54 protein-coding genes are annotated in these 55675 nt (G+C 70.5%); 32 read left to right on the top strand and 22 right to left on the bottom strand.

Annotated elements, in window-relative coordinates; all coding sequences use genetic code 11:
• From VLG41_RS06635 to VLG41_RS06675, 9 genes are all read right to left on the bottom strand, one after another.
• The coding region (locus tag VLG41_RS06635) for a hypothetical protein (RefSeq protein WP_325348600.1) at positions 1-234 on the bottom strand (234 nt) is incomplete at its 3' end.
• The gene (locus VLG41_RS06640) at positions 231-2258 is read right to left on the bottom strand and encodes a 3-deoxy-D-manno-octulosonic acid kinase (protein ID WP_325348601.1); all 2028 of its coding nucleotides are present in this window, start codon (positions 2256-2258) and stop codon (positions 231-233) included. The genes VLG41_RS06635 and VLG41_RS06640, both read right to left, overlap by 4 nt.
• Positions 2255-2995, bottom strand: a complete 741-nt coding sequence (locus VLG41_RS06645) for a glycosyltransferase (protein ID WP_325348602.1) — start codon at positions 2993-2995, stop codon at positions 2255-2257. The genes VLG41_RS06640 and VLG41_RS06645 overlap by 4 nt, the downstream gene beginning before the upstream one ends.
• A 77-nt stretch (positions 2996-3072) precedes the next feature.
• Positions 3073-4404, bottom strand: coding sequence for a TolC family outer membrane protein (locus VLG41_RS06650; RefSeq protein WP_325348603.1), 1332 nt, complete (start codon positions 4402-4404; stop codon positions 3073-3075).
• A 21-nt stretch (positions 4405-4425) separates the two neighbouring features.
• The gene (locus VLG41_RS06655; RefSeq protein WP_325348604.1) at positions 4426-4773 is read right to left on the bottom strand and encodes a rhodanese-like domain-containing protein; all 348 of its coding nucleotides are present in this window, start codon (positions 4771-4773) and stop codon (positions 4426-4428) included.
• 11 nt (positions 4774-4784) lie between these two features.
• A complete protein-coding gene (locus VLG41_RS06660) occupies positions 4785-5474 on the bottom strand; it encodes a protein-L-isoaspartate O-methyltransferase (protein WP_325348605.1) in 690 nt (229 codons plus the stop codon).
• Between the two features lie 37 nt (positions 5475-5511).
• Positions 5512-8772, bottom strand: coding sequence for an efflux RND transporter permease subunit (locus tag VLG41_RS06665; RefSeq protein ID WP_325348606.1), 3261 nt, complete (start codon positions 8770-8772; stop codon positions 5512-5514).
• A 21-nt stretch (positions 8773-8793) separates the two neighbouring features.
• On the bottom strand, positions 8794-9942 hold the full coding sequence (locus tag VLG41_RS06670) for an efflux RND transporter periplasmic adaptor subunit (RefSeq protein WP_325348607.1): 1149 nt from the start codon (positions 9940-9942) through the stop codon (positions 8794-8796).
• The gene (locus VLG41_RS06675) at positions 9939-10598 is read right to left on the bottom strand and encodes a TetR/AcrR family transcriptional regulator (RefSeq protein ID WP_325348608.1); all 660 of its coding nucleotides are present in this window, start codon (positions 10596-10598) and stop codon (positions 9939-9941) included. Before VLG41_RS06675 ends, VLG41_RS06670 begins: the two co-directional genes overlap by 4 nt.
• 114 nt (positions 10599-10712) lie before the next feature.
• Between VLG41_RS06675 and VLG41_RS06680 the strand changes: the two genes are divergently transcribed.
• A complete protein-coding gene (locus VLG41_RS06680) occupies positions 10713-11414 on the top strand; it encodes a HEAT repeat domain-containing protein (protein ID WP_325348609.1) in 702 nt (233 codons plus the stop codon).
• A 28-nt stretch (positions 11415-11442) separates the two neighbouring features.
• Here VLG41_RS06680 and VLG41_RS06685 read toward each other — a convergent pair whose 3' ends face one another.
• Entirely contained in the window at positions 11443-12636 is a 1194-nt protein-coding gene (locus VLG41_RS06685) for an acyl-CoA dehydrogenase (RefSeq protein ID WP_325348610.1), read from the bottom strand.
• Positions 12637-12736: 100 nt separating this feature from the next.
• Between VLG41_RS06685 and VLG41_RS06690 the strand changes: the two genes are divergently transcribed.
• Together VLG41_RS06690 and msrA are read left to right on the top strand one after the other, a co-directional pair.
• Positions 12737-13627 carry a LysR family transcriptional regulator gene (locus VLG41_RS06690; protein WP_325348611.1) on the top strand — a complete coding sequence of 297 codons (891 nt, stop codon included), beginning with the start codon at positions 12737-12739 and terminating at the stop codon, positions 13625-13627.
• 125 nt (positions 13628-13752) lie between these two features.
• Positions 13753-14289 carry a peptide-methionine (S)-S-oxide reductase MsrA gene (gene msrA / locus VLG41_RS06695; protein WP_325348612.1) on the top strand — a complete coding sequence of 179 codons (537 nt, stop codon included), beginning with the start codon at positions 13753-13755 and terminating at the stop codon, positions 14287-14289.
• A 97-nt stretch (positions 14290-14386) separates the two neighbouring features.
• On the opposite strand, the gene VLG41_RS06700 is transcribed toward msrA, so the two are convergent.
• Positions 14387-15256: an EamA family transporter gene (locus VLG41_RS06700; protein WP_325348613.1), complete on the bottom strand. Its 870-nt coding sequence runs from the start codon at positions 15254-15256 to the stop codon at positions 14387-14389.
• 116 nt (positions 15257-15372) lie between these two features.
• Between VLG41_RS06700 and VLG41_RS06705 the strand changes: the two genes are divergently transcribed.
• The 6 genes from VLG41_RS06705 (at position 15373) to VLG41_RS06730 (ending at position 19698) form a co-directional block, all read left to right on the top strand.
• Positions 15373-15879, top strand: coding sequence for a Fur family transcriptional regulator (locus VLG41_RS06705; RefSeq protein WP_325348614.1), 507 nt, complete (start codon positions 15373-15375; stop codon positions 15877-15879).
• Complete coding sequence (locus tag VLG41_RS06710) at positions 15876-16529, top strand: ATP-binding cassette domain-containing protein (RefSeq protein WP_325348615.1); 654 nt, start codon at positions 15876-15878, stop codon at positions 16527-16529. The genes VLG41_RS06705 and VLG41_RS06710 overlap by 4 nt, the downstream gene beginning before the upstream one ends.
• Positions 16526-17761: an FtsX-like permease family protein gene (locus VLG41_RS06715; RefSeq protein WP_325348616.1), complete on the top strand. Its 1236-nt coding sequence runs from the start codon at positions 16526-16528 to the stop codon at positions 17759-17761. The genes VLG41_RS06710 and VLG41_RS06715 overlap by 4 nt, the downstream gene beginning before the upstream one ends.
• A gap of 3 nt (positions 17762-17764) precedes the next feature.
• Positions 17765-18010, top strand: a complete 246-nt coding sequence (locus VLG41_RS06720) for a hypothetical protein (protein ID WP_325348617.1) — start codon at positions 17765-17767, stop codon at positions 18008-18010.
• Positions 18011-18119: 109 nt separating this feature from the next.
• On the top strand, positions 18120-18689 hold the full coding sequence (locus tag VLG41_RS06725) for a DUF3299 domain-containing protein (protein WP_325348618.1): 570 nt from the start codon (positions 18120-18122) through the stop codon (positions 18687-18689).
• A 40-nt stretch (positions 18690-18729) separates the two neighbouring features.
• The gene (locus VLG41_RS06730) at positions 18730-19698 is read left to right on the top strand and encodes an AEC family transporter (protein ID WP_325348619.1); all 969 of its coding nucleotides are present in this window, start codon (positions 18730-18732) and stop codon (positions 19696-19698) included.
• Here VLG41_RS06730 and VLG41_RS06735 read toward each other — a convergent pair whose 3' ends face one another.
• Together VLG41_RS06735 and VLG41_RS06740 are read right to left on the bottom strand one after the other, a co-directional pair.
• The gene (locus VLG41_RS06735; protein WP_325348620.1) at positions 19699-20160 is read right to left on the bottom strand and encodes a hypothetical protein; all 462 of its coding nucleotides are present in this window, start codon (positions 20158-20160) and stop codon (positions 19699-19701) included. It abuts the gene before it with no gap.
• Between the two features lie 2 nt (positions 20161-20162).
• A complete protein-coding gene (locus tag VLG41_RS06740; protein ID WP_325348621.1) occupies positions 20163-20690 on the bottom strand; it encodes a GNAT family N-acetyltransferase in 528 nt (175 codons plus the stop codon).
• Positions 20691-20885: 195 nt separating this feature from the next.
• On the opposite strand from VLG41_RS06740, the gene rpsP reads away from it, so the two are divergent.
• The 6 genes from rpsP to VLG41_RS06770 all read left to right on the top strand — a co-directional run bounded on the left by rpsP (position 20886) and on the right by VLG41_RS06770 (position 24868).
• Complete coding sequence (gene rpsP / locus VLG41_RS06745; protein ID WP_325348622.1) at positions 20886-21143, top strand: 30S ribosomal protein S16; 258 nt, start codon at positions 20886-20888, stop codon at positions 21141-21143.
• A gap of 7 nt (positions 21144-21150) precedes the next feature.
• On the top strand, positions 21151-21738 hold the full coding sequence (gene rimM, locus VLG41_RS06750) for a ribosome maturation factor RimM (protein WP_325348623.1): 588 nt from the start codon (positions 21151-21153) through the stop codon (positions 21736-21738).
• A 12-nt stretch (positions 21739-21750) separates the two neighbouring features.
• Complete coding sequence (gene trmD / locus VLG41_RS06755) at positions 21751-22524, top strand: tRNA (guanosine(37)-N1)-methyltransferase TrmD (RefSeq protein WP_325348624.1); 774 nt, start codon at positions 21751-21753, stop codon at positions 22522-22524.
• Positions 22525-22762: 238 nt separating this feature from the next.
• Positions 22763-23119, top strand: coding sequence for a 50S ribosomal protein L19 (gene rplS / locus VLG41_RS06760; protein WP_325348625.1), 357 nt, complete (start codon positions 22763-22765; stop codon positions 23117-23119).
• Positions 23120-23184: 65 nt separating this feature from the next.
• On the top strand, positions 23185-23877 hold the full coding sequence (locus VLG41_RS06765; RefSeq protein WP_325348626.1) for a CoA pyrophosphatase: 693 nt from the start codon (positions 23185-23187) through the stop codon (positions 23875-23877).
• 61 nt (positions 23878-23938) lie between these two features.
• Complete coding sequence (locus VLG41_RS06770) at positions 23939-24868, top strand: CobD/CbiB family protein (RefSeq protein WP_325348627.1); 930 nt, start codon at positions 23939-23941, stop codon at positions 24866-24868.
• Positions 24869-25051: 183 nt separating this feature from the next.
• Here VLG41_RS06770 and rsgA read toward each other — a convergent pair whose 3' ends face one another.
• From rsgA to VLG41_RS06785, 3 genes are read right to left on the bottom strand one after another with little or no spacing between them, the layout of a single operon-like run.
• Positions 25052-25966 (bottom strand): ribosome small subunit-dependent GTPase A, encoded by a 915-nt coding sequence (gene rsgA / locus VLG41_RS06775; protein ID WP_325348628.1) that lies wholly within the window; start codon positions 25964-25966, stop codon positions 25052-25054.
• Positions 25966-26286 carry a 4a-hydroxytetrahydrobiopterin dehydratase gene (locus VLG41_RS06780; RefSeq protein WP_325348629.1) on the bottom strand — a complete coding sequence of 107 codons (321 nt, stop codon included), beginning with the start codon at positions 26284-26286 and terminating at the stop codon, positions 25966-25968. The genes rsgA and VLG41_RS06780 overlap by 1 nt, the downstream gene beginning before the upstream one ends.
• A gap of 12 nt (positions 26287-26298) precedes the next feature.
• Positions 26299-27561: a M48 family metallopeptidase gene (locus VLG41_RS06785; protein WP_325348630.1), complete on the bottom strand. Its 1263-nt coding sequence runs from the start codon at positions 27559-27561 to the stop codon at positions 26299-26301.
• A gap of 66 nt (positions 27562-27627) precedes the next feature.
• On the opposite strand from VLG41_RS06785, the gene orn reads away from it, so the two are divergent.
• The 3 genes from orn (at position 27628) to VLG41_RS06800 (ending at position 31946) form a co-directional block, all read left to right on the top strand.
• Complete coding sequence (orn, locus tag VLG41_RS06790) at positions 27628-28215, top strand: oligoribonuclease (RefSeq protein WP_325348631.1); 588 nt, start codon at positions 27628-27630, stop codon at positions 28213-28215.
• A gap of 72 nt (positions 28216-28287) precedes the next feature.
• The gene (locus tag VLG41_RS06795) at positions 28288-29868 is read left to right on the top strand and encodes an inorganic phosphate transporter (protein WP_325348632.1); all 1581 of its coding nucleotides are present in this window, start codon (positions 28288-28290) and stop codon (positions 29866-29868) included.
• 269 nt (positions 29869-30137) lie between these two features.
• Entirely contained in the window at positions 30138-31946 is a 1809-nt protein-coding gene (locus tag VLG41_RS06800) for a DEAD/DEAH box helicase (protein ID WP_325348633.1), read from the top strand.
• Between the two features lie 37 nt (positions 31947-31983).
• Here VLG41_RS06800 and VLG41_RS06805 read toward each other — a convergent pair whose 3' ends face one another.
• Complete coding sequence (locus VLG41_RS06805; RefSeq protein ID WP_325348634.1) at positions 31984-32610, bottom strand: hypothetical protein; 627 nt, start codon at positions 32608-32610, stop codon at positions 31984-31986.
• A gap of 112 nt (positions 32611-32722) precedes the next feature.
• A complete protein-coding gene (locus VLG41_RS06810; protein ID WP_325348635.1) occupies positions 32723-33238 on the bottom strand; it encodes a MarR family winged helix-turn-helix transcriptional regulator in 516 nt (171 codons plus the stop codon).
• A gap of 90 nt (positions 33239-33328) precedes the next feature.
• Between VLG41_RS06810 and VLG41_RS06815 the strand changes: the two genes are divergently transcribed.
• Positions 33329-34297 carry a tripartite tricarboxylate transporter substrate binding protein gene (locus VLG41_RS06815; protein WP_325348636.1) on the top strand — a complete coding sequence of 323 codons (969 nt, stop codon included), beginning with the start codon at positions 33329-33331 and terminating at the stop codon, positions 34295-34297.
• A gap of 14 nt (positions 34298-34311) precedes the next feature.
• Complete coding sequence (locus tag VLG41_RS06820) at positions 34312-35520, top strand: flavin-dependent oxidoreductase (protein ID WP_325348663.1); 1209 nt, start codon at positions 34312-34314, stop codon at positions 35518-35520.
• 33 nt (positions 35521-35553) lie between these two features.
• On the opposite strand, the gene VLG41_RS06825 is transcribed toward VLG41_RS06820, so the two are convergent.
• Positions 35554-36546 carry an AraC family transcriptional regulator gene (locus VLG41_RS06825; protein WP_325348637.1) on the bottom strand — a complete coding sequence of 331 codons (993 nt, stop codon included), beginning with the start codon at positions 36544-36546 and terminating at the stop codon, positions 35554-35556.
• 157 nt (positions 36547-36703) lie between these two features.
• On the opposite strand from VLG41_RS06825, the gene VLG41_RS06830 reads away from it, so the two are divergent.
• Positions 36704-38059 (top strand): tetratricopeptide repeat protein, encoded by a 1356-nt coding sequence (locus VLG41_RS06830; RefSeq protein ID WP_325348638.1) that lies wholly within the window; start codon positions 36704-36706, stop codon positions 38057-38059.
• 82 nt (positions 38060-38141) lie between these two features.
• Here VLG41_RS06830 and VLG41_RS06835 read toward each other — a convergent pair whose 3' ends face one another.
• Complete coding sequence (locus VLG41_RS06835) at positions 38142-38879, bottom strand: response regulator (protein ID WP_325348639.1); 738 nt, start codon at positions 38877-38879, stop codon at positions 38142-38144.
• Positions 38880-38986: 107 nt separating this feature from the next.
• On the opposite strand from VLG41_RS06835, the gene VLG41_RS06840 reads away from it, so the two are divergent.
• Positions 38987-39391, top strand: a complete 405-nt coding sequence (locus tag VLG41_RS06840) for a SirB2 family protein (protein WP_325348640.1) — start codon at positions 38987-38989, stop codon at positions 39389-39391.
• A 29-nt stretch (positions 39392-39420) separates the two neighbouring features.
• Here VLG41_RS06840 and VLG41_RS06845 read toward each other — a convergent pair whose 3' ends face one another.
• Positions 39421-40725, bottom strand: coding sequence for an NnrS family protein (locus VLG41_RS06845; RefSeq protein WP_325348641.1), 1305 nt, complete (start codon positions 40723-40725; stop codon positions 39421-39423).
• Between the two features lie 205 nt (positions 40726-40930).
• Between VLG41_RS06845 and VLG41_RS06850 the strand changes: the two genes are divergently transcribed.
• Both VLG41_RS06850 and VLG41_RS06855 read left to right on the top strand, forming a co-directional pair.
• A complete protein-coding gene (locus tag VLG41_RS06850) occupies positions 40931-42838 on the top strand; it encodes a type IV pili methyl-accepting chemotaxis transducer N-terminal domain-containing protein (RefSeq protein WP_325348642.1) in 1908 nt (635 codons plus the stop codon).
• Entirely contained in the window at positions 42835-43563 is a 729-nt protein-coding gene (locus VLG41_RS06855) for a response regulator transcription factor (RefSeq protein ID WP_325348643.1), read from the top strand. The genes VLG41_RS06850 and VLG41_RS06855 overlap by 4 nt, the downstream gene beginning before the upstream one ends.
• A 33-nt stretch (positions 43564-43596) precedes the next feature.
• Here VLG41_RS06855 and VLG41_RS06860 read toward each other — a convergent pair whose 3' ends face one another.
• On the bottom strand, positions 43597-44151 hold the full coding sequence (locus VLG41_RS06860; RefSeq protein ID WP_325348644.1) for a hemerythrin domain-containing protein: 555 nt from the start codon (positions 44149-44151) through the stop codon (positions 43597-43599).
• Positions 44152-44315: 164 nt separating this feature from the next.
• Here VLG41_RS06860 and VLG41_RS06865 point away from each other — a divergent pair, with 164 nt between their 5' ends.
• From VLG41_RS06865 to VLG41_RS06900, 8 genes are all read left to right on the top strand, one after another.
• A complete protein-coding gene (locus tag VLG41_RS06865) occupies positions 44316-45584 on the top strand; it encodes a nitrate/nitrite transporter (protein ID WP_325348645.1) in 1269 nt (422 codons plus the stop codon).
• A gap of 6 nt (positions 45585-45590) precedes the next feature.
• Entirely contained in the window at positions 45591-47249 is a 1659-nt protein-coding gene (locus VLG41_RS06870; RefSeq protein ID WP_325348646.1) for an MFS transporter, read from the top strand.
• A 29-nt stretch (positions 47250-47278) separates the two neighbouring features.
• The gene (locus tag VLG41_RS06875; RefSeq protein ID WP_325348647.1) at positions 47279-51094 is read left to right on the top strand and encodes a nitrate reductase subunit alpha; all 3816 of its coding nucleotides are present in this window, start codon (positions 47279-47281) and stop codon (positions 51092-51094) included.
• Between the two features lie 76 nt (positions 51095-51170).
• On the top strand, positions 51171-52703 hold the full coding sequence (narH, locus tag VLG41_RS06880) for a nitrate reductase subunit beta (RefSeq protein WP_325348648.1): 1533 nt from the start codon (positions 51171-51173) through the stop codon (positions 52701-52703).
• A gap of 1 nt (position 52704) precedes the next feature.
• The gene (gene narJ / locus VLG41_RS06885; protein ID WP_325348649.1) at positions 52705-53397 is read left to right on the top strand and encodes a nitrate reductase molybdenum cofactor assembly chaperone; all 693 of its coding nucleotides are present in this window, start codon (positions 52705-52707) and stop codon (positions 53395-53397) included.
• Positions 53394-54101 (top strand): respiratory nitrate reductase subunit gamma, encoded by a 708-nt coding sequence (gene narI, locus VLG41_RS06890; RefSeq protein WP_325348650.1) that lies wholly within the window; start codon positions 53394-53396, stop codon positions 54099-54101. Before narJ ends, narI begins: the two co-directional genes overlap by 4 nt.
• Before the next feature lie 3 nt (positions 54102-54104).
• The gene (locus tag VLG41_RS06895) at positions 54105-54983 is read left to right on the top strand and encodes a peptidylprolyl isomerase (RefSeq protein WP_325348651.1); all 879 of its coding nucleotides are present in this window, start codon (positions 54105-54107) and stop codon (positions 54981-54983) included.
• The gene (locus VLG41_RS06900; protein WP_325348652.1) at positions 54980-55675 is read left to right on the top strand and encodes a carbonic anhydrase; all 696 of its coding nucleotides are present in this window, start codon (positions 54980-54982) and stop codon (positions 55673-55675) included. Before VLG41_RS06895 ends, VLG41_RS06900 begins: the two co-directional genes overlap by 4 nt.

Below are 55675 nucleotides of genomic sequence, written 5' to 3' on the forward strand. Positions count from 1 at the left end.
GGTGAGGCCCAGCAGCACGAGCAGGTACAGGCCGGCGAGCCACCAGATGATGGGCGTGCGGCGCATGAGCGCCCAGGTCTCGCGGTGCCGCCACGAGGCCAGCCACAGCAGCAGCAAGACCAGCAGCACGAGGTTCGAGACGCCGAGGGCGATCGGGAACAGGAAGTACAGCGCGGCCAGCAGGTACGCGCGCCAGGGCACGGTGCCCAGGGTGGCGCTCAATGTTCGGGTCATGGGGAGGAGCCGGCGGAGGCGTCGGGCGGCGTGGAGCCATAGCCCGCAACCAGTGAAGGCCACTGGGACTCGTCCCAGTGAAACGGTTGCAGCCGCGCGGCTTCCTTGCGCAGCGAACGCAGCAGCCGCGCGAGGTTGTCCGACTTCCAGGCCTCGCCCGGGCGCACGGCGCATTTGTCGAAGTCGACCACCCAGGCGCGGCCCTGCACGTCGAGCAGCAGGTTGTGGGCGTTGAGGTCGGCGTGGAAGACCTGGCGGTCGTGCAGCGCGCGGATGGCGCGGCCCAGGGCGGCCCAGTCGGCTGCCGACGGTGGCGCGACCTGCAGGCGCTGCACGAGGTTGCGGCTGCCCTCGATCCAACCGACGGCGATGTCGGCGCTGTAGACCAGGCCATGCGGGCGGTGGCGCGCCAGCGCCGGCTGGGGCACGGGCAGCCGCCAGGACCGCATGAGGCGCAGCAGCGCGAACTCGCGCATGGCGCGGCTCAGGTGCGCGGGCTCCCGCCAGAAGCGGTCCTCGCTGAGGCGGGCCATGAGGCCGCCGCGCCGGTAGTGGCGCAGCACCAGGCCGTGGCCGTCGACGTGGACGAGCCGCGCCTGCCCGCGGCCGCTGCCGGTGGCCAGATGCTCGGCGGGCGCATCGGTGTCGAACAGCCCGCTCGCCTGAGCCGCGCCGACGGCGCGCGGGTCGTGCCACAGGGTGTCGGCGCCATGCGCCGTGACCTGCACTGGCCCGAGTGCCGAGGTGTCCACATTGCCCAGCCGGGCGCGCACAAGCTCCAGCGTGCGCTGCGCCGCGCCCTGGTTGGCGTCGATGAGGCCGCGCGCCGCCACGCCGCGAGCGCCCCAGGCGGCCGGTTCGCTCAAGGCGGCACCCACCGCGGAGGCCAGAGTGGCCGCGTCGTGCACTGCCAGGCCCGCGCCCGCGGCCTGTGCTTCGTCGAACAGCGCCTGTGCGTTGGCCGTGTGCGGGCCGAACAGAAAGGCTTGCCCCAGGGCCATGGGCTCCAGCGGGTTGTGGCCACCCACGGGCGCCAGCGTGCCGCCCACGAAGCACACGCTGGCGTGGCGGTACCAGTGCATCAGCTCGCCCATGGCGTCGATCAGCAGCACGGTGGTGTGTTCATTCACCGCATCGGCGCGGCTGCGGCGCGCGAAGGGCAGGCCCCGGCGCTGCAGCTCGGCCGCGACGGCGTCGAAGCGCTGCGGGTGGCGCGGCACCAGCACCAGCAGGGCCTGCGGGTGGCGCTCGCGCAGGCCAGCCCAGGCGTCGAGCCACGCAGCCTCGTCGCCTTCGTGCGTGCTGCCGGCCACCACGAGCTGGCGCGCCTGCAACTCGGGCGCGAGCGGCATGGCTTGCGCTGGTGGGACGACGTCGAACTTGAGGTTGCCGGTGACGGCGAGGTGGTGGGACGCGACGCCGAGCGCGCGCAGCCGCTCGGCCGATTCCGCGTCGGCCGCCGCCACGCCGAGCCCGGGCCAGGCGTGCGCCATCAGTCCGGGCCAGCGCCGGTAGCCGTGCGCCGACGCCGCCGACAGCCGCGCATTCACCAGCAGCACCGGCAGCGCGCGTTCGGCGCATTCGAACAGCCACTGCGGCCACAGTTCGCGTTCCACCAGCACCAGGGCCTGCGGTTGCAGCCGGTCGAGAAAGCGCCGCACCGCGCCGGGCGTGTCGATGGGCGCGTAGCGGTGCGCGAGGCGATCGCCCCAGGTGGCGCGCAGCGTGGCCGCGCCGGTGGGCGTTTGCGTGGTGACGGTGATGGCGTGCGCGGGCCAGTCGCGCAGCAGGGCCTCGATCAGCGGGCGCGCGGCCTGCACCTCGCCCACGGAGGCCGCGTGCAGCCACAAGCCGCCGAAGCGCGAGGGTTCGATGGGGATGTGGCCGAGGCGTTCGGCAAGCCGTTCGCGGTAGCCGGGCTCGCGCCGGCCACGCCACCACAGCCAGCTCAGCAGCAGCGGTGCGAGCGCGCGGCTCAGCAGCCGGTAGGCCCGCAAGGTGGTGGTGGCGCGTGGCGGGTTCAACGCCAGTGTTCGGCCACCCACTGCGTGGGCAGCACGCGCCGGTACCACTTGCCGCTCACGCCGGCGATGGCGTCGGGCGGGTTGGGTTTGCCGTGGAAGGCGATGATGCGCGCGCCCGGCGGAATGATGGGCGGCTGGAACCAGCCCATGAGGCCGCGGCGCATGCAGTGGCGTTTGAAGCTCACGCACCAGCCCTCGGGCCAGAAGCTCACCTTGCCCTGGCGGCCCAGGTAGCCGGTGATGAACTCCTGCTCGTTGCGCACGTCGGCGATGGACCCGGGGTAGTCCTGCTTCAGGTGCTCCAGCGCGTCGGTGTGGGCGCCGATGGTGTAGAGGTAGCACGAGGTGTTGCCCGTGCCGTCCTTCTTGTCCCACTCCTTGATGACGATGAACTCGCCGGGCTGGTCGAAGAAGGGGTCGAGGCTGTCGACGATGACGATGTCGAGGTCCAGGAACAGGGTGCGGCCGCTCAGGTCGTAGAGCGGGTCGGCGAAGCTGGTGAGCTTGAGCCAGCCGTGGCCGAAGGTCCAGGGCTTGCGCTGGTCGAATTCGTCGAAGCCGACGGCGGGGATCGGCTTGACCTCGATGGCCGGGCCGATGCCGGCGGCGTCGTCGGTGAGGCAGACGAAGCGAAACGGCCGGCTCAGGTGGCGCGACACCATGCTGTGGAGCTTGTTGACGTAGTCGGGGCCGTACTTGCGGCCCCATTTGATGCACAGCACGTTGACGGCTTGCACGTCGTCTCCTGCAGGGTGAAAAACGGGTCCGCCCGGATGGGCCGGGCGGGTGGGCAATCGCGGGAGTGTATCGGCTCTCAGCGAGCCAGCAAGGCGTCGATCGCCTGCAGATCCGCCGGCGTCAGTTCCCCATTGGCCTGGCGCAGGCGCAGGCTGCCCAGCAGCACGTTGTAGCGCGCCTGGGCCAGGTCGCGCTTGGTCTGGAAGAGCTGGCTCTGCGCGTTGAGCACGTCGATGTTGATGCGCACGCCCACCTGGTAACCCAGTTGGTTGGCTTCCAGCGCGCTCTGGCTGGAGGTCTCGGCCGCTTCCAGTGCCTTCACCTGTCCTTGGCCGGACACGACGCCCAGGAAGGCGCTGCGCGTGCGCAGGTCCACCGTGCGGCGCGCGGCGTCGAGGTCGGCGCGGGCCTTTTCTTCCAGCGCCAGGGTCTGCTTCACGCGGTTCTGGATGGCGTAGCCAGCGAACAGCGGCATGTTGAACTGCACGCCCACGCTGGCGTTGTTGGTGCGCACATTGCCCGGCACACCCTGGATGCCCGCCGGTCCGCGCGCCACCTGGTACTGGCCCACCAGGTCCACCGTGGGCTTGTGGCCGGCTTCGGCGCGCTGCGTCTCCAGCTCGGCGATTTCCAGGTTGCGCCGCGCGCTCAGGATCGCCGGGTGGTTCTCGCCCGCGCGGTCCACCCAGGCCTGCGGCGTGGCGGGCTCCAGGGGCGGCAGGTTCAGGGGCGCGGCCAGCGGCAAGGGTGCCACGCCGCTGCGGCCCACCAGTTGATCGAGCGCGAGCTTCTTCACGCGCAGGTCGTTCTCGGCCGCGATCTCCTGCGCGGTCACCAGGTCGAAGCTGGCCTGCGCCTCGCGCGCGTCGGTCACGGTCGCCGTGCCGACCTCGAAGTTGCGCCGCGCCGCCGCGAGCTGCTGCTCCACGGCCGTCTTCTGCGCGCGCACGAAGGTGAGCGTGTCCTGCGCGGCGAGCACATCGAAATAGGCCTGCGAGGTGCGCACGATCAGGTCCTGCTCGGCCTGCACGAGTTGGGCCTGCGAGATGTCGCGAGAGAGGTTGGCCTGGTCGTTGGCGAGCCGGTTGGCGGGGCGGTACAGCGGCTGGCTGGCCGACAGGGTCACGCTCTGGCTGTTGCTGGTGCTGTCGAGCAGGTTGTTGTCGCTGTCGCGGCGCGCCCAGCTCGCGCCCGCGCCCAGGCCCACTTCGGGCAGCAGGCCGGCGCGCGCCTGGTCGGCCTGCGCCAGGTTGGCCTCGTGCTGCGAGCGCGCGGCCAGGTAGGTGGCGTCGAAACCGCGCGCCGCCTCGAACAGCTGCGCCAGGCTCTGGGCCTGCGCGCCGGAGGCCGCCCCCAGGGCCATGAACGCGGCGACCGTCAATGGGCGAAGGGGGAAGGCGAAGCTCATGGGCGCATCCTTGGGTGTTGATCAATAACGGGGAACCGAGGGGTCGCGCTCGCGCGACCACAGGTCGATGCCGCCATGCACGTTGACCACGCGGCTGTGGCCCTGGTCGAGCAGGAACTGCGCCACCTGCGCGCTGCGCCCGCCGTGGTGGCAGAGCACGGCGATGGGGCGCTCGCGGTCGAGCTCGGCCAGGCGCGCGGGCACGCTGCGCATGGGCATGGCCAGCAGCTCGTAGCCCGGGCCGCTCGCCACGCTGGCGGTCTGCAGTTCCCAGGGCTCGCGCACGTCCAGCAGCAGCGGCGTGGCGCCGCTGTCCGCGGCCTGCTGGCGGGTCCAGTCGTCGAGTTGGGCGGGGGTGATGGCTTGCATGCGTGCTCCGTTCAGAAACGGAAGCGCGAGGGCTCGGGGAAGTTGCGCAGGCGCGGCGCCACGGTGTCCCAGGGCTGGGCGCTGCGGTAGTCGGCGTCGCCCGCGCGGGTGATGAAGGTGGCGCGCATCATGGGTTCGCTGCCCGTGATGACCGCGAGCCGCCCGCCCGGGGCCAGCAGGCCCAGCAGCGCGGGCGGCACCTCGGCCACCGAACCGGCCAGCAGGATGGCGTCGTACGGGCCGTCGGTGCGGCAGGCGGCGAAGTCGTTCGCGCAGGCGTCGGCCTGGCGCACCTCGACGTTGGTGATGCCGGCCTGCATCAGGCGCGTGCGCGCCTGCGAGGCCAGCGCGGGTTCGATCTCCAGCGACAGCACGCGCTGCGCCAGGCTGGCCATTAGGGCCGCCGTGTAGCCGCTGCCGGTGCCGATCTCCAGCACCTTGTCGGTGGGTTGCAGGGCCAGGTCCTGCACCAGGCGGGCCTGCACGCGCGGGGCGAGCATGCACTGGCCTTCGACCGCGGGCTGCGTGAGCGGCAGTTCCATGTCGGTGAAGGCCAGGGCCCGGTGCGCAGCGGGTGCGAAGTCTTCGCGGCGCACCTGGCTCAGCAGATCGAGCACGCGGCCGTCGAGCACCTCCCAGGGGCGGATCTGCTGCTCGATCATGTTGAAGCGGGCCTGTTCGAGGCTGGTCGCGGTGGTCATTTCATTTCTCCAGTGGGGTCGGCACAACCGGTGGATTTTAGGAGGCGACCTCTGTCTTGGCCGTGACGGCGGGCGGCAGCCCGGCCTTGCGGCGCAGCCAGTTGGCGAAGTCGTCGAGGTAGCCGTAGACCACGGGCACCACCACCAGCGTGAGCAGCGAGGAGGTGATGACGCCGCCGATGACGGCCTGGCCCATGGGCGCGCGCTGCTCCGAGCCTTCGGTGAGCGCGAAGGCCAGCGGCACCATGCCGAAGACCATGGCCAGCGTGGTCATGAGGATGGGGCGCAGCCGCACCTTGGCGGCCAGCAGCAGGGCCTCGTCGCGCGGCAGCGGCGGGCCACCGGCGCGGCCTTCGCGCGCGCGGATGGCGAAGTCCACCAGCAGGATGGCGTTCTTGGTCACCAGGCCCATCAGCAGCACGATGCCGATGATGGAGAACATGCTCATGGTGGAGCCGAACATCAGCAGCGCCAGCACCACGCCGATCAGGGTGAGCGGCAGCGAGGTCATCAGCGAGAGCGGCTGCAGGAAGCTCTGGAACTGGCTGGCCAGGATCATGTAGATGAAGACGATGGCCAGGGCCAGTGCCGACACCGCGTAGCCGAAGGACTCCTGCATGTTCTTCGTGGAGCCGCTGAATTCGGTGCGGTAGCCCGGCGGCAGGGCGATGCCGCCGATGACGCGCTGGATCTCGGCCGAGACCTCGCCGGTGGAGCGGCCGAAGACGTTCGCGCTGAAGGCGACCTCGCGGTTGAGGTTGCGGCGGTTGATCTGGTTCGGGCCGGTGGCCTCGACGATGTCGGCCACCTGCGACAGCGGCACGGTGCGCGTGTTGGCGTCGGCCGCCGTGGTGCCCGTGTTCGCCACGTTCAGCGGCAACTGCAGCAGGTCCTCGGTGCGCTGGCGCTGCGCGGGCGGCAGCCGCACCATGACGTCGTAGGTTTCGCCGTTCTGCGCGCGCCAGTTGCCCACGGTGGTGCCGGCCACCAGGGTGCGCAGGCTGTTGCCGATGGCATTGGTGGACAGGCCCAGGTCGGAGGCCAGCTCGCGCTTGAGCACCACGTCCACCGTGGGCTTGTCGGGCTTGAGGCTGGAGTCCAGGTCCACCAGGCCCACGATGGGGCGCAACCGCTCGGTGATGAGCGCGCTCAGGCGCTCCAGCTCGTCCAGGTCGTCGCCCTGCAGCGAGAACTCGATCTGCTTGCCGCCGCCCACCGCGTCGAGCAGGCCCGCGTGCGTGACGGTGATGCCCGGCACCGCACGCAGGCGATCGCGCAGCGTGGCCGACATGGCGACGGCGTTGAGCGTGCGCTCCTCGCGATTCACCAGGCGCACGTAGGTGCTGGCGTACATGCTGCCCTGGGCCGCGCCGGTGTTGATGGTGGTGAGCGTGTAGCGCACCTCGGGGAACTCGCGCACGATGGCCTCGACCTCGCGCGCTTTCGCCTCGGTGGCGACGAGGGACGAGCCCACCGGCGTGTGGTAACTCACCGAGGCCTCGGAGAAGTCGGCCTGCGGCACGAATTCGCTGCCCAGCAGCGGCAGCAGGGCCAGGCTGCCGATGAAGGTGGCCAGGGCCAGGCCCAGCGTGGCCAGCTTGTGTGTCAGCGACCAGCGCAGCGCGCCCTGGTAGCCCTCGGCGAGGTCGTCCTGGAAGCGGTCGAACCAGTGCGTCACGCGCCCCAGGGTGCGGTCGTAGAGCGATCGCCCCGGCGGCTTGCCGTGCGCGTCGATGGCCGGGTCGTGCCACACCGAGGACAACATCGGGTCCAGTGTGAAGCTCACGAACATGGAGATCAGCACCGCCGCGACCATGGTGATGCCGAACTCGTGGAAGAACTTGCCGATGATGCCGCCCATGAAGCCGATGGGCAGGAACACCGCCACGATGGACAGGGTGGTGGCCAGCACGGCCAGGCCGATCTCCTGCGTGCCCTCCATCGCGGCCTGGTAGGGCGTCTTGCCCATCTGCACGTGGCGCACGATGTTCTCGCGCACCACGATGGCGTCGTCGATCAGCAGGCCCACCGAGAGCGTGAGCGCCATCAGCGTGATCATGTTGATGGTGAAGCCCAGCGCGTTCATCACGAAGAAGGTGCCGATGATGGCAATGGGCAGGGTGAGGCCGGTGATGACCGTGGAGCGCCAGGAGTTGAGGAACAGGAAGACGATGAGCACGGTGAGGATGGCGCCCTCGATCAGCGTCTGGCGCACGTTCTGCACCGACACGCGGATGGGCCGCGCGCCGTCGGCGATGGGCTCCAGGCGCACGCCGGGCGGCAGCTCGGGCTTCACCGCGTTCAGGGCCGCGTTGAGGCCGTCCACCACGGCGATGGTGTTCTCGTCCTGCGCCTTCTGCACCTGCAGCAGCAGCGTGCGCTGGCCGTTGTAGAGCGAGAGGCTCTGCACCTCCTGCGTGCCGTCGCTCACGCGCGCCACCTGGCCCAGCGTCACCGGCGAGCCGCCGCGGCGCGCGACGATGATGGTTTCGAAGTCGCGCGGGTTCTTCAGGCGCGAGAGCACCTGCACCACGCGCTCGGACTCGCCCGCCTTGAGCGTGCCCACGGGCAGGTCCTGGTTCTCGCTGAAGACGGCCGCGTTGATCTGTTCGGTGGTGACGCCCAGGGCCTGCATTGGGGCCGGATCCAGCTCGATGTTGATGGCGCGCCGGGTGGCGCCGACCAGCGTGACCGAGCCCACGCCGCGCACGTTCTCCAGCCGCTTCTTGAGCACCTGGTCGGCCCAGGTGGACAGCTCGACCGCGCTCATGGGTGTGCTGCGCGCCGCGCCGGACCGCTCCAAGCAAGCGCGCGCCTCCTCGGGGGGCAGCGAACCACACGAAGTGGGGAGCGTGGGGGCCTCAGGTATCACGGCCACGGACCAGATCGCGCGCGCCGCGGGGTCGAAGCGCAGCACGCGCGGCTCGTCCACCTCGTCGCGCAGCAGCGGGCGCAGGATGCCGATCTTCTCGCGCACGTCGTCGGCGGCCTTGCGGCCATCGACCGTGAGCTGGAACTCGATGATCACCACCGAGTTGCCCTCGTAGCTGCGCGAGGTGAGGCTGTTGACGCCGGCGATGGCGTTGACGGCCTCCTCGACCTTCTTGGTCACCTCGGACTCGACGATCTCGGGCGAGGCGCCGGGGTAGGTCGTGGTGACCACCACCACGGGGAAGTCGATGTTGGGGAACTGGTCGACCTGCAGGCGCTGCAGCGAGAACGCGCCCAGCACCACGAAGGCCAGCATGACCATGGTGGCGAACACCGGGTTGCGCAGCGAGACCTGGGTGAACCACATGGCGTGTCGCGCTTCGGGGACTCAGGGTTTGGCCGCGGCCGCTTCCACGCGCGTGCCGTCGCGGATCGCGCCGGCCGTGGCGGCCAGCACGGTGTCGCCCTCGGCGAGCATGGGCACGGCCTGGTGCGGCACGCCGTCCACGCTGCCGCTGGGCGCGGGCACCAGCGTCACGTGCTTCACCGTGCCGTCGCGCAGCAACTGCACGTAGGGCTCGGGCCGGTCGTTGCGGATGGCGGACACGGGCACCACGGGCGCCTCGACGGTGCCGGCCACGATCTCGCCGCGCGCGAACAGGCCTTGGCGCATGCCGGGCACCGCGCTCAGCCGCAGGTAGACCAGCACGCTGCGGCTGCCGGCCTGCACGCTGGGGTTGATGCGCGCCACCGTGGCGGCCACGGGCTCGGCCAGGCCTTCGACGACCAGGCGCGCGCGCTGGCCGGGCTCGATGCGCGCGGCGTCCGCCGGGCTCAGCGCGGCCTCCATCTCGAAGGCCGAGAGATCCACCACGTCGAGCACGCGGGTGTCGACGCCCACGCGCTCGCCGTTCTGCACCGGGCGCGCGGCGACCTGGCCCGCGATGGGCGAGCGCAGCACCGTGTCGGCGAGCGACTTGCGCGCGATGTCCAGCGCGGCCATGGCCGCGCGGTGGTTGGCCTCGGCCGCGGCCAGGTTGGCCTGCGAGGTGTCCAGCGCGGTGGCCGAGATGAAGCCCTGCTTGACCAGGGCCTGGTTGTTGTCTTGCGTGCGCTGCGCGATGCGCACCTGGGCCAGCGCGGACTCGGCCTGCTGCTCGGCCTGGCGCACGCGCGCCTGCGGCTCGGTGGGGTCGATGCGCGCGACCACCTCGTTGGCGGCCACCCTGTCGCCCTCGCGCTTGTTCAGATCGCGCAGCTCGCCGGCCACGCGGGCCTTGATGGCCACGGTCTGCACCGCCTCCAGCGCGCCCGAGACGGCGGCGGTCTGCTGCAGCGCCAGCCGGCGCACGGTGACCAGGTCGCGCGCGGCGATCTGGTAGACCGGCGCGCTCTGCAGGGCCTGGGCGGCGGCGCGCGCCTGTTCGGCCTGGGTGCCGCGCTTGTCCAGCGCGCGCACCACGCCCAGGGCCAGCGCGGCCACGGCCAGCAGAGGCAGGGCCCAGTAAAGGGTCTTGCGCAGGCGTGAAGTGCTCATTCGGGGCGCTTGAGCATGCCGCTCAGGATCAGATCGACCTGGGTGTCGATGAAGGTGAGGGGGTCGATCTGCTGGGACGGCGGCATGCAGGGTGTCATGGCGTGTTTCCACATGAGCAGGAAGATCATGGGCGCGATCAGGCTGTAGACCGCGTAGTCCAGCGGCATCTCCCGGAACTCGCCGCGCTCGATGCCGCGCTGCAGGATGCGGCGGATCAGCTCGTGGCCGGGGGCCACCACCTCCTGCTGATAGAAGCTGGCGATCTCGGGGAAGGTGCTGGCCTCGGCCATCACCAGCTTGGTGATGCCGGAGGCGGGCGTCATGCCCACGCGCTCCCACCAGGTGTGCATGGCGTAGCGCACCAGCGCCACGCTGTCGCCCGTGAACTCCGCCAGCTCGTCCGACCATTCCGGAAAGCGGCCCGCCACGGTCTCGCGCACCACGGCCTTGAACAGGTCTTCCTTGCTTGGGAAATACAGGAACAGGGTGCCCTTGGACACCCCGGCGCGCGCGGCCACCTCCTCCACGCGCGTGGCAGCGAAGCCCTTCTCGACGAACAGGGCCAGGGCCGCCTCGATCAATTCGCCCGGACGCGCTTCCTTGCGTCGGGCGCGGCGCGGCGTCTCGGACGTCGTGGCGGAAGAGGGGCTGGGCATGGGGGCGAAATTACTGACCGATGGGTTATTAATATACCCCACCCACCTTCCAGCGGTGTGTCGCAGAGGCAAACGCGAGCCCGGCGAAGGCCAAGGTGCCACTACAGTCCGGCAATGGCACCTCTGTCCGAAGGCGATCTGACTGAGTTGCGCAGCCAACTCCTGGTGGCCGGGCCGAGCGCCTGGGCCGCTTTTCGCATGCTGGCCGCCTGGGGCGACGAAGCGTCGCTGCGGGTCCTGTGCGAGCAGGCCCAGGCGCCCGATTGGCGGTACCGGCGCGCGGCCATTGAAGCGCTGGCCGGCCACGCGTTGGCCAGCAGGGCGCGGCAGGTGATCGTGGTGGCACTCAGCGACGTCTCGCCCTATGTCGCCCGCACGGCCTGCGAGGCGGTGGGGAGTCTGGCGATCCCGCAGGCCAGGCGGGGCATCTCGGCTCTGGCGCGGGATCCCGACCCGGCCACGCGTGGGGCCGCCCTGAGGGCCTGGGCGGCTGTGTGGCGCCCCGAGGACTTTGAGCCGGTCTACCGGATATATGCGCAAGACAAGGTCGAACAGGTGCGCAGGGAGGCCGCCGGGCTCCTGCGGCAACACGCCGACGCCGCGAACTGGCAGCGGCTGTTTGCCGCTTGGTCGACGGCGCCGTTCGGGCGCCATCGCGTGTGGGCCTGTGAACTGGCGGCCAGATTCGGCGTCGCGGGAGTGGAGGCCGCTCTGCGGGAGCGCCTGCACGACAAGGACGGGCACGTGCGCAAGGCCGCGTCGCGGGCGCTGGCGGCTGCCGCTCAGGCGCTGGATGCACCTGCCGGCCAGGTCTGACAGAAGGCGCGCCTGAGGCGTGCTGCGTTCAGTTGAAGGCGGCGATGCCCGTGATCGCGCGGCCCAGGATCAGCGCGTGGATGTCGTGCGTGCCTTCGTAGGTGTTGACCACCTCGAGGTTGACCAGGTGGCGGGCCACGCCGAACTCGTCGCTGATGCCGTTGCCGCCCATCATGTCGCGGCTCATCCGCGCAATGTCCAGCGCCTTGCCGCAGCTGTTGCGCTTGAGGATGGAGGTGAGCTCCACCGGCGCGGCGCCCTCGTCCTTGAGGCGGCCCAGGCGCAGGCAGCCCTGCAGGCCCAGGCTGATCTCGGTCTGCATGTCGGCCAGCTTCTTCTGGATGAGCTGGTTGGCCGCGAGCGGGCGGCCGAACTGCTGGCGGTCCAGCACGTACTGGCGGGCGCGGAAGTAGCAGTCTTCCGCGGCGCCCAGCGCACCCCAGGCGATGCCGTAGCGCGCGCTGTTGAGGCAGGTGAAGGGACCCTTGAGGCCGCGCACCTCGGGGAAGGCGTTTTCCTCGGGGCAGAACACGTTGTCCATCACGATCTCGCCGGTGATGGAAGCGCGCAGGCCCACCTTGCTGTGGATGGCGGGGGCGGAGAGGCCCTTGGCGCCCTTGTCCAGGATGAAGCCGCGGATGGCACCTTCGTCGTCCTTGGCCCAGACGACGAACACGTCGGCGATCGGGCTGTTGGTGATCCACATCTTGGCGCCCGAGAGGCTGTAGCCGCCGGCCACCTTTTTTGCGCGCGTGACCATGCTGCCGGGGTCGGAGCCGTGGTTGGGCTCGGTCAGGCCGAAGCAGCCGATCCATTCGCCGCTGGCGAGCTTCGGCAGGTACTTCTGCTTCTGCGCCTCGGTGCCGAACTCGTTGATCGGCACCATCACCAGCGAGCTTTGCACGCTCATCATCGAGCGGTAGCCGGAGTCGATGCGCTCGACCTCGCGCGCGACCAGGCCGTAGCAGACGTAGTTGAGGCCGGCGCCGCCGTAGGCTTCGGGAATGGTCACGCCCAGCAGGCCCAGCTCGCCCATCTCGCGGAAGATGGCCGGATCGGTGTTCTCCTTGCGGAAAGCCTCGGTCACGCGCGGCAGCAGGCGCTCCTGGCAGTAGGCGTGGGCGGCGTCGCGCACGGCGCGCTCGTCCTCGCTGAGCTGGCCGTCCAGCTGGAACGGGTCTTCCCAGCTGAAGCTGGCTTTGGATTTCTGGGGCGAGAGCATGGCTTGTCTCCGTGTGCGGTGATCGATCGGCGGATTGTCCGCCCGTGGGCCATAGCTGTCTAATATCGATCCTGTATTCAAGCATTCAGACGGCATATCGATGGAATTTCGCCACCTGCGCTGCTTTCTGGCCCTGGCCGAGGAGTTGCACTTCGGCCGCGCCGCCGCGCGCCTGGCCATGACACAGCCGCCGCTGTCGCTCAACATCCAGCAACTGGAGGCCTCGGTGGGCGCGCCGCTCTTCGTGCGCAACAGCCGGGGCGTGGCGCTCACGCCCGCCGGCCAGGCCTTCGTGCCGCGCGCGCGGGCCCTGCTGGACGCGGCGGCCGGCGCCGCCCGCGAGGCGCGCGAGGTGGCGCAGGGCGTGAGCGGTCAGTTGCGCGTGGGCTTCGCAGGCACGGTGCTGTACCGGGGCCTGCCGCAGATCCTGCGCGGCTTCGCGCAGCGCCACCCGCGCCTGAAGCTCGTGCTGCGCGAGATGAGCTCCAGCGACCAGCTCATCGACCTGCAGCATGGGCGCCTGGAGGCCGGCTTCGTGCACACGCCGCGCGTGCCGCCGGGCTGCGCGCAGGTGCTGGTGTCGCGCCAGGCCTTCGTGGCCTGCGTGCCGGCGGCGCACGCGCTGGCGCGCAAGCGCCGCCTGGCGCCGGCCTTGCTGGCGGGCGAGCCCTTCGTCGCCATCTCTCGCGCCGTCTCGCCCGACTACCACGACCGCCTGCTCGCGCTCTGCGCTGACCACGGTTTCGAACCTGACGTGCGCTTCGAGTTGCGGCACTGGCTCAGCGTGGTGTCGCTGGTGGCGCAGGGGCTGGGGGTGTCGCTGGTGCCGGCGGCGCTGCAGCAGGCGGGGCTGCCGGGCGCGGCCTTCGTGCCGCTGCAGGGCGATTCGCCGCCGTATGAGACGCGCTGCCTGTGGCGTGAGGGTGGCGAGAGCGCGGCGCTGTCCGCATTCCTTGAAGCCGTGCGGGGCTTCGCGGTGCCCGCAGAATAGGGCTCACCCCCGCCGCGCTTCGCGCGCCCCCCTCCAGGGGGCGGCACCTGCGGCCCGGCACAGCCGGTTCCGCGGTGCCTCCTGGGTTCGTCCCGGGCGGGCGTGGCAACCATTGAGGAATCAAGATGAGCGACAAGCAGGTACTGGTGCTCGGTGGCGGCTGCTTCTGGTGCACGGAATCGGTCTACAAGGAAGTGCGTGGCGTCACCGACGTGGAGTCGGGCTACAGCAACGGCCACGCCAAGCAGCCCAGCTACGAGCAGGTGTGCACCGGGACCACCGGGCACAACGAGGTGGTGCGGCTGGAATACGACCCGGATGAGGTGAGCACGCGCGAGCTGCTGGAGGTCTTCTTCGTGGTGCACGACCCGACCACGCTGAACCGCCAGGGCAACGACGTGGGCACGCAGTACCGCAGCGGCATCTACTTCACCACGCCGGAGCAGCAGGCCGAGGCGCGCGGGATCATCGACGAGCTGACGAAAGACAACGCCTTCGGCCGGCCCATCGTGACGGAGCTGAAGCCGCTGGAGAACTACTGGCCCGCCGAGGACTACCACCAGGACTTTTTCGAGCGCAACCCGCACCAGGGCTACTGCATGGCGGTGGCGGCGCCCAAGGTGGCCAAGTTCCGCAAGACCTTTGCGCGGCTGGCGAAGTAGGGCTGGGTCTGGGATTCGCAGATTTCACTCCACGACCTCGCGGAGCCGGACACCCAAGCGCCGATGACCGGAGCGGTCGGAGAAAGTGAAGCCCTCGTCAGCGCCCTACCCGCCACCGCGGCCAGAACACGATCACCGCCAAGCCGCCTAGCACCAGCGCGCAAGCCCCCAGCTTCCAGCCCGGCATCGCCTCCCCCAGGCTGAGGGCCGAGGCGCTCATGCCGAACACTGGCACCAGCAGCGCCATCGGCGTGACCGTGGCGGCCGAGTGCCGCGCCAGCAGCCAGTTCCAGGCGCCGTAGCCGAACAGCGTGTTGCCGATGGCCTGCCACAGCACGCTCGCCCAGACCACCCCGTCGGCCGAGCGCAAGGACTGCGCGATCAGCGCTGGCCCCTCCACCAACAGCGAAATCAACAACAGCGGCGGCACCGCGAACACGCTGCTCCACACCATGAAGTGCAGCATGTTCACTTCCCCCAGCGTCTTCACCACCAGGTTGGCGCAGGCCCAGAAGAACGCTGCGCCGATGATCAGCCCCAGGCCCGCCACCGTCACCGTCGCGTCCAGGTTGGCGGCGATCAGCCCCAGCCCCGCCAGGGCCAGCACCAGGCCCGCCACCTGAAAGCCCCGCACGCGCTCGCGCATCAGCCACAGCGACAGGGCGATGGTGAAAAACACCTGCACCTGCACCACCAGCGAGGCCAGACCGGGCGAGATGCGCCCGTCGATGGCGAAGAACAGCAGACCGAACTGGCCGGGGCCGAGCAGCACGCCCACGGCGGCCATGGAGCGCCAGCGCGCGGCCGGCCGCGGCACGAACAGCAGCCAGGGAAGGGCCGAGAGCGTGAAGCGCAGCGTGGCGAACAGGAAGGGTGGCAGGCCGTCCAGCCCCCAGCGGATCACGACGAAATTGGTGCCCCACACGGCCACGACGGCCAGGGCGAGCAGCAGGTGGGAAGCGGGCACGGATGGGGCCGGGGGGTGAGGGAGCGGGCAGTGTAGTCACGCGACGCACAGGCGGTCGGCCGAGCCCGCGCATGGGGTTATTATTTGCAACTCAGTTGCGATACGAAGCCGCCGCCATGACCCGCTCTTCCGTTGACGCCGACGCCGTTCCCGACCACCTGCAGGCCCGGCTGGAGGCCGCCGGCCTGCGCCGCACGCTGGCCACGCGCGCGGCGCTGGGGGTGTTCCTGGCGCGGCCTGGGCAGGGGCTGACGCACGCGCAGGTGCTGCAGGCGCTGCGCCAGCGCGGGCACGAGCCGAACCGGGTCACGCTCTACCGCCTGCTCGACCGCCTGGCCGCCTGCGCCGTGCTGGCGCGGCACAGCGACGACCGCGGCACCTGGCGCTACACGCTGCAAGGCGCGGGCGACGCGGCGCGCTCGCACCCCACCGGCTGGCAGCCGCGCTTCGAATGCCGCCGCTGCGGGCAGGACCGCGCGCTCGAGGAGTTGTCCGCCGCCGGCGTGGCGTGGCTGCGCGAGTTGCGGCGCGCGCTGGCCCGCGAGGGCGACCTGGTGGAGCGCGTAGAGCTGGCCCTGCACGGCGTCTGCGCGCCCTGCGCCGAAGCGGAGCGCGCCGCGTGATCCGCACGCGCGCGCTGGGCTTTGCGCACCCCGGCGGGCCGCGCCTGCGCTTCGCCGACGTGGACGTGGCGGCGGGCGGCACGCTGGTGCTGCGCGGGCCCTCGGGCAGCGGCAAGTCCACCTGGCTGGCACTGGCGGCGGGGCTGCTGACGCCCGGCGAGGGCGCGATCGAGGTGGCGGGGCAGTCGGTGGGGGCACTGCGAGGCGCCGCGCGCGACGCCTGGCGCGGCGCCACGGTGGGTGTGCTGCCGCAGGGCCTGCACCTGAGCGCCGACCTCAGCGTGGCCGACAACCTGGCCCTGGCCTACCGCGCCGCCGGCCTGCCGGTGGACTGGCCCGCCATCGATGAACTGCTGGGTGCCCTGGGCATCGAGGCCCTGCGTGATCGTCGACCCTCGGCCCTGTCGGGCGGGCAGGCGCAGCGCGTGGCGCTGGCGCGCGCCCTGCTGCGGCGCCCCGCGCTGCTGCTGGCCGACGAGCCCACCGCGAGCCTGGACGACACGGCCTGCGCCCAGGCGCTGGCCCTGCTGCGCGAGACGGCGCAGCGCGCCGGCGCCACGCTGGTGGTCGCCACGCACGACGCGCGTGCGCTGGCCGTGTTCCATGGCGCGGCCGTGCTGGCGCTTGAGCCGACCGGGGCTGCTGCATGAACGTGGGCCTGCCCCGTCTGGCCTGGCAGTATCTCTGGGCGCGCCCGCTCACCGCCGCGCTCAACCTGCTGCTGCTCACTCTGGGCCTGGCCTCCATTGCCTTCCTCATCCTCGCGCGCGACCAGGTCGATCGCGCCTTTGAGCGCGACCTTGCGGGCATCGACGCGGTGGTCGGCGCCAAGGGCAGCCCGATGCAGCTCATCCTGGCCGGCGTGTTCCACCTGGACGTCCCGCCCGGCAACATCGCGCTGGCCGAGGCGCGGCGCATCGCCGAACACCCCCAGGTGGCGCAGTTCATCCCGCTGAGCCTGGGCGACAACCTGCAGGGCTGGCGCATCGTCGGCACCACGCCGGACTACCTGTCGCTCTACGGCGCCACGCTCGCGCACGGCGCCCTGTGGCAGGCGCCCATGCAGGCCGTGTTGGGCGACGCGGTGGCGCGCGGCAGCGGGCTGGACGTGGGCGCGCGCTTCGTTGGCGCGCACGGCCTGGGCGCGGGCGGCGCGGTGCACGACAGCACGCCCTACGCGGTCACCGGCGTGCTGCGGCCCTGCGGTTGCGTGCTCGACCGGCTCGTGCTCACGGCCACCGAATCGGTCTGGTTCGTGCACGACGAGATGCACGCCGACAAGGACCAGGGCGCCGAGGAGCGCGCCGAGTTGCAGGCCGCGCTGGACGCCGAGCGCGAGATCACCGTCGGCCTGGTGCGCTACCGCAGCCCGCTGGCCGCCGCGAGCTTTCCGCGCTTCGTCAACAGCGGCACGCCGCTGCAGGCCGCCGCGCCGGCCGTCGAAGTGACGCGGCTGCTGAGCCTGATCGGGCAGGGCACGCAGATCCTGCGCGCGCTCGCGGGCGTGCTGCTCGTGGTGGCGGCGCTGTCGGTCTTCATTGCCCTCTGGAGCGCGGTGCGCGAGCGCCGCGCCGACCTGGCCCTGCTGCGCCTGCTGGGTGCGCCGCCGCGCCGCGTGGCCGCCTTGCTCCTGGCCGAGGCCGGCTGGCTCGCCGTGTTGGCCACGGCCTTGGGCCTGCTGGCCGCGCAGGGCCTGGCCGCCCTCGCCAGCCGCGGTTGGGGCGACGCCGCCTTGCCCACGCTGCTGCGGGCCGGCCACTGGCCCACTGCCTTGGCCTGGGTGCCTCTGCTGGCCCTGGGCGCCGCCCTGCTGGCCGCCGCGCTGCCCGCCGTCGCCGCCTACCGCGCCGACGTTCACACCCTTCTCAACCCCCGGAGCTGATCCATGAAAGCACTCGTCGCCACCACCCTGTTCGCCGCCCTGCTGTCGGCGGGCACCGCCTTCGCCCAACACTCCGAGAAGGAGATCAAGGAAGACATCGAGCGCCACCGCGCCATGGCCGTCGCCCATGAGGGCGCGGCCAAGTGCCTGGAAGCGGGCAAAGGCGAAAAGGTCTGCCAGGCGGAACTCGCGGCCGCTTGCAAGGGTCTTGCCCTGGGCAAATACTGCGGCCTGCGACACGCGCACTGATGACCACCCCCGCCGCGCTGCGCGCGACCCCCTGAAAGGGGGCGGCGCCTGCGGCCCGGCAAAGCCGGTTCCGCGGCACCCTCGGTCAGACCTCTTCGCTCCGCCATCCATGCATCCGTACCGACGTCACCTTCTGCTGAGCCTGGCCGCCCTGGCCTCGGGGCAGGCCTTCGCGCAGGTGCTGAACTCCCCGCTGGGCGCGCCGCCCGCCGATGGTGCCGGCGCCGGCGCAGGCCCGATGGGCCTGCCGCACGGCCAGGGCGCGGGCGTGCACAGCCCGCAGAGCCCCATCGCGCCGCTGCCCCGGCGCGACGACGTGGTCGCCTGGTCGCTGCTGACCGACGTGAAGACCGAAGTGAAGACCGTGGCCAAGCGCAAGCGCGTCGTGCCGGTCTACCCGCCCGAGGTGCGCGCGCTCGACCAGCGCCGCCTCAAGCTGCACGGTTTCATGCTGCCGCTGGAGCCGGGCGAGAACCAGCGCCATTTCCTGCTGGCCTCGGTGCCGCTCACCTGCTCGTTCTGCACGCCGGGCGGCGCCGAGAGCCTGGTGGAGGTGCGCACGAAAACACCCGTGAAGTACCGGCTCGAGGCGGTGGTGGTCGAGGGGAAGTTTCACGTGCTCGACAACGACCCCTACGGCCTGTACTACCGCCTGAGCGAGGCCGAAGGCAGCCGCTGAACCGGCGGGGTGGGCCGGGTCCGGGCGATACCATCGCCGGGTGAACCTTGCCCAGCACCCCCTTTTCGTCTCCCTCACGCCCGTTTTCCTTCTCATTGCGCTGGGCTATCTGGCGGGGCGGCGCGAATGGATCCGAGACACGGCGGTCAAGGACCTGTCCAACCTCGTGTTCCTGCTGCTCATCCCGGCGCTGCTGTTTCGCACCATGGCCTCGGTGCACCTGGAAGCGCTGGATCTGCGCCCCGTGCTGGCCTATTTCCCGGTGGTGGTGCTGGTGCTCTTTGCCATCGTGGCCTGGCGGGGCTTCAGCCGCGAGAGCGTGGTCATCGCCATGGCCAGCGTGTTCTCCAACATGGTGATGATCGGCATCACCCTGGCCGAGCTGGCCTACGGCAAGGCCGCGCTGGTCACCATGCTCACCCTGGTGTCGGTGCACGCCCTGATCCTGCTCAGCGTGGGCTCGGTGGTTCTCGAGCTGGTGGTGGCGCGCGAGGCCCGCGAGCGCGGCGAGGCGGCGGCGCCCTTGTGGGCCACGCTGGGCTCGGTGATCAAGGGCACGCTCATCCATCCCATTCCCTTGCCCATCCTCAGCGGGCTGCTGTTCGCCCAGACCGGCTGGACCTTGCCGGTGGTGATCGACAAGCCCCTGCAGCTGCTGGGCAGCGCCTTCGGGCCCATCGCGCTGGTGCTGGTGGGCGTGAGCCTGGCGCGCACGCCGCTGGCCGGGCATTGGCGGCCCGCGTTCGGCGTGGTGCTGGTGAAGAACCTGCTGCTGCCGCTGCTGGTGGGCCTGTCGGCCTGGGGGCTGGGTATCACGGGCTTGCCGCTCACGGTGATGGTGGTGGCCGCGGCGCTGCCCGTGGGCGCCAACGTCTTCCTGTTCGCCCAGCGCTATGAGACTGCACAGGCGCTCACCATCGCCGCCACGGGCCTCACCACCGTGATGGCGCTGTTCACCCTGAGTCTGGTGATGACGGCGATGGCCTGGCTCAACCCGCTGGGCAACTGATCACTGGCTGATCTTGCGCGCCTCTTCGACCTGGTACTCGAAGTAGCGCTGGAAGCCGAAGGCCAGACTGCCCATGAAGGCAATGGTGCCCACGAGCAGCGAGAGCACCAGCGCGATGACGGTGAGCCAGTGGGTGCGGCCGGCCGTGCCGCCGGGATGGGCGGGGTTGAACCAGCGGTCCCACTTCTCCGCGTCGGCCAGGGCGTAGACGATGCCCGTGAGGCAGGCCGCGGCGATGCTCAGGCCCAGCAGCGGGATCAGCACCCAGGACAGCTTGTCGTCCTGTCCGTGCGCCAGCACGCGCTCCACGCCGTACCAGCCCAGCGCGGTGGGCAGCGGGTGCAGCCAGCCCACCCAGTCGCCCAGGCCGCGCAGGTAGAAGCGGTGCAGGCCCAGGGCGCCGCCGATGAGCGCCAGCCACACGGCCAGGGTCTTGTTCTTGCCGTTCTTGCGTCCGGGCACGTTCAACCCTCCTGCGGCGGCGTGTGGTGCGCTTCGCCCAGGGGTTTTTCCATGATCACGATGTCCAGCCAGCGGCCGAACTTCCAGCCGCAGGCCTGCACCGTGCCCACGGGCGTGAAGCCCAGCGCGCGGTGCACGCCGATGGAGCCGGCGTTGGCCGAGTCGCCGATCACCGCCATCACCTTGCGGATGCCCGCGCGCTGCAGCACCGCAAGCAGTTCGGCCAGCAGCAGCCGTCCCAGGCCCTTGCCGGCGGCCTCGGGCGCGAGGTAGATCGAGTCCTCCACCGAGAAGCGGTAGGCCGGGCGCGGCTTGAACCAGTTGCCGTAGGCGTAGCCCAGCACCTGCCCGCCTTCTTCCACCACCAGCCAGGGCAGGCCCTTGCCCAGTGCGTCGGCGCGGCGCTGGGCCATCTCGGCCTCGGTGGGCGGGGTGGTTTCGAAGGTGCCGGTGCCGTGCAGCACGTGGTGGGCGTAGATGCGGGTGATGGCAGCGAGGTCGTCGTCGGTGCTGGGGCGGATGAGGGGCATGGGTGGAAGACGGAAGAAGAGGGTGTGTGGCGAGATGGGCGGCGGGCTATAATCGCCGGCTTTGCGGTGTTTCGCTGGCCGGGTGGTCAGTCGTGTGTCTCAGACACCGCGGAAATTGCTGTGAAGCAGCGGATCGAAAGATCCGGCGGCACCCCGGAAGTCCCGGACCGTGCCCAACCACCCGAAGGATAAATCATGGTCGTCATTCGACTCTCCCGCGGCGGCGCCAAGGCCCGTCCGTTCTACACCATCGTCGCCGCCGACAAGCGCTCGCGCCGCGATGGCAATTTCATCGAACGCCTGGGTTTCTACAACCCCAACGCCAAGGGCGGCGAAGAGAAGCTGCGCATCGCCAGCGATCGCCTGAACTACTGGCTCGGCGTGGGTGCCACCCCGTCCGACACCGTCGCGCGCCTGGTCAAGGACGCCAAGGCCGCCGCGCCGGCCGCCTGACCGCGCCATGTCCGCGGCCCTGGTCGCGTCGGCCCTGCCGGCCGATGCCGTCGAACTGGGCCGCATCCAGGACGCCTGGGGCATCAAGGGCTGGGTCCGCATCCAGCCCTACAGCGCCGACACCGACGCGCTGTTCGCCAGTCGAGACTGGTTTCTTCAGCCGCCCGAAGCCCGCTTCGCGCGCGGCTTTTCCGTTTTCACGGGTTGCGTGGCCTTGCGCGTGGCCGAGCTCAAGGCCCACGCCGATGGCCTGGTGGCGCGGCTCGAGGGCGTGGACGACCGCAATCTCGCGGAGTCGCTCAAGGGCTGCCGCATCAGTCTGCCGCGCAGCGCCTTTCCCGAGCCCGAGGAGGGCGAGTACTACTGGGTCGACCTGATCGGCCTTCGGGTAGTCAATCGCGAGGGCGAGGACCTGGGCGTGGTGCGCGACCTCATGAGCACCGGGCCCACCTCGGTGCTGGTGCTCGAATACCTCGAGACCGTGGACGGCGAGGAGCGCAGCGCCGAGCGGATGATCCCCTTCGTGGCCGCGTACATCGACGACGTGGACCGCGCGGCGCGCCGCATCACGGCCGACTGGCAAAAAGACTATTGAGCCAGGGCGCCCATGCGCTTCGACGTCGTCACCCTGTTCCCCGAGCTGTTTGAGCCCTTCCAGGCGCACGGCATCAACCGCCGCGCGTTCGAGTCGAAGCAGGTCGACGTGCGCCTGTGGAATCCGCGCGACTTTGCGGAAGGCAACTACCGACGCGTGGACGATCGGCCCTTCGGCGGCGGGCCGGGCATGGTCATGATGGCCGAGCCGCTGTGGCGTTGCCTGCAGGCCATCCGGGCCGAGCGCGCCGAGCCGGAGGGCGAACGCGCCCCGGTCGTGCTGTTCTCGCCCGTGGGCGATCGGCTGGACCACGCCGGCGTCGAGACCTGGGCGGGCAGCTCCCGAGGCGCGGTGCTGGTCTGCGGGCGCTACGAGGGCATTGACCAGCGCTTCATCGACGCCTGCGTCGATGTGCAGCTCAGCCTGGGCGACTTCGTGCTTTCGGGCGGCGAAATCCCCGCCATGGCGCTGCTGGACGCGGTGGCGCGACTGCAGCCGGGCGTGCTGGGCGACGAGGGCAGCCACCAGCAGGACAGCTTCAACCCCGCGCTGGACGGCCTGCTGGACAGCCCGCACTTCACGCGACCCGAGGTCTGGCAGGGCCCGCAAGGCCCGCTGGGCGTGCCGCCGGTGTTGCTGGGCGGGCACCACGAGCGCATCGAGCGGCATCGGCGCGAGCAGCGCCTGGCCCTGACGGCCCGCCAGCGGCCCGACCTGATCGCCAGGGCCCGGGCCGAAGGCCGCCTGGGCCCGGACGACGAGCGCTTCCTGCGCGGCCTCGGCTGAAACGATGACCCCCACGCTCCGCCGCTGCGCGGGTCGCTGCCCCTCGAGGGGGCTGATCCGCCTTGGGGCGGCCCTGCGGCGGATCGCTACCCCGGCTTGGCCGGACGGGGCGCGTCTGGCTATAATGGCGGGCTTTTCGATCCTCTGGCCGGCCGCCGCGACCGTTGGGTAAGTCAGTTCCGACTTCACGGATTCGCGGCCTTTAGTGCAGCGCGGCCACGATCGTGGAACAGAAACCATGAACCTCATCCAGACCCTCGAGCAGGAAGAAATTGCCCGCCTTGGCAAGACCATTCCCGCTTTTGCGCCCGGCGACACCGTGATCGTCAGCGTCAACGTCATCGAAGGCACCCGCAAGCGCGTGCAGGCCTATGAAGGCGTCGTGATCGCCCGCCGCAACCGTGGCCTCAACTCCAGCTTCATCGTCCGCAAGATCTCCAGCGGCGAAGGCGTGGAGCGGACCTTCCCCCTGTACAGCCCGCTGATCGCCAAGATCGAGGTCAAGCGCCGCGGCGACGTGCGCCGCGCCAAGCTGTACTACCTGCGCGAGCGCAGCGGCAAGTCGGCTCGCATCAAGGAAAAGCTGGGCGCCTGATCCGGCCTCACCGAAAAAGCCGCTCCCCGGAGCGGCTTTTTTGTCGCCGCTGCGTCCATCCGCCCATGACCGAACCCGTCGTCCGCATCCCGCCCTTCGATCCGCGCACCGTGCCCGTGGTGGCCACGGGGGCGAGCGAGGGCCTGCCGCCGGCGGCCGCGCACCGGCTCACGCCCGACGGCCTGCGTTCGCTGTTCGAGGCGCCGCCGATCTGGACACCCGAGTTCGTTCGCGAACGGCGCTTCGCCGATCGCGAGCCGGCCGATGCGGCTGTGCTGCTGCCGCTGGTGGTGCGCGACGAACTGACGCTGCTGCTCACGCAACGCACGTCCACCCTGTCCACCCACTCGGGCCAGATCGCCTTTCCGGGCGGCAAGGTCGATCCGGAGGACGCCGACGCCATCGCCGCCGCCCTGCGCGAGGCGGACGAGGAGATCGGCCTGCCGCCGCAGAACGTCGAGGTGCTGGGCACCTTGCCGGTCTACATCACGGGCACGGCCTTCCATGTGACGCCCGTGGTGGCCCTGGTGCAGCCGGGTTTCACGCTCAGGCCCAACCCGCACGAAGTGGACGACGTCTTCGAGGTGCCGCTGCGCTTCCTGATGGACCCGCGCCACCACCGCCGCCACCTCATGAACTTCGACGGCAACGTACGCGAGTGGTACTCCATGCCCTGGCACGATGGCCAGCATGAGCGCTTCATCTGGGGCGCCACGGCCGGCATGCTGCGCAACCTGTACCGCCTGCTCACGGCCTGATCCGCGGCCCGAGTCGCGTGCGGTGAGGACCTGGCCTCGGGGGCCCACTATCATCGGCCCCATGGGTTTCCTGGCCATCCTGCTGGCGCTGCTCATCGAGCAGGCCCGTCCCCTGTCGTTCAACAACCCCGTGCACGCCGGGCTGCGCGCCTGGGGCCGCGGCGTGCGTCGCAACCTCGACGCCGGCCAGTCCTCGCACGGCTGGCTGGCCTGGCTGCTCGCCGTGGGCGTGCCCTCCGCGCTGGCGGCGCTGATCTACCACGCCCTGTGGGAGCTGAGCGGCGTGCTGGCCTTCGTGTGGACGGTGGCCGTGCTCTACGTGACGCTGGGTTTTCGCCAGTTCAGCCACCACTTCAGCGAGATCCGCCGCTGCCTGGAGGACGGCGACGAGCGCGCCGCGCGCGAGCAATTGGCGCAGTGGCTGCGCGTGGACGCGAGCGCCTTGCCGCGCGCCGAGCTGCTGCGCCAGGTGATCGAGCACTCGGTGCTGGCGGCGCATCGCCACGTGTTCGGCGTGTTCGTGTGCTTCCTGTTGTTCTGGGTGATCGGTCTGGGCCCGGCCGGGGCGGTGTTCTACCGTCTGGCCGAATACCTCTCACGCAACTGGCGCGCGCGCCCGGACGGCACGCCCAGCGAGGCTCTGCGCCGCGCCGCAGCGATCGCTTGGCGCTGGATCGACCATGTCCCCGCGCGCATCACCGCCCTGGGCTTCGCGGTGGTGGGCAACTTCGAGGAAGCGGTGGCGAGCTGGCGCGCCGACGCCGAGCAGTTCGCGCCCGGCAGCGACGGCGTGGTGCTCGCGGCCACCTCGGGCGCCATCAACGTGCGGCTGACCCCGCAGGACCCGGCGGCCCCACCGCCGGACGAGACCGATCCGGCCGCGCGGCCCGAGCCCCAGCTCGCGCACCTGAGCAGCGTGGTGGGCCTGGTGTGGCGCGCGGTGGTGCTGTGGATGCTGCTATTGGCGCTGCTGACGCTGGCTCGGGTCTGACAAATGGGCCCTCACGCTCCGCCGCTGCGCGGGTCCGCGCCTTGCAGGCCGCGGCAGCGCCGGAGTCGCTGCCTCTTCGGGCCGTCCAAGCCTGCGCAGGCAGGTTTGGAGCCGCGGCCCTCAGCCCCCCAAGGGGGCTGATCCGCCTTGGGGCGGCCCTGCGGCGGATCGAGCCCGCGCGGTTCAATACAGGCGCTTGTTCGCCAACTCGTCGAACAACTCGTTGTAGAGCCGGTAGCGGGTTTCATCGATCGCCAGCGGGTCGCTCGCGGGATCGGCACCCACGTGCGATCGCACACCGCAGCCGGGCTCGTGCCGGTGCGTGCAGTTGTAGAAGCGGCAGTCGCCCAGGGTGGCGCGCAGATCGGGCATGAGCTGCGCGAGGTGCTCGGCTTCCAGGTGGTGCAGGCCGAACTCCTGAAAGCCCGGCGAATCGATGAGCGCGCTTTCACGCGCCGCGTCCAGCCAGTACCAGGTGGTGCTGGTGGTGGTGTGGCGTCCGGTGTTGAGCGCGCGCGAGATCTCGCCGGTCTGGGCGCCGGCCTCGGGCACCAGGCGGTTCACCAGGGTGCTTTTGCCCACGCCCGAGGGGCCCAGCACCAGCGTGTGGCGGCCCGCCAGGCGTTCGCGCAGGCTGTCCAGGCCCTGGCCCTGTTGCAGGCCCAGCGGCAGCACGGCGGTGCCCATGCGCCGGTAGGCTTCCAGCCGCGCCCAGGCGCGCTCGAAAGCCTCACCCAGGTCCTGCTTGTTCAGCACGATGAAGGCGCTGATGCCCTCGGCCTCGGCCGCGAGCAGGGCGCGCGTGAGCTGGCTTTCGGAGAACACCGGCTCGGCGGCGAGCAGGATCAGCACCTGGTCGAGGTTGGCCGCGAAGGCCTTGGTGCGCATCTCGTCCTGGCGGTAGAACAGGTTGCGCCGGGTCTCGATGCGCTCGATGCTGCCCTCGTCGCCAGTGCGTTGCCAGGCGACGATGTCGCCCACCACCACCGCGCTCTTCTTGCCGCGCGGGTGGCACAGGGTGCGCTGGCCGTCCTCGTCCTCCACCAGGCAGTGGCGGCCGTGCGCCGCCACCACGCGAGCGAGCTGCGTGCCGGCCATCAGGTCGCGAGCAAGGCGTTGACCGCCGCCGCGCAGTGGAAGTCGCTGACAGAGATGCCGTTCACATCGTGCGTGTTGAAGCGCAGGGTGCAGCGGTTGTAGCCAAAGGCCGCGTCGGGGTGGTGGTCCTCGCGGTGGGCGATCCAGGCCATGGCGTTCACGAAGGCCATGGTCTCGTGGTAGTTGGCGAACCTGAAGGTGCGCTCGATCGAGCCGTCGATGAGCTTCCAGCCATCGGCCTCGCTGCCGTTGAGCTGGCTGAGCTGGGTGACGATTTCGGTGGCGTTGAGCGCGCGGCGGTTCTGGTGGATGGGGTTCATGGTCGGGCGCCCTCAGGCGGTTTGCAGGCGCGCCAGGCGTTCGCTGGCGGGGGGGTGAGAGTAGTAGAAGCGCGCGTACAGCGGGTCGGGCGTGAGCGTGCTGGCGTTGTCCTTGTAGAGCTTGAGCAGGGCGCTGGCGAGGTCGGCGCCGCGCGTCTTCTCCTTGGCGAAGGCGTCGGCCTCGAACTCGTGCTTTCGCGACAACTGCGCGGCCAGTGGCGACAAGAAGAAGGTGAACAGCGGCACCACCAGCAGGAACAGGATCAGCGCGAGCGCGTCGTTGGGCGCGCCCAGGTCGGGCTCCACGCCGAGGCCGGTGTAGAACCAGGCCTGCGAGGCGGCCCAGCCCAGCGCCGCGAAGCCCACGAGGCTCAGCGCGAACAGCATCACCACGCGCTTCGTGATGTGACGCAGGCGGTAGTGGCCGAGCTCGTGCGCGAGCACGGCGTCGATCTCGTCGGGCGTGAGCTGCTGAAGCAAGGTGTCGAAAAACACCACGCGCTTGGCGGCGCCGAAGCCGGTGAAGTAGGCGTTGGCGTGCGCGCTGCGCTTGCTGCCATCCATGACGAACAGCCCCTGGGCCGAGAACCCGCAGCGCGCCATGAGCGCATTCACGCGGTCCTTCACGGCCGCGTCGGTGAGCGGCTCGAACCGGTTGAACAGCGGCGCGATGAGCGTGGGGTACAGCACCAGCGCGAGCAGGTTGAACACCATCCACACGCCCCAGGCCCACAGCCACCAGGTGTCGCCGGCCGCGCCCATGAGCCAGAGCACCAGCGCGGCCAGCGGCAGGCCGATGGCCGCGCCCAGCAGGCCGCCCTTGAGGCCGTCGGCGATCCACAGGCCCAGGCTGGTCTTGTTGAAGCCGAAGCGCTCCTCGAGCCGGAAGGTGGCGTACCAGGAAAAGGGCAGGCCCAGCAGGCCGCCGATGAGCGCGAAGGCGGCGATCAGCGCGAGCTGCTGCCACAGGCCGGGGCCCATGAGGTCGAGCAGCGCGAGGTTGAGGGCGTTGAGCCCTCCCAGCAGCGTCCAGCCGATGAGCACGGCGGTCTCGAAGGCGGTGCCCAGCAGACCGAAGCGCGCCTTCGCGATGGTGTAGTCGGCCGCCTTGCGGTGCGCCTCCAGCGGGACGGTGGTGTCGAAGGGCGCGGGCACGTGCTCGCGGTGGCGGGCCACGTGGCGGATCTGCCGGCTGGCCAGTGCGAAGCGCGTGAGCAGGCCCAGCACCAGCAGGGCGCAGAAAACGGCGGTGAAGGCGAGGGAGGCGGTGTCCATGAAGGCGCCAGTCTACCGGCGCCCATGCGCCAGCGCCGGCCCGGGCGGATGACGGAGAATCGCGGGATGAGTTCGAATCCCGCCGACATCACCGCCCCCGAGATGCCCACGCTCGCCAAGAACGACCAGAACCTGGTCTGGATCGACTGCGAGATGAGCGGCCTGGACCCCGAGAAGGAGCGGCTGCTGGAGATCGCGGTGGTGATCACCGGTCCCCAGCTCACGCCCCGCATGGAAGGCCCGGTGATCGTGATCCACCAGAGCGATGCCGTGCTCGACGCCATGGACGCCTGGAACAAGGGCACACACGGCCGCAGCGGCCTCATCGACAAGGTGCGCGCCAGCACCGTGAGCGAGGCCGAGGCCGAGCAGCAGCTCATCGACTTCATTGCCCGCTACGTGCCCAAGCAGGCTTCGCCGCTGTGCGGTAACACCATCGGGCAGGACCGCCGCTTCCTCGTGAAGTACATGCCCCGTCTCGAGGCCTACCTGCACTACCGCAACGTCGACGTGAGCACGCTCAAGGAGCTGGCCAAGCGCTGGCGCCCCGAGGTGGTGGACGCCTTCAAGAAGCGCCAGATGCACACCGCCCTGGCCGACGTGCACGAGTCGATCGACGAACTCGAGCACTACCGGGCGCAATTCCTGCGCTGAGTTCGCGCCGGGCCCCCGCGGGCCTGTCGGCCCAACTGAATGACAATACGGTGACTTTCACGCCGATTTCACATGAAGAAGAAGTCCCGCTCCTTCGTCGAACGCCACTATGAGGCGTTGCAACTGGCCACCGCGGTGGCCTTTCTATTGCTCGTGGGCCTGTACGCCTCGCTCACCGGCGCGGCCGACGCCGGGCTGAGCCGCACGGCCGTGTGGTTGCTGATCATCGCGGCGGCGGTGGGCGCCTACATGGCCATGAACATCGGCGCCAACGACGTGGCCAACAACATGGGCCCGGCGGTGGGCTCGGGCGCCATGACCATGGGCTGGGCGATCGTTGTCGCGGCGGTGTTCGAGGCGCTGGGCGCCATCGTCGCCGGGGGTGACGTGGTCAGCACGATCAAGGGCGGCATCATCGACCCGGCCGACATCGCCGACCCCACGCTGTTCGCGTGGGTGATGTTCGCCGCGCTGCTGGCCGGCGCGCTGTGGCTCAACCTGGCCACGGCGCTGGGCGCACCGGTGTCCACCACGCACTCCATCATCGGCGCCGTCATGGGCGCGGGCATCGCGGCGGGCGGCTGGGGCATGGTGCACTGGTCCACCATTGGCGCCATCGTCGCCAGCTGGGTGATCTCGCCGCTGTCGGGCGCGCTGATCGCCGCGGTGTTCCTGTACGTCATCAAGCGCAGCGTGACCTACCGCACCGAAAAGACCGAGGCGGCCGCGCGCGTGGTGCCCGTCCTGATCGCGATGATGGTGTGGAGCTACACCACCTACATGCTGCTCAAGGGCGTCAATCAGGTGGTGAAGATCAATTTCGTGGTGGCGCTGCTGGCGGGCCTGGCCACGGCCGCGGTGGTGTGGGCGCTGATCCGCAAGCCCATCGAGCGCGCCGCGCTGCGCCAGGAGAACTCCAAGGACGGCGTGAACCAGCTCTTCACCTGGCCGCTGGTCTGCTCGGCTGCGCTGCTGAGCTTCGCGCACGGCGCCAACGACGTGGCCAATGCCGTGGGCCCGCTGGCCGCCATCTACGAGGCGGTGAAGGAAGGCGCCATCGCCACCACCGCCGGCACGCCGATGTGGATCATGGTGCTGGGCGCGCTGGGCCTGTCGGTGGGGCTGGGGCTGTATGGCGCCAAGCTCATCCGCACCGTGGGCAAGGAAATCACCGAACTCGACCAGATGCGCGCCTACTCCATCGCCATGGCCGCCACGCTGACCGTGATCATGGCCTCGCAACTGGGCATGCCGGTGTCCACCACCCACATCTCCATCGGCGCCGTGTTCGGCGTGGGCTTCCTGCGTGAGTTGCTCAAGGTCAACTACGCCAAGATGGAGGCGGTGGTGCGCGCCGGCCACCAGGGCGCCGACCGCGAGGAGGTCGAGGCCTACATGCAGCGCTTCGAGGCCGCCGAGGTGCAGGAGAAGAAGCAGATGCTGGCCGACATGAAGCAGCGCGCCAAGGTGCGCGGCCTGGACGGCGCGGTGTTCGACAAAGGCGAGCGCAGGGCCTTCAAGAAGGCCTACAAGAAAGAGATCGTCAAGCGCTCGGTGGTGCTGCGCATCGTGGCGGCCTGGATCGTCACCGTGCCGGCGACGGCGGTGCTGGCCGCGCTGCTGTTCCACCTGGTGGCCGCGGTCATGGCCTGACCAGGTCTTGGGGTTTTCCCGGATCTGTGCGAGAATCTCGGGCTTCGCTGGCAACGGCGAAGCCTTTTGTGCATTGGCCTCACACACCCGGCCCCCGAACACCGCCCGCCATCCAGCGCGAGCGAGCAGGGGCCACCGCTTCCGGGCGGACCGTTTGTGGTTGATGTTGTGTAACCACGAACGGATCCGACGCCCCGGGGCTTGAATCTCCCCTTCGCGCGGCATTCGGTCATTGGCGCCCCATTCCTTTGCGGGGCGCAGGAACGAACATGAGCGACGCTTTCGAAGCGCGCGGCGAAACCTCGCCCGCGATCTCTCCCGAACAACAACAGCAAGCCCCGGTGGACGCCAGCGCCTTCGCCGCGTTGGGCCTGGCCCCCGAACTCGTGTCGGCCGTGGCCGACCTGGGCTACACCCAGCCCACGGCCGTGCAGGCCAAGGTGATGCCACTGGCCATCAAGGCCGAAGGCGCCGAGCGCTACGCCGACCTGATGGTCTCCAGCCAGACCGGCAGCGGCAAGACCGCCGCCTTCCTGCTGCCCGTGCTGCACACCCTCATCGAGCAGCAGGCCGCGCGCGAAGCGGCCGAGCGCGCCGAACGCGAGCGTCTGGCGGCCGAGGCCACCGCGCGTGGCGAGGCGCCGCCCAAGGCGCCCAAGCGCAAGAACCCGCTGCTGCCGCGCCACTTCAAGCCCGCCACGCCGGGCGCCCTGGTGCTGTGTCCCACGCGCGAACTCGCGCAGCAGGTGGCGCACGACGCCATCGACCTGGTGCGCCACTGCCGCGGCCTGCGCATCGCCAGCGTCGTGGGCGGCATGCCCTATCAGTTGCAGATCGCCAAGCTGCAGAACGCCGATCTCGTGGTCGCCACGCCGGGCCGCCTGCTTGACCTGCAACGCTCCATGCAGCTCAAGCTCGACCAGGTGCAGTTCCTCGTCGTCGACGAAGCCGACCGCATGCTCGACCTGGGCTTCTCCGACGACCTCGCCGAGATCAACGCCCTGACGGCGCAGCGCCGCCAGACCATGATGTTCAGCGCCACTTTCGCGCCGCGCATCCAGCAGCTCGCCTTGCGTGTGATGCACGACAACGGCAAGCACGTGCAGAAGGTGCAGATCGACAGCCCGCAGGAAAAGCACGCCAACATCAAGCAGGTGCTGTTCTGGGCCGACCACGCCGAGCACAAGCGCAAGCTGCTCGACCACTGGCTGCGCGACGCCTCGATCGACCAGGCCATCGTGTTCGCCAGCACGCAGATCGAATGCGACGGCCTGGCCGGTGAACTGCAGCAGGCCGGCTTCGCGGCCGTGGCGCTGCACGGCGCGCTCAGCCAGGGCCTGCGCAACCGCCGCCTCATGGCGCTGCGCAACGGGCAGGTGCAGATCCTCGTGGCCACCGACGTGGCCGCGCGCGGCATCGACGTGCCGACTATCACCCACGTCTTCAACTTCGGCCTGCCGATGAAGGCCGAGGACTACACGCACCGCATCGGCCGCACCGGCCGCGCGGGCCGCGACGGCCTGGCCGTCACCTTCGCCGAGTTCCGCGACCGCCGCCGCATCAGCGACATCGAGGCCTACACGCAGCAGCGCTTCAAGGCCGAGGTGGTGCCGGGCCTGGAGCCGCGCGAGCGCCCGCCGGCACCGCGCCGCGAGGGCTTCTCGCAAGACCGCCGTGGTGGCGGTGGCCGCCCGGGTGGCCGTCCCGCCGGCCGTGGCGAGGGCTGGGGCCCGTCGCGTGGCGAGGGCCGCGCGCCCTACGGCGAGGCGCGTCCGTTCCGTGGCGAAAGCCGTGCGCCCCATGGCGATGCACGTCCCGCGCGTGCGGAGGCGCGCGCGCCGTACCCCAACGAAGCGCGTGCGCCCTATAACCCCGAGTCGCGCGCTCCGCGCGGCGACGTGCGCTTCTCGCGCGGTGATGACCGCCCGGCCCAGGCCCGGGGTTGGGGCCAACGCCCCAATGGCGGCGGCGGCGCGCGCGAAGGCGGCTTCGGTTCGCGCGAAGGCGGCTTCGGCGGCCCGCGTGGCGGCGGCTTCGGCGAACGCGCGGGCGGTCCGCGCGGCCGCCGCGACCGCTGAGCCCAGGCGTTCCCCGATCAGCGCCGCGCGACGGCGCTCACGTCTCGAGCCACTCCAGCACCTCCCAGGTGCCCGCGAGTGGCTCGTCGCCGTTCACGGTGGCCAGATCCATGCCCAGGCGCTGAAGGTGCCAGGCGCGCTCGCGTCCATCGGGTGGCGCCTGGTTCGCGCGCTCGACGCGCCAGTGCGTACCGGTGTCGTCCAGCCGGCCGAAGGCCAACTCGGGCGAGCCCTGAGTGGCGGGCCTGAAATGAAGCAGGTAGTCCCCGCAGATCAGCAAGCGCTCCTGCGTGGGCAAGCCCTGCGAGTCGCGACGCGCGAGCGCGATGCGGCGCCCCTGCGAGGCCGGCAGGCGTTCCCATACCGCCAGTTGGCGCTCCCGCAGCGCGGTCTGCACGATGCGATCGGGTGTCTGGAACACGCTGTGTTCGGCGCCCGGGCCGCTGCGTGGGCCCAGCGTCTCGTCCCGGTCGCTCAGGGCGCCGTGCCAGTTGCCGGTCTGCACCCAGCGCACCCACGTCGTGGTGTCGCGCCCTGCTGGTGTTTCGAGCAGGGTGCGGGCCCACACGCCCTGGTAGGCCGGCGCCACCGCGAGTGGCGCGTGCGCGGCCGCGCCGAGCGGAGCGATGGCCGTTGCCAGTTCATGTGACTCGATCAGTTGCACGCTAACGGCCCCCGTGTGCGGTGATCGTCCGGTTCGGTGCGGACGGCGGGATCGACAAATCCCGTTCCGCACGCCATAGCAATCGTCGGGCCAGCCTCGGGCTGGCGCCCGCTCAGGCGGCGGAGCGGCGCGGGCGCGCGCGCGGCGTGGGAGCCGCGTCGGCATTGGGTTCCAGCGGGACGAAGGGCGCACGCGCCTCGTCCGCCAGGCCATTGGTAAGCGTTTGCAACAGCTCGATCAATTGGCGCCGCTGCGCCGGCGTGAGCGGCGAGAGCAGGCGCTGGTAGGCGCGCTCGGCCGGCTCGCGCGCGGCGGCCAGCAGCGTCTGGCCTTCGGGGGTGAGGCTCACCGTCATCTGCCGCCGGCTCACGCTGGAGCGCTCGCGCGACACCAGGCCGCGTTCCTCCAGACCCTTGAGCACGCGCATCACCGTCACCTTGTCGAAGGCGAGGGCGCGCGACAGCCGCGTCTGGTCGAGCCCCGGTTCGGCCGCCAGCACGGTGAGCACGCCATACTGCGCCGGCGTGAGACCCACGCTGGCGCAGGCGTTCTCGAACACCGCCGCCGAGATCTGGTGGGTGCGACGAAGCAGAAAGCCCGGGCGTTGGTAGAGGTCGTTCAAGGTCATGGCGTTCGTCGGAGGATCGGGATTCTACGGATGTGCGGCGGGCGAACTTTCCCCGATATTTGAAAGCATGCTAACGATAGGAGTCCTCGCATGACCCCCGGTTTTCCGCTCACCCGCCGCGGCCTCGTCGCCGCCGCGCTGCTCGCTTCGGCGGGCGTGGCCGCCGCGCAGGACGGCCCGCTGCGCCTCGTCGTGCCCTTCACGCCGGGCACCGGCATCGACCTCATCGCCCGCACCGTGGGCCCCAAGCTGTCCGAGCGCCTCAAGCGCCCGGTGGTGGTGGAGAACCGCGCGGGCGCCTCCGGCAACATCGGCACCGAGGCCGTGGTGCGTGCCGCGCCCGATGGCAGCACCCTGCTGGTGAGCGTGAACACGCTGGTGATGAACCGCAGCCTGTACCCGCAGATGCCCTTCGACCCCGTGCGCGACCTGCAGCCGGTGAGCCTGACGAGCTGGGGTCAGCTCATCCTGGTGACGCACCCGCGCTCGGGTTTCAAGACCGCGGCCGAGCTGATCGCCGCCGCGAAGAAGGCGCCTGGCAAGCTCAACTACGCCTCGCCCGGCGTGGGCACGCCGCACCACCTGTCGATGGAGCTGTTCAAGAACACCGCCAAGGTCTTCCTCACGCACATTCCCTACCGCGGCACCGGCCCGGCCGTCACCGACATGATCGGTGGCCAAGTGGACGCCATGTTCCTGCCCATTCACGTGGCGCTGCCGCAGGTGCGCAGCGGCCGCCTGGTGGCGCTGGGCATCGGCAGCGACAAGCGCCACCCGCTGCTGCCCGAGCTGCCCACGCTGAGCGAGGCCAAGGCCGGCGAGGTGAACGTGGACATGTGGTACGGCATCTTCGCGCCCAAGGGCATGCCCGCCGCGCAAGTGACCGCGCTCAACCGCGAGATCAACGACATCCTGCGCAGCGAGGACGTGAAGAAGGCCTTCGAAGGCCAGGGCATGGACCCCGCGAGCGACACGCCCGATGGCTTCGCCAGGCTGGTGAGCAAGGACGCGGACCGCTGGGCCGCGCTGATCAAGGCACAAGGCATCAAGGCCGAATGAAGCAGGGCACGACGATGAAGATCGCGGTGGTGGGAGGTGGCATCGGTGGCCTGGCGTTCGCGCTGGCACTGAAGCAGCGCGGGCTGGATTGCGATGTCTACGAAGGCGTGGCCGAGGTGAAGGAACTGGGCGTGGGCATCACGCTGCTGCCGCACGCCATGCGCGAACTCGACGCCCTGGGCCTGACGGCCGAGCTGGAGGCCATCGCGATCGAGAACCGCGAGAGCGTGTTCTTCAACCGCTGGGGGCAGTTCGTCTACAGCGAGCCGCGCGGCCGCCACGCGGGCTACCCGCTGCCCGAACTGGGCATCCACCGCGGCAAGCTGCACGGCGTGCTGTGGCGCGCCGCCCTGCAGCGCCTGGGCAGCGCGCGCCTGCACACCGGCCACCGCTGTGTGGCCATCGAGCCCGACGCACAGGGCGCGACGCTGCGCTTCGACACCGGGGCGTCCGCGTGGGCCGACGTGGTGGTGGCCTGCGATGGCGTGAACTCCGTGATCCGGCGGCACCTGCACCCGCAGGACAAGGTCTGCTACGCCGGCATCAACACCTGGCGCGGCGTGTCGGTGCACAAGCCCATCCTGGACGGCAAGAGCTACCTGCGCATCGGCAGCATCGACACCGGCAAGATGGTGATCTACCCCATCGTCGACAACGTCGATGGCCAGGGCAACCAGCTCATCAACTGGGTGGCCGAGATCCGCGACCCGCGCGCGCCCATGAACGACTGGAACAAGCCCGGCCGCGTGGAGGACTTCCTGCCGATCTTCCAGGACTGGCGCTTCGACTGGCTGGACGTGCCGGCGCTGATCACCGGCGCGCAGCAGGTCTTCGAGTACCCCATGGTCGACAAGAACGCCCTGCCGCACTGGGGTGAGGGCCGCGTGACGCTGCTGGGCGACGCCGCGCACCCCATGTACCCGCGCGGCTCCAACGGCTCGGCGCAGGCGCTGATCGACGCGCGCACCCTGGCCGACGAACTGAGCGCCACGCCCGCCGACGCCGAGGCCGCGCTGCGCCGCTACGAAGCCGCGCGCCTGCCGGCCACGTCCCGGGTGGTGGAGACCAACCGCACCCTGCCGCCGGACTTCATCATCATGAAGGCCGACGAGCTCAGTGGCGGCCAGCCCTTCACCCGCATCGACGACCTGATCAGCCAGGACGCGCTGCGCGAGATCTCCGAGAACTACAAGCGCATCGCGGGGTTCTCGCTGAAGGCCTGAGGCCCGGCGGGGCGATCGCGGCGACCCGCCGCGTCACGGCGCCAGCAGCGTCGCACCCGCCTGGCGGCGCCGCCACGCCGCCGGCGACTCGTTGAAGGCGCGCTTGAACGCCCGGTGGAAGGCGGGTTCGCTCTCGTAGCCCGCCACCTCGGCGATGCGCGCGATGGGTTCGTCGGTCTCGCGCAGGCGCTCGGCCGCCAGCCGCATGCGCTGCTGGGCCAGGTAGCGCATGGGCGGCTCGCCCACCAGCGCGGTGAAGCGCTCCGCGAAGGCCGATCGGGACGCCCCGACCAGGCGGGCCAGTTCTTCCGTTGTCCAGGCGCGCTGGCGTTCGCCGTGCAGCAAGGCCAGTGCGCGGCCCACCTTGGCGTCGCGCAGGCCGGCGAGCCAGCCATTGCCGCCCTCGGGCTGTCCCGCCAGGTACTGGCGCACGGCCTCGGCAAACAGCAGTTCGGCCAGCCGACTCAGCACACTGGGCGTGAGGCCGTGCTGCGCGCCAGCGGGCTGCGCGGCGAAGCGCAGAGAACTCTCCACCCACTGCGCCGAGGCGGGGTCGCCCAGACGCAGGTGCAGCACCTCGGGCAGGGCCATGAGCAGGGGATCGCTCACGTTGTCGTGGCCCAGGTAGCCGCAAAAGAAGCGCGCGCCCAGGCGCTGCCCCGGGTGCACCAGGCGCAGCACCCCATGGTGGCCCGCGTGGTGGTCCAGCTGTTCCACCGGCAGAGGGGGCGCGCCGAGGTCGCTGCCCAGACGGTGGCGCTGGTTGCGCGGCAGGATCGCCAGATCGCCCGCGCGCAGTTCGATGTCGCGCGCCGCGCCCTCCACGCGCAGGCGCATCGTTCCCTCGCAGACGTAGTGGTAGGCGATCACCTCGCGCGGCAGCGGCGTGAACTCCGCGCAGTCCTCGGGCCCCACCTGCGACAGCACGCACCAGGGCTCGCCGAACTCGGCCTCCACGAACACGCCGCCGCGCAGGCGCAGCGCGCGCAGCACGTCGTCCAGGGCATGGTCGGGGGCGTCGTTCATATCGATGGGGGAGGGGGCCGGCGGATCGGCAACAAAACCCGGCGGCGCGGGCATGGCCGCCGCCGGGCAGGCTGCCTAGATTAAGGGCACCGGCACCGCGCGGGCAATGACTGCCCGTCGCGCGCGCCGGATTTCCTCGAACCACGGAGCATTTCCCATGATCACCGACGCACAAGGCCAGGCGCTGTCAGGCGCCACGCGCGAGGCCGCGCAGCACTTCGACCAGGCAGTCACCGCCTTCAACCTGTACCGGGGCGACCCCATCGCGGCGCTGGACACCGCCCTCGCACTGGCGCCGCGCTTCGCCATGGCCGCGCTGCTCAAGGCGCACCTGATGGCCGTGGCCACCGAGCCCGCCGCCACGCAGGCCGCGCGCGGCCTGCTGGCCACGGTGGCCGGCTGGCCGCTCAACGGGCGCGAGCGCTCGCACCTGGCCGCGGCCACGCGCATCCTCGATGGCGAGTGGTCGGCCGCGGCCGTGCTGCTGGACCGCCACCACGTCGAGCACCCGTTCGACATCGTCGCGCTGCAGGTCGGGCACCTGGTGGACTTCTTCCGCGCCAACGCGCGCAGCCTGCGCGACCGCATCGCGCGCACGCTGCCGCAGTGGGCCGCCGACCGGCCGGGCCGTGGCCTGCTGCTGGGCATGCACGCCTTCGGTCTGGAGGAGTGCGGCCAGTACGCCGAGGCCGAGGACGCCGCCCACGCCGCGCTCAGCGCCGAGCCGCGCGACTGCTGGGCGCACCACGCGGTGGCGCACGTGATGGAGATGCAGGCGCGCCACGAGGACGGCATCGACTGGGCGCGGGTGCGTGAGCCGCACTGGTCGGGCGCGGACAACTTCTTCCAGGTGCACAACTGGTGGCACCGCGCGCTGTGCCACATCGAGACCGGCGAGGCCGATGAGGCGCTGGCGCTGTACGACGGCCCCATCCGCGCCGGCCGCAGCGCGGTCGCGGTGGACATGGTGGACGCCTCCGCCCTGTTGTGGCGCCTGCACCTGGGCGGCCACGCGCTCGGCGATCGCTGGGGCGAACTGGCCAGCGCCTGGGACGCGCACGCCGACGGCGGGAGCTACGCCTTCAACGACTGGCACGCCACCATGGCCTGGCTGGGCGCGGGCCGCGACGCCGAGGTGCGCGCGCTGGAGGCGCGGCTGCGCCACGCAGGCGAACGCGGCGAGGCGGCGCGCTGGGCGGCGGAGACCGGGGCCGACCTGGTGGCCGGCTTCGCCGCCTTCTGGCACGGCGACTTCGAGCGGTCGATCGACTGCCTTTGGCGCGCGCGCCCCATCGCCAACCGCTTCGGCGGCAGCCACGCGCAGCGCGACGTGATCGACTGGACCTTGACCGAAGCGGCCCTGCGCGGCGGCCAGCGCGCGCTGGCCGAAGCCCTGGCGCACGAGCGCCTGGCGCTGCGGCCGGACAGCGGCGCCAACCGCGCCTTCCTGCGGCGCGCGCTGGCCCTGGCGGCGCACGCGAGCGACGAGCCGGCCGTGCGCCTGGCCGCCTGAGTGGCCGGGCGCGCGATCGGCCGCCGGGCCGCCCCAAGGCGGATCAGCCCGACCCGCGCAGCGGCGCAGCGTGGGGGTTCGATCAGTCCTCGCCGCTCATGGTGACCAGCAACTGGATCACCTCGGCGCATTCTTCCTGGATGCGCTGGACGGGGTAGAGCTCGGCCGCACTGGCGCCGGCCGGGGCGCGCTCGCGCAGCGTCTCGGCCTGCAGCAGGATGGCCGAGATGCGCTCGAACAGCTCGGAGGTGATGGCGTGCACGTCCACCGCGGCCGCCGCGGCCACCGGGACGGCGGCTGGGGCGGCGACTGGCGCGGGAGCGGGAGCGGGAGCGGGGGCCGGCGCCGGCGCCGGCGCGGCCGCGCGTTCGGCGGCCTTGCGCACCGGCAGCGGGCGCTCGTCGAGCTCGATGTACTCCATGGCCTCGCCGCTCAGGATCTGCTCCAGCCGCAGGCGGATCAGGTCGCGGTCGATCGGCTTGGTGAAGAAGTCCAGCACACCCGCGTCGAACGCGCGCTGGCGGTACGACGAGGTGTTGTGCGAGGTGACCATCACCACCTTGGTTTTCGCCAGCGCGGGCTTCTCGCGCATGCGCGCGATCACCTCATAGCCGTTGAGATCGGGCAGTTCGGCGTCGATGACCAGCAGGTCGGGCTGGTGCTGGGCCAGCTTGGTCAGCGCGTCGTCACCGCGCACCGCGAAGTGCAGTTGCGCGATGTCGAGCAGGGTGCGCGCGAGCAGGTGCACCATGCCCGGGTCGTCGTCGACGATCAGGATCTTGTGGCGCCGGGGCGCGGGGTTCACGGGGGATGGCGACATGGCGCGCTCCTGGGTCAGGCGGTGAGCGGGCGAAAGCCCTCAGGGTACATCTCGGCAGCGGCTGCCCATTCTTGAGCGCGGCGGCCTTTGCCGCCGACAATCCTGCCATGTCGTTGGACCTCGCCTCAAGCTATTTCCTGCTGCGCACCGCGCACATCGCCCTGGTCATCGCCAGCGTTTCGCTGTTCGCCGCGCGTGGCCTGGGGGCGTTGGCCGGTGGTCAATGGCCTTTGCGCGCCCCCTGGCGCCGCCTCAGCATGGGCATCGACACCCTGTTGCTGCTGGCCGGTGTCGCGCTGTGGGTGCTCATGCACCACAGCCCGCTGCGCGAGCCCTGGCTGCTGGTCAAGCTCCTGCTGCTGCCTGTCTACGTGGTGCTGGGCGCCCTGGCGCTGCGGCGCGCGCCCACGCGCGGCCTGCGCGCCGCGTGCCTGATCGCTGCGCTGGCGGTGGTCGCCCTGATGGCGGTCAGCGCGCGCACGCGCCTGCCCCTGGGCCTGCCGATCGCGTGAGGCCACCGGCGCCTGCGGGCGCCGGCTTGTCAGCCCGGCTTGCCATCGGGTCGGGCTCGCCCATACCAGTCCAGCAGGCGCAGCCCCCAGGGGCCCACCGCCAGCAACCACAGCCCGGCGGTGGTGGCGGTCAGCGCGCCCACCCATTGCGGCGGCGCCACCGCCGCGGCGATGCGCAGCAGCGTGGCCGCCTGCAGCAGCAGGAAAGCCCACCAGGACAGGCGATCGGCCAGGAGCGGTCGCCCGCCGTGGCCACAGGACACGCGCGTGACCATCGCCAGCATGAGAGAGCCCAGGAATCCCATGGTGGTGGCGTGCAGCGCGGCCAGCGGCGTCAGCGGTGTGCCGCTGACCCACCCCCAGACCTGCCCGATGCCGTCGATCGACAGCCCCAGCCCCAGCCAGACGAAGCCCAGATGCAGCATGGCCAGCAGGCGGATCGACAGGCTCTGCACCAGGCCCCACACGAAGGCCAGCCACAGCAGCACGAAGCCGGCCACCAGCAGGGCAAAACCCTCGAAGGCGCTCCAGGCGGTGGCGTCCAACCCGGCCCGTGTGAGCCAGGGCCCCAGGGCCTTCAGCGCCACCGTGGCCACCAGCACGTACAGCACCCACATCGGCCGCCACAGCCGCAACAGCGGCAGGGCGCTGGACGTGAAGAAGGGCACCATGCGGTGCACCACCGTGACGTACACCAGCGCCACGAAGCCCCACAGCGCGGTGTACAGCCAGCGTCGCGCAGCGTCGGGATCGTCGCTCACCACGCCCGCCGCCAGTCCCAGCAGCGTGAGCGTGCCGATGGTCCAGCCGAGCGCGATCAGCCGGGCATGCACCGTGTCCTCGGCCGGGCTGGCGCGCAGCAGCCGCAGGAAGCGCGCACCGGCCAGACCCTGGCCCGCTGCCGCCAGCAACAAGCCCGCCACCGCCAGCCCGGCCGACAGGTGAACGCCCAGCAGCCACAGCGGCCAGGCCAGGGCCTGCAGCGCCACCGAAGGCAGCACCGCGCGCGCCTCGGGGCCCGGCATGCCCAGCCACCTGGGGCCGGCCGTGAACAGGAAGCCGGTGAAAAACAGGGGCATGAAGCCGTGCACCATCAGCACGCCGTGCCCCAGGCTGGGCGACACCGCCAGCGGCCCCGATGGCAGCCAGCCCAGCCGGGCCAGTTGCACCCACAGCCACCACAGGGCGCCAAGCACCAGCACCATGGTGGCGCCGGCGAAGGCAAGCCGGTGCGGCGCGCGCAACAGGTGGGCCGGGTGCCAGCGCTCGGCACCGCGCCCCCCTTGGGGTGGAGGGGCGGTGGCCAGTGAAATGGGGTGGGGAATCTGCGCCATGGCGGTACGTTGAGGAGGCGCGCCACGCGGAGCGGCGCATGGCGCCACTGTGCGCGCGGCCGCACCGCCGCGCCATCCTTCGGTGGAAGGTGCCTGGCGCGCGCCATCCTCCGGAAGAACGATGGGCCCGCAACGGCCGCGCCCGTCCGCATGGACAGCGCAGGCACGGGGGCGCGACAATCCCTGCGCACTTCCGCTGTCACCCATGTTCCCTGCGACCCGAGCCTGGCCTCGCCAGCTCTCCACCAAGTTCGTGCTCATCGGCCTGGCGCTGCTGCTGCTGGCGCTGCTGTCGATCGGCATGACGATGTGGGTCACGCGCCAGCTCGAGGGTGGCGCCGCCGCGGTGAACGAGGCCGGGCGTCTGCGCATGCAATCCTGGCGGCTGGCCAGTGCCTGGCAAGGCGGGCGCGAACCCGCCCGCATCCAGGCGCTCGTGGCCGAGGTCGACAGCACGCTCGCGCTGCTGGCCGAGGGTGATCCGCAGCGCCCGCTGGCGGTGCCATGGAGCGAAGCCAGCCGCGAGCGCTTCGCCGACATTCGGGGTCGCTGGGACGCGCTGCGGCCCGTGTGGACCGAGCGCGGCGGGTCCACGCTCGACGCCACCGCACTCACGGCGCGTGTCGACGCGCTGGTCGAGCCCATCGACGCCCTGGTGCGCGCGATGGAATCCACCATGTGGCGCTACACGGCCGTGCTCAACCTGTTCCAGTTCGTCATGATGGCCATGGCGGTGGCGGCGGCGGTGGTCTCGCTGTATGTGGGCCAGTTGCTGGTGATCCAGCCGCTCAAGCGCCTGCGCGCGGGCCTGCGCCAGATCGAAGGGGGCGACTTCACCGCGCGCGTGGAGCTGGAGTCGCACCAGGAATTCGCCGAACTCGCGGCGGGCTTCAACCACATGGCGCAAACCCTGCAAGGCCTCTACCACGGCCTGGAGCGACAGGTGCAGGCCAAAACGCGCGACCTCGAAGGCAAGCGCGCGCGCCTGGCCGCCCTGTATGCGGTGAGTTCGCTCATTGTCGAGGCGCGCACGCTCGACGAACTGGCACGCGGCTTTGCGCGCAAGCTGCGCGCCGTCAGCGGCGCCGATGCGGTGGCCATCCGCTGGAGCGACGAAGGCACGCGCCGCTACTTCATGCTCGCCAGCGATTGCCTGCCCGAGCAACTGGTGGAAGACGAGCGCTGCCTGGAGGCGGGCCTGTGCGCCTGCGGCCAACCGGCGGCCACCGCCCGCACGCGCGTGATCCCCATCGCCACCGCCGAGGACCGGCGCCTGAGCGGTTGCGCGCAGGCGGGCTATGTCTCGCTGATCGGCGTCCCCATCCGCCACCAGGACCAACTGCTCGGCGAATTGAACCTCTTCTACCGGCACGAGGCCTTGCTTGGCGAAGACGACCGCGGTCTCTACGACGCCCTGGCCGGTCACCTGGCCAACGCGGCCGAGAACCTGCGCGCGCAGGCCCTGCTGCGCGAAGCGGCCGTGAGCGACGAGCGCGGCCTGCTGGCGCGCGAGCTGCACGACTCCATCGCGCAGTCGCTGTCCTTCCTGAAGATCCAGGTGGCGTTGCTCAAGGCCGCCGTCGAACGCGGCGACCGGGCCGCGGTGCCGGCCATCATCGAGGAGATCGAGGCTGGCGTGCGCGAGAGCACCGGCGACGTGCGCGAACTGCTGGTGCACTTTCGCACCCGCACGCCCAGCGACGACATCGAGGACGCGCTGCGCACCACGCTGCGCAAGTTCGAGCTGCAGAGTGGACTGAGCGCGCGCCTGGACGTGCAAGGCCATGGCGTTCCGCTGCCGTCCGACGCGCAGTTGCAGGTGCTGCACGTCGTGCAGGAGGCGCTGTCGAACGTGCGCAAGCACGCCGACGCGAGCGAGGTGTCGGTGGACGTCCGGCGTGGGCCGCATTGGCAATTCACGGTACGCGACAACGGTCGGGGCTTTGCCACCGACGGCGCGCGCGACACCGACACCCACGTGGGCCTGCACATCATGCGCGAGCGCGCCCAGCGCATCGGCGCGAGTGTGCAGGTCCTCTCCCGTCCCGGCGGCGGCACCGAGGTCTCGCTCGACGTACCGGCACCCGCGGCCGAGGCGCAGGGCGCCACATGACCGAAGCGTCCTCGGTCCGCCTGCTCGTGGTCGACGACCACCACCTGTTCCGCCGCGGGCTGATCGCCCTGCTCGCGCAGGACGCCGGCGTCTCGGTGGTTGGCGAGGCCGGCGACGCCACGGCCGCCGTCAACCTGGCCGAGCGGCTGCAGCCCGACCTCGTGCTGCTCGACAACCACATGCCTGGCGTCGCCGGCATCGACGCCATCGCGGCGATCAAGGCCGCCGCGCCCGCCACGCGCGTGCTCATGCTCACCGTGAGCGAGAACGAGGCCGACCTCGCCCGTGGCCTGCGCGCGGGCGCCGACGGCTACCTGCTCAAGACCATCGACACCGCCGACCTCGCGGCCTCGATCCGGCGCGTGGTCGACGGCGACTCGGTCATCAGTCCCGAGATGATGGGCAAGCTGGTGGCCCTGCTGCGCGGCGATGCGGCCGCCGAGGCGGCGGGCGATGCGCCAGCCGCCCGGTCATCGGCGCCGCCGCCGCCCGGGCGGGCAAGGCCAGAACCGCCTCCGTCCGATCCGATCCACTCCTTGTCGCCGCGTGAGCGCGAAATCCTGCGCCTGATCGCGCGCGGCGACAGCAACAAACACATCGCCCGCGCGCTCGACATCGCCGAAACCACGGTGAAGATCCATGTGCAGCACATCCTGCGCAAGCTCGACCTGAGCAACCGCGTGCACGCCGCCGTCTACGCCACCGAGCGCGGGCTGCTGGCCTGAGCAGGCCCGGCGAACCTTACCGCCGGCCGCGCTTCAGGGCCGTTCGATGCCCCGCCGCTCGCGCATCGCGGCGCCGACCCGAGCGAGCGCGGCATCGCCGAGCAGCCGGGAAGCCAGGGGCAACAGCTCGCCTTCCTCGCGCTCGATGTGCTTGGCGTAGGCATTCGCGAATGCCTCGACCGTGTCGTCCGACAGCGCCGCGCCATCGCCGTCGCGCACACGCTCCAGTTGCGCCTCCAGCCGCCGCCACAGCGCCTCCAGCGCGCGGTGGTCCTCGACCAGTGAGCGCGTGAGCCGGCGCACGGCCGTGTGGCCGGCTTCGCCGGCCGCGTCCAGCAAGGCGGGAAAGAGATCCGCCTCCTCGTCGGCGTGGTGGTGCGGCGCGGCCTGTCGGAAGTAGCGCAAGACGGCCTCGGCCGCTTCCACCGCCGCGCGGTTCGCTCCCTGTTGCGGCAGGTGCGCGCGCAGCCGCCGCAGGGTGTCGCACTGCGCCTGAACGCGCCCGTGGCAGGCCGACAGCATTTCCAGCGGTGCCTCGGTGGTGGCGGTGTCCCGGGCCTGGCCGGGCAGGGCGATGCGCAAAACCATGTCGCATGGTAGGCCCGGGTGCTTGAACCGGGTGTTGCCGGGGCATACGCCGTCCGGAGGATGCCGCCCCTACTTCCTTCGCCGCGCGGCGCTCGCCCGTGCGAAGGATGGTCGCTGGGCCGGCGAAAAAGCACAGTCGTCGCCATGGTCAATGGAGCGCCTACATGAGCGACGACACCGTCAAAACCCGCCAGGCCTGGTCCGTGCTGATCGTCAGCACCTGGTCCTTCACCGTGTGCTTCATGGTCTGGATGATGTTCGGCGTGATCGGCATTCCGATCCGCCAGATGCTGGACCTCAACGCCACGCAGTTCGGCCTGCTCACCGCCACGCCGGTGCTCACGGGCTCGCTGGTGCGTGTGCCGCTGGGCATCTGGACCGACCGCTACGGCGGGCGCATCGTCATGACCTTGCTGATGGCGGCCACGGTGCCCGCGATCTGGCTCATGGCCTACGCCACGCAGTTCTGGCACTTCCTGGTCATCGGTCTGTTCGTCGGCCTGGCCGGCGGCTCTTTCTCGGTCGGCACGCCCTACGTGGCGCGCTGGTTTCCCAAGCACCGCCAGGGCATGGCCATGGGCGTGTACGGTGCCGGCAACAGCGGCTCGGCGGTCAACAAGTTCGTGGCGCCGGTGATCCTGGTGGCCTTCGGCTGGCAGATGGTGCCGCAGGTGTACGCCGCCATCATGGCCGGCACCGTGCTGCTGTTCTGGCTGTTCAGCCACAGCGACCCGGCGCACCTCGTGCCCAGCCAGGTCGGTTTCGCGCAGCAGCTCAAGGCCTTGAAAGACCCGAAGGTGCTCAAGTACTGCCAGTACTACAGCATCGTCTTCGGCGGTTACGTGGCACTGGCGCTGTGGATGGTGCAGTACTACATCGGCGAGTACGGGCTCGACATCCGCGTGGCCGCGCTGCTGGCGGCCTGCTTCTCGCTGCCGGGTGGCGTGCTGCGCGCCGTGGGCGGCGTGCTCAGCGACAGGTACGGCGCGCACAAGGTCACCTGGTGGGTGCTGTGGGTGAGCTGGGTCTGCCTGTTCCTGCTGAGCTACCCGCAGACGGAATTCACCATCGCCACCGTCAAGGGCCCGCAGACCTTCCACATCGGCCTCAACGTCTACGCCTTCACCGCGCTGATGTTCGTGCTCGGCATCGCCTGGGCCTTCGGCAAGGCCAGCGTCTTCAAGTACATCGCCGACGACTACCCCGGGAACATCGGCGCCATCAGCGGCATCGTCGGCCTGGCCGGCGGCCTCGGTGGTTTCGTTTTGCCCATCCTCTTCGGCGTGCTGGTCGACCTCACCGGCATCCGCTCCAGCGCCTTCATGCTGCTCTACGGCGTCGTCTGGGTCTCGCTCATCTGGATGTACTGGACCGAGGTGCGCCAGACCGAGGTGCTGGGCAGCCACGCCAAACCCTTCTCACTCCAAGGCTGAACCGCCATGAACACCCCGCACGCACCGGGCGCCTCGTTCGAGCACCGCCTCGCCACGCGCCCCGACATCGACGACTGGCGCCCCGAGGACGAACAGTTCTGGGAACGCACCGGCAAGCGCATCGCCTACCGCAACCTCTGGATCTCGATCCCCGCGCTGCTGTGCGGCTTCGCGGTCTGGGGCATGTGGGGAATCATCACCGTGCAGATGCTCAACCTGGGCTTCCCGTTCACGCAGGCCGAGCTGTTCACGCTCACCGCCATCGCGGGCATCTCGGGTGCCACCATGCGCATCCCGGCCTCGTTCTTCGTGCGCCTGGCCGGTGGCCGCAACACCATCTTCCTCACCACCTCCATGCTGCTGGCGCCAGCCATCGGCACCGGCATCGCCCTGCAGCACCCCGAGTGGCCGCTGTGGGTGTTCCAGCTCATGGCCCTGTGGTCGGGCGTGGGCGGCGGCAACTTCGCCTCCAGCATGTCCAACATCAGCACCTTCTTCCCGAAGCGGCTGCAGGGCACGGCGCTGGGCCTCAACGCCGGCCTGGGCAACTTCGGCGTCACCACCATGCAGATCGTCATTCCGCTGGTGATGACGGTGGGCATCTTCGGCAGCTTCGGTGGTGAACCCATGCTGCTGCAAAAGGACAGCGGCTGGATCTTCGGCAAGATCGCCGCGGGCACGCCCACCTGGATCCAGAACGCCGGCTTCGCCTGGCTGCTATCGCTGGTGCCGCTGAGCGCCGTGTGCTGGTTCGGCATGAACAACCTGCGCACCGTCTCGCCCGACGCGGGCCACCCGCTGGTGGCCTACGCGAAGATCACCTACCTCTACACGCTGGCCTTCGTGCCGGCCATCGCCATCCTCTACCTCTACCTGCCCGCGCCCACCGGGCTGGGGCTGCTCAACATCTGGGTGGCGGTGCTGCTGGACATCGCGATGGCCCTGCTGGTGATGCGCCTGGCCGCCTTCGGCCCCATGAAGGAGGGCGTGGCCAAACAGTTCGGCATCTTCCGCAACAAGCACACCTGGTCGCTCACCGCGCTCTACATCGTCACCTTCGGCTCCTTCATCGGGTTCTCGATGGTGCTGCCCCTGGCCATCACGGTGATCTTCGGCTTCCAGCACGTCGCCGACGCGCAGGGCGTGATGCAGCACACCCTGAAGAACCCGAACGCGCCGTCCGCGCTCACCTACGCCTGGATCGGGCCCTTCGTGGGCGCGGCGGTGCGGCCCGTGGGCGGATGGATCTCGGACAAGGTGGGCGGCTCGATCGTCACCCAGGTCATCTCGGCCTTGATGGTGCTGGCCTCGGTGGCGGTGGGCTACGTGATGATGCAGGCCTACGGCTCGGCCACGCCCGAGCGCTACTTCACCGCCTTCCTCGGCCTGTTCGTGGTGATCTTCATCGCCAGCGGCATCGGCAACGGCTCCACCTTCCGCACCATCGGCGTCATCTTCGACCGCCAGCAGGCCGGCCCCGTGCTCGGCTGGACCTCGGCCGTGGCGGCCTACGGCGCCTTCGTCGCGCCGGTCGTCATCGGCGCACAGATCAAGGCCGGCACGCCGCAGCTCGCGATGTACGGCTTCGCCGCCTTCTACGCCGCCTGCCTCGTCCTCAACTGGTGGTTCTACCTGCGCAAGAGCGCCGAGATCCGCAATCCCTGAACACGCCCGTCACACACCCGGAGTTCCGCATGAGCCATTTCCTCGACCGCCTGATGCACTTCAAGCTGCCGCGCGAGTCCTTCGCCGACGGGCACGGCCAGGTCACCGCCGAAGACCGCACCTGGGAAGACGCCTACCGCAACCGCTGGGCGCACGACAAGATCGTGCGCAGCACCCACGGCGTGAACTGCACGGGCAGCTGCTCGTGGAAGATCTACGTCAAGGGCGGCATCGTCACCTGGGAAACCCAGCAGACCGACTACCCGCGCACGCGCTGGGACATGCCCAACCACGAGCCGCGCGGCTGCGCGCGCGGCGCCTCGTATTCCTGGTACCTGTACAGCGCCAACCGCGTCAAGTACCCCATGGTGCGCGCGCGCCTGCTGCAGCGCTGGCGCGCCGCGCTCGCCGTGGCCAAGGACCCGGTGGCCGCCTGGGCCAGCATCGTGGAGAACGCCGACGCCCGCCGCGACTACCAGCAGGTGCGCGGCATGGGTGGCTTCGTGCGCAGCACCTGGGACGAGGTCAACCAGCTCATCGCCGCGGCCAACGTCTACACCATCAAGCAGCACGGGCCGGACCGCATCATCGGCTTCTCGCCCATCCCGGCCATGAGCATGGTCAGCTACGCCGCCGGCTCGCGCTACCTCTCGCTCATCGGTGGCGTGTGCATGAGCTTCTACGACTGGTACTGCGACCTGCCGCCGGCCAGCCCCCAGATCTGGGGCGAGCAGACCGACGTGCCCGAATCGGCCGACTGGTACAACAGCTCGTACATCATCGCCTGGGGCTCCAACGTCCCGCAGACGCGCACGCCCGATGCGCACTTCTTCACCGAGGTCCGCTACAAGGGCACCAAGACGGTGGCCGTCACGCCCGACTACTCCGAGGTCGCCAAGCTGTCCGACCTCTGGCTGCACCCCAAGCAAGGCACGGACGCCGCGCTGGCCATGGCCATGGGCCATGTGGTGCTCAAGCGCTTCTACTTCCCCGAGGCGGGCCAACGATCGGCCTATTTCGACGACTACGCGCGCCGCTACACCGACCTGCCCATGCTGGTGCTGCTGAAGGAGCAGACCCTGCCCGACGGCCGCGTGGTGCAGGTGCCCGACCGCTACCTGCGCGCCAGCGACTTCAACGGCCGCCTGGGCCAGAAGAACAACCCCGAGTGGAAGACCGTGGCCTTCGACGCCGATGGCCGCGCCGTGCTGCCGAACGGATCCATCGGTTTTCGCTGGGGCCCCGAGGGCCGCGAGGACGCCGGCCGCTGGAACCTGGAGAACAAGGAGGCGCGCCACGGTGGCGAGGTGCGGCTCAAGCTCTCGGTGCTGGAGGACGGCGAGCAGGCGCACGAGGTGGTGGACGTGGGCTTCCCCTACTTCGGCGGCCAGGCCTCGCCGCACTTCACCGCCAACGCAGGCACCGGCGAGGTGAACCACGCGCGCGTGCCCGCCGTTCGCCTGCGCCTGGGAAAAGCCGGTGAAGAGCGGCACGCCCTGGTGGCCACCGTGTTCGACCTGCAGGTCGCGCAGTACGGCATCGACCGCGGCCTGGGCAGCGGCGCGGCCTCGTTCGACGACGATGCGCCCTACACCCCCGCCTGGCAGGAGCGCATCACCGGCGTGCCCCGCGACCAGGTCATCACCGTGGCCACCCAGTTCGCCGACAACGCCGACAAGACCCGCGGCAAGTCCATGGTGATCATCGGCGCGGCCATGAACCACTGGTACCACGCCGACATGAACTACCGCGGCGTGATCAACCTGCTGATGATGTGCGGCTGCATCGGCCAGAGCGGGGGTGGCTGGGCGCATTACGTGGGCCAGGAGAAGCTGCGCCCGCAGACCGGCTGGACCGCGCTGGCCTTCGCGCTCGACTGGATCCGCCCGCCGCGCCAGCAGAACAGCACCAGCTTCTTCTACGCCCACACCGACCAATGGCGCTACGAGAAACTCGGCCTCGAGGAGATCGTGAGCCCGCTGGCCGACAAGGCCGCCTGGGGCGGCAGCATGATCGACTACAACGTGCGCGCCGAACGCATGGGCTGGCTGCCCAGCGCGCCGCAGCTGCGCACCAACCCGCTGCAGGTGGTGAAGGACGCCACCGCCGCTGGCATGGACCCGAAGGACTACGTGGTCAAGGCGCTCAAGGACGGCACGCTGGAGATGAGCTGCGAGGACCCGGACGCGCCGCAGAACTGGCCGCGCAACCTGTTCGTGTGGCGCTCCAACCTGCTGGGCTCCAGCGGCAAGGGCCACGAGTACTTCTGCCGCCACCTGCTGGGCACGCAGCACGGCGTGCAGGGCGCGGATCTGGGCCCGGACGACGCCAAGCCCACCGAGGTGCGCTGGCACGACGAGGCGCCCGAGGGCAAGCTCGACCTGCTGGTGACGCTCGACTTCCGCATGAGCACCACCTGCCTGTACAGCGACATCGTGCTGCCCACCGCGAGCTGGTACGAGAAGAACGACCTCAACACCAGCGACATGCACCCCTTCATCCATCCGCTCTCCGCCGCGGTGGACCCGGTGTGGCAGAGCCGCAGCGACTGGGAGATCTACAAGGGTTTCGCCAAGGCCTTCAGCGAGGTCTGCGTGGGCCACCTGGGCGTCGAGAAAGAGGTCGTGCTCACGCCGCTGATGCACGACAGCCCGGCCGAACTGGCCCAGCCCTTCGAGGTGAAGGAATGGAAGAAGGGCCAGTGCGAGCTGATCCCGGGCAAGACCGCGCCGCAGATCGCGGTGGTCGAGCGCGATTACCCCAACGTCTTCAAGCGCTTCACCGCCCTGGGCCCGCTCATGAACAAGGTGGGCAACGGTGGCAAGGGCATCGCGTGGACCACCGATCTGGAGGTGACCCAGCTCGGCCAGCTCAACGGCAGCACCGAAGAGCCCGGCCCCACGCAGGGCATGCCGCGCATCGTCAGCGACATCGACGCCTGCGAGGTGATCCTGCAGCTGGCGCCGGAGACCAACGGCCACGTCGCCGTGAAGGCCTGGGAAGCGCTGGGCAAGGCCACGGGCCGCGACCACAAGCACCTGGCCCTGTACCGCGAGGACGAGAAGATCCGCTTCCGCGACATCCAGGCGCAGCCGCGCAAGATCATCAGTTCGCCCACCTGGAGCGGCATCGAGAGCGAGACCGTCTCCTACAACGCCGGCTACACCAACGTGCATGAGCTGATCCCCTGGCGCACCCTCACCGGGCGCCAGCAGTTCTACCAGGACCATCCCTGGATGATCGCCTTCGGCGAGGGCTTCAGCAGCTACCGGCCGCCGGTGGACCTGAAGACCACGGGCGAGGTGCAGGGCCGCAAGCCCAACGGCCACACCGAGATCGTGCTGAACTTCATCACGCCGCACCAGAAGTGGGGCATCCACAGCACGTACAGCGACAACCTCATCATGCTCACGCTCAACCGCGGGGGCACGGTGATCTGGCTCAGCGAGACCGACGCGAAACGCGCCGGCATCGAAGACAACGACTGGGTGGAGCTGTTCAACGTGAACGGCGCGGTGGCCGCGCGCGCGGTGGTGAGCCAGCGCGTGAACCCCGGCATGGTGCTCATGTACCACTCGCAGGAAAAGATCATCAACACGCCGGGCTCCGAGATCACCGGCGTGCGCGGCGGCATCCACAACTCGGTCACGCGCATCGTGCTCAAGCCGACGCACATGATCGGCGGCTACGCACAGCTCAGCTACGGCTTCAACTACTACGGAACCATCGGCACCAACCGCGACGAGTTCGTGGTGGTGCGAAAGATGCGCAAGGTCGACTGGCTCGACACCCCGCGCGACGACCACCTGGCAGCTGCCTACCAGGCACAAGGAGAAAATCCATGAACCCCCACGCTCACATTCGTTCGCTGCCCCCCGGGGGGGCGCTTGCCTCCCTTGGGGCGGCCCGGCGGGAGGCACCATGAAAGTTCGCGCACAGATCGGCATGGTCCTCAACCTGGACAAGTGCATCGGCTGCCACACCTGCTCGGTCACCTGCAAGAACGTGTGGACCACGCGGCCCGGCGTCGAGTACGCCTGGTTCAACAACGTCGAGAGCAAGCCCGGCATCGGCTACCCCAAGGAATGGGAGAACCAGGACCGCTGGAAGGGCGGCTGGGTGCGCCGCGCCGACGGCGGCATCGAGCCGCGCCAAGGCGGCCGGTGGTCGCTGCTGATGAAGATCTTCGCCAACCCGAACCTGCCGCAGATCGACGACTACTACGAGCCCTTCACCTTCGACTACGACCACCTGCAGTCCGCGCCCGAGATGCGGCACGCGCCCACCGCGCGGCCGCGCTCGCTCATCACCGGCCAGCGCATGGAGAAGATCGAGTGGGGCCCGAACTGGGAGGAAATCCTCGGCGGCGAATTCGCCAAGCGCAGCAAGGACGCCAACTTCGACGGCTTCCTCGACGCGCAGAAGGCCATGGTGGGGGAGTTCGAGAACACTTTCATGATGTACCTGCCGCGCCTGTGCGAGCACTGCCTCAACCCGGCCTGCGTGGCGTCCTGCCCCTCGGGCTCCATCTACAAGCGCGAGGAAGACGGCATCGTCCTGATCGACCAGGACAAGTGCCGCGGCTGGCGCATGTGCGTGAGCGGCTGCCCCTACAAGAAGATCTACTACAACTGGAAGAGCGGCAAGGCCGAGAAGTGCACCTTCTGCTACCCGCGCATCGAGGCCGGCCAGCCCACCGTGTGCAGCGAGACCTGTGTCGGTCGCATCCGCTACCTGGGCGTGCTGCTCTACGACGCCGACCGCATCGCCGAGGCCGCCAGCACCGAGCAGGAGATCGACCTCTACCGCTCGCAGCTGGACATCTTCCTCGACCCGAACGACCCGGCCGTGATCGCGCAGGCGCGCGCCGACGGCATTCCCGAGGCCTGGCTGGAGGCGGCGCGCCACAGCCCGGTCTACAAAATGGCCGTCGATTGGCAGGTGGCCCTGCCGCTGCACCCCGAGTACCGCACGCTGCCCATGGTCTGGTACGTGCCGCCGCTGTCGCCCATCACCGCCGCGGCCAACGCCGGCAACGTGGGCATCAACGGCGAGATACCGGACATCTCGCAACTGCGCATTCCCCTCAAGTACCTGGCCAACCTGCTCACCGCGGGCGACACGCAGCCCGTGGCCCGTGCCCTGGAGCGCATGCTGGCCATGCGCGCGTACCAGCGCAGCAAGCACGTGGACGGCGTGCTCAACCAGAGCGTGCTCGACCAGGTGGGCCTCACGGCGTCGGAGGTGGAGGCGATGTACCGCGTGATGGCCATCGCCAACTACGAGGACCGCTTCGTCGTCCCCAGCACGCACCGCGAGTACGCCGAGAACGCGTTCAACGTCAAGGGCGGTTGCGGCTTCAGCTTCGGCAATGGTTGCAGCGAGGGCGTCACCGACACCAGCCTGTTCGGCAGCGAGAAGCGCCGGACGATTCCCATCCAGGCGGAGATCTGACATGAAGAACCCCTTCGCTGCGGAACGCCCCGCTTCGCACACCCTGCGGGTGCTGGCCCGGCTGCTGAGCTACCCCGACGCGGTGCTGCGAGAACACGCCGCCGACATGGCCCGCGTGCTGGCCGCGGAGGGCGCGTTGTCGCCCGCGCGCGCCGGTGAACTGGGCCAACTGCTCCTGCGCCTGGCGCGCCGCCCCGCGCTGGCCGTGGAGGCCGAGTTCGTCGAGCTGTTCGATCGCGGGCGCAGCACCTCGCTGCACCTGTTCGAGCACGTGCACGGCGACTCGCGTGAACGGGGCCCGGCCATGATCGACCTCGTGCGCACCTACGAGCAGGCCGGCCTGCTGCTGCGCGAGGACGAACTGCCCGATCACCTCGGTGTGCTGCTCGAATACGCGTCCACGCAGCCGCCGGCCCAGGCCCGCGCGCTGCTGGCCGAGACGGCCCACATCCTGCGTGCCATCTTCAGCGCCCTGCTCCAGAAGGGCAGCCCCTACGCCAGCGTGTTGGCCGCCGTGCTCGAACTCGCCGGCGAGCGCGCCGAGGCCGTTGCCGTGGCCGAGGACGAGCCACTCGACGAGAGCTGGGAAGAGCCCGCCGTCTTCGGCGGTTGCTCCACCGCGGGCCAGTCGCGTCCAGCGCCGCCGCAGCCCGTGCGCATCGTTCGTTCCGCTTCTTCGGGAGCCCAGCCATGAACACCTTGCACAACTTCCTGTTCAACGTCTATCCCTACGTCTGCCTCTCGGTGTTCCTGATGGGCAGCCTGGCGCGCTTCGACCGCGACCAGTACACGTGGAAGAGCGACTCCTCGCAGATGCTGCGCGCCGGCCAGCTGCGCTGGGGCAGCAACCTCTTTCACGCGGGCATCCTGTTCTTGTTCTTCGGGCACGCCGTGGGGCTGCTCACGCCGCACTGGGTGTACGACCCCTTCATTTCACCCGCGAACAAGCAGATGCTTGCCGTGGTGGCCGGTGGTGTGGCCGGCCTGGTGTGCTTCGTGGGCCTCACCCTGCTGCTGCACCGGCGCATCTTCGATCCGCGCATCCGCCTCACCAGCCACCGCACGGACCTGTTCATCCTGGTCATCCTGTGGGTGCAGTTGATGTTGGGCCTGGTCACGCTGCCGTACTCCATCTCCCACAGCGATGGCGCGACCATGCTGGCGTTGTCGCACTGGGCGCAGAGCGTGGTCACCTTCCGCCCCGACGCCAGCGTGCTGGTGGACATGGCCTGGCCCTTCAAGGTGCACCTGGTGTTGGGCATGACGATCTTCCTGCTGTTCCCCTTCTCGCGCCTGGTGCACGTGTGGAGCGGCTTCGCCACGCTGGCCTACGTGCTGCGCCCCTACCAGGTGGTGCGCAGCCGCCGCCTGGGCCTTCACACCCGCGAGGAGCGCTGAGCCATGACCGCACATGAACCCCAGGCCGGCGGTTGCGGCAGCGGCCACTGCGGCTGCGCCTCGAATGCCAGTGCCCAGGCCGAGACCCTGCCCGCGTCCGAGCGGCCGGGCGCCGAGGCGCCCCGCGTCAATGGCGTGCGCCTGAGCGGCCCCGGCGAACGCCTGACGCCCGAGGAACTGCTGGAGCGCGCCCACACCGAGCTGCTGCGCCAGGCCGCGGTGCGCCAGGGCCGCCTGCCGGCGCTGGACGTGGACGTCGCGCCGCCATTGAATGCGAGCGAGCGCGCCGCCATCGAAGCCATGCTGGACGAGGAGGTGCGCGTGCCCACGCCCGACGCCGAGGCCTGTCGCCGCCACTACGAGGCGAACCGCCCGCGTTACGTCGTGGGCCAGGCGCGCCACGTCCGCCACATCCTGTTCGCCGTCACCCCGGGTGTGGACGTGCACCGCCTGGCGCAGCGCGCCGAGGCGGCGCTGCTCGAACTCACGCGCCAGGACGCGGGGCCCGGTCGCTTCGAGCAACTGGCGCAGACCCTGTCCAACTGCCCGAGCGGCGCGCGCGGCGGTGACCTGGGCTGGATCGCGCCCGAGGACTGCGCGCCCGAACTCGCCAACGAACTCTTCCACTTGCGCGACAGCGCCTGGGGCATGGGCGTGCACCCGCGTCTGGTGCACTCGCGCCACGGCCTGCACATCGTCGAGGTGCTGGGCCGGCGCAACGGCACCCTGCCAGCCTTCGAGGCCATCGCAGAGCGCATCGCCGACGAGCTGGCACTGCAGGCGCGCGCCATCGCCTGGCGCCAGTACATGCAGATCCTGGTGGGCGAGGCCGAGCTGCGCGGCATCGCGCTCGACGGCGCGGGCTCGCCGCTGGTGCAATGAACCCGGGGCCGCTGGCCGGTGGCGACGAGCTGCTCACGCGCCTGCGCGATTTCCACGCCGACTATTTCCCGCGCCACCAGCAGCGCTTCCAGGACCTGGTGGCCAACGGGCAACACCCGCGCACGCTGTTCATCGGCTGCTCGGACTCGCGCCTCGTGCCCTACCTGCTGACCGGGGCCGGACCGGGCGAGCTGTTCATCGTGCGCAACGTGGGCGCGCTCATCCCGCCCTACGACGGTTCGCGCGGCTGGCACGGCACCATGGCGGCGATCGAGTTTGCGGTGCTGAGCCTGCAGGTCGAGCGCATCGTCGTCTGCGGCCACAGCCACTGCGGCGCGGTGCGCGCCGCCTACGAGGGCGTGCCCGACGAGGCGCGGGCGCTGCGCGTCTGGCTGGAGCTGGTGCAAGAGGCCCTGCTGCCGGTGCGGCCATCGCCCGAGGCCCAGTGGCGCACCGAGCAGCGCAGCGTGGTGCTGCAACTGCAGCGGCTCATGGACTACCCGATGGTGCGCCGCGCCGTGGAAGCGGGTACCCTGTCGCTGCACGGCTGGCACTACGTGATCGAGGACGGCGAGGTGCACGTCTTCGACGCTGCCGCGGGTGGCTTCGTGGCGGCGTCACAGGCCAGCAGCAGCGGCACCGGTCCCTACCCGCCGTACGTGGAACACGACGGACAGATCATCGACGATTGA

Origin of the sequence: Hydrogenophaga sp. (genome assembly GCF_035481345.1) — a bacterium.
Classification (GTDB): Bacteria; Pseudomonadota; Gammaproteobacteria; order Burkholderiales; family Burkholderiaceae_C; genus Hydrogenophaga.

What these genes read in the sequence shown, in the direction of transcription:
- VLG41_RS06855 (WP_325348643.1), top strand. Translation starts at nt 42,835, where the DNA reads ATGACCGAAGCGTCCTCGGTCCGCCTGCTCGTGGTCGACGACCACCAC.
- narH (WP_325348648.1), top strand. Translation starts at nt 51,171, where the DNA reads ATGAAAGTTCGCGCACAGATCGGCATGGTCCTCAACCTGGACAAGTGC.
- VLG41_RS06815 (WP_325348636.1), top strand. Translation starts at nt 33,329, where the DNA reads ATGACCCCCGGTTTTCCGCTCACCCGCCGCGGCCTCGTCGCCGCCGCG.
- VLG41_RS06680 (WP_325348609.1), top strand. Translation starts at nt 10,713, where the DNA reads ATGGCACCTCTGTCCGAAGGCGATCTGACTGAGTTGCGCAGCCAACTC.
- VLG41_RS06715 (WP_325348616.1), top strand. Translation starts at nt 16,526, where the DNA reads ATGAACGTGGGCCTGCCCCGTCTGGCCTGGCAGTATCTCTGGGCGCGC.
- VLG41_RS06655 (WP_325348604.1), bottom strand. Translation starts at nt 4,773, where the DNA reads ATGCAAGCCATCACCCCCGCCCAACTCGACGACTGGACCCGCCAGCAG.
- VLG41_RS06765 (WP_325348626.1), top strand. Translation starts at nt 23,185, where the DNA reads ATGACCGAACCCGTCGTCCGCATCCCGCCCTTCGATCCGCGCACCGTG.
- VLG41_RS06875 (WP_325348647.1), top strand. Translation starts at nt 47,279, where the DNA reads ATGAGCCATTTCCTCGACCGCCTGATGCACTTCAAGCTGCCGCGCGAG.
- VLG41_RS06725 (WP_325348618.1), top strand. Translation starts at nt 18,120, where the DNA reads ATGCATCCGTACCGACGTCACCTTCTGCTGAGCCTGGCCGCCCTGGCC.
- VLG41_RS06895 (WP_325348651.1), top strand. Translation starts at nt 54,105, where the DNA reads ATGACCGCACATGAACCCCAGGCCGGCGGTTGCGGCAGCGGCCACTGC.
- rpsP (WP_325348622.1), top strand. Translation starts at nt 20,886, where the DNA reads ATGGTCGTCATTCGACTCTCCCGCGGCGGCGCCAAGGCCCGTCCGTTC.
- VLG41_RS06840 (WP_325348640.1), top strand. Translation starts at nt 38,987, where the DNA reads ATGTCGTTGGACCTCGCCTCAAGCTATTTCCTGCTGCGCACCGCGCAC.
- VLG41_RS06690 (WP_325348611.1), top strand. Translation starts at nt 12,737, where the DNA reads ATGGAATTTCGCCACCTGCGCTGCTTTCTGGCCCTGGCCGAGGAGTTG.
- VLG41_RS06900 (WP_325348652.1), top strand. Translation starts at nt 54,980, where the DNA reads ATGAACCCGGGGCCGCTGGCCGGTGGCGACGAGCTGCTCACGCGCCTG.
- VLG41_RS06850 (WP_325348642.1), top strand. Translation starts at nt 40,931, where the DNA reads ATGTTCCCTGCGACCCGAGCCTGGCCTCGCCAGCTCTCCACCAAGTTC.
- VLG41_RS06705 (WP_325348614.1), top strand. Translation starts at nt 15,373, where the DNA reads ATGACCCGCTCTTCCGTTGACGCCGACGCCGTTCCCGACCACCTGCAG.
- VLG41_RS06685 (WP_325348610.1), bottom strand. Translation starts at nt 12,636, where the DNA reads ATGCTCTCGCCCCAGAAATCCAAAGCCAGCTTCAGCTGGGAAGACCCG.
- narI (WP_325348650.1), top strand. Translation starts at nt 53,394, where the DNA reads ATGAACACCTTGCACAACTTCCTGTTCAACGTCTATCCCTACGTCTGC.
- VLG41_RS06660 (WP_325348605.1), bottom strand. Translation starts at nt 5,474, where the DNA reads ATGACCACCGCGACCAGCCTCGAACAGGCCCGCTTCAACATGATCGAG.
- msrA (WP_325348612.1), top strand. Translation starts at nt 13,753, where the DNA reads ATGAGCGACAAGCAGGTACTGGTGCTCGGTGGCGGCTGCTTCTGGTGC.
- VLG41_RS06785 (WP_325348630.1), bottom strand. Translation starts at nt 27,561, where the DNA reads ATGGACACCGCCTCCCTCGCCTTCACCGCCGTTTTCTGCGCCCTGCTG.
- narJ (WP_325348649.1), top strand. Translation starts at nt 52,705, where the DNA reads ATGAAGAACCCCTTCGCTGCGGAACGCCCCGCTTCGCACACCCTGCGG.
- rimM (WP_325348623.1), top strand. Translation starts at nt 21,151, where the DNA reads ATGTCCGCGGCCCTGGTCGCGTCGGCCCTGCCGGCCGATGCCGTCGAA.
- VLG41_RS06670 (WP_325348607.1), bottom strand. Translation starts at nt 9,942, where the DNA reads ATGAGCACTTCACGCCTGCGCAAGACCCTTTACTGGGCCCTGCCTCTG.
- VLG41_RS06720 (WP_325348617.1), top strand. Translation starts at nt 17,765, where the DNA reads ATGAAAGCACTCGTCGCCACCACCCTGTTCGCCGCCCTGCTGTCGGCG.
- rplS (WP_325348625.1), top strand. Translation starts at nt 22,763, where the DNA reads ATGAACCTCATCCAGACCCTCGAGCAGGAAGAAATTGCCCGCCTTGGC.
- VLG41_RS06820 (WP_325348663.1), top strand. Translation starts at nt 34,312, where the DNA reads ATGAAGATCGCGGTGGTGGGAGGTGGCATCGGTGGCCTGGCGTTCGCG.
- VLG41_RS06810 (WP_325348635.1), bottom strand. Translation starts at nt 33,238, where the DNA reads ATGACCTTGAACGACCTCTACCAACGCCCGGGCTTTCTGCTTCGTCGC.
- VLG41_RS06675 (WP_325348608.1), bottom strand. Translation starts at nt 10,598, where the DNA reads ATGCCCAGCCCCTCTTCCGCCACGACGTCCGAGACGCCGCGCCGCGCC.
- rsgA (WP_325348628.1), bottom strand. Translation starts at nt 25,966, where the DNA reads ATGGCCGGCACGCAGCTCGCTCGCGTGGTGGCGGCGCACGGCCGCCAC.
- VLG41_RS06825 (WP_325348637.1), bottom strand. Translation starts at nt 36,546, where the DNA reads ATGAACGACGCCCCCGACCATGCCCTGGACGACGTGCTGCGCGCGCTG.
- VLG41_RS06780 (WP_325348629.1), bottom strand. Translation starts at nt 26,286, where the DNA reads ATGAACCCCATCCACCAGAACCGCCGCGCGCTCAACGCCACCGAAATC.
- VLG41_RS06650 (WP_325348603.1), bottom strand. Translation starts at nt 4,404, where the DNA reads ATGAGCTTCGCCTTCCCCCTTCGCCCATTGACGGTCGCCGCGTTCATG.
- VLG41_RS06800 (WP_325348633.1), top strand. Translation starts at nt 30,138, where the DNA reads ATGAGCGACGCTTTCGAAGCGCGCGGCGAAACCTCGCCCGCGATCTCT.
- trmD (WP_325348624.1), top strand. Translation starts at nt 21,751, where the DNA reads ATGCGCTTCGACGTCGTCACCCTGTTCCCCGAGCTGTTTGAGCCCTTC.
- VLG41_RS06870 (WP_325348646.1), top strand. Translation starts at nt 45,591, where the DNA reads ATGAACACCCCGCACGCACCGGGCGCCTCGTTCGAGCACCGCCTCGCC.
- VLG41_RS06665 (WP_325348606.1), bottom strand. Translation starts at nt 8,772, where the DNA reads ATGTGGTTCACCCAGGTCTCGCTGCGCAACCCGGTGTTCGCCACCATG.
- VLG41_RS06835 (WP_325348639.1), bottom strand. Translation starts at nt 38,879, where the DNA reads ATGTCGCCATCCCCCGTGAACCCCGCGCCCCGGCGCCACAAGATCCTG.
- VLG41_RS06865 (WP_325348645.1), top strand. Translation starts at nt 44,316, where the DNA reads ATGAGCGACGACACCGTCAAAACCCGCCAGGCCTGGTCCGTGCTGATC.
- VLG41_RS06830 (WP_325348638.1), top strand. Translation starts at nt 36,704, where the DNA reads ATGATCACCGACGCACAAGGCCAGGCGCTGTCAGGCGCCACGCGCGAG.
- VLG41_RS06860 (WP_325348644.1), bottom strand. Translation starts at nt 44,151, where the DNA reads ATGGTTTTGCGCATCGCCCTGCCCGGCCAGGCCCGGGACACCGCCACC.
- VLG41_RS06770 (WP_325348627.1), top strand. Translation starts at nt 23,939, where the DNA reads ATGGGTTTCCTGGCCATCCTGCTGGCGCTGCTCATCGAGCAGGCCCGT.
- VLG41_RS06795 (WP_325348632.1), top strand. Translation starts at nt 28,288, where the DNA reads ATGAAGAAGAAGTCCCGCTCCTTCGTCGAACGCCACTATGAGGCGTTG.
- VLG41_RS06845 (WP_325348641.1), bottom strand. Translation starts at nt 40,725, where the DNA reads ATGGCGCAGATTCCCCACCCCATTTCACTGGCCACCGCCCCTCCACCC.
- VLG41_RS06740 (WP_325348621.1), bottom strand. Translation starts at nt 20,690, where the DNA reads ATGCCCCTCATCCGCCCCAGCACCGACGACGACCTCGCTGCCATCACC.
- orn (WP_325348631.1), top strand. Translation starts at nt 27,628, where the DNA reads ATGAGTTCGAATCCCGCCGACATCACCGCCCCCGAGATGCCCACGCTC.